Origin of the sequence: Caballeronia humi (assembly GCF_001544475.1) — a bacterium.
Taxonomy (GTDB): Bacteria; Pseudomonadota; Gammaproteobacteria; order Burkholderiales; family Burkholderiaceae; genus Caballeronia; species Caballeronia humi.
On the sequence record NZ_FCNW02000051.1, the window covers coordinates 1 to 42,540 of the forward strand.

The window sequence follows — 42,540 nt, forward strand, 5'->3', positions numbered from 1 at the left end:
CCGACGGTACTGCTCGAAGCCGGCGCCTTGATCTGCTGCCATCGCTAGGGTCTTTTGTCTCATTCAATATAAACGGCATGCCACCCTGATGCGTTGACCTTTTTCAGCATTGCCCTAAGAACGACAATGAGTGAGAATGCTATCGCATCTCGCTCCGCTTATTTGCTGCACCGAACCGCCTTCAGGATGTGCAGATCCTCGCAGATGTCGGTACGCGCGGAGACGCGCTCCGACTTGCGCCTATGCCGCCTAGAGGCGATCGCAAGCGAAAGGCTTGATCTGAATCAAGGGCGCCAAGGCTCATGTTCGTAGACTCGGATCAAGTCGAACGCCTCACCCCTCCTCGAGCCCATACCGACGACGGCATCGCGCATTACATCATGAAATGCGCGGCGAGTTCGACGCCGAACTGGTCGACCTGGTCGACATGGGCGCGCACTGTCGTCGCGGATCGCGGCAGTTCACGCTCGGCAGCGCCCCGAAAGCTTCCTGCGCCTCATGCATCGCTTCGACGCGACGGCTACCATGTGCCATTGGTCCATTTGTTCATTCCCACGACACATGCGCTTCAGAAACTAACCTGTTTTCATGTCTGGCTGTCGCCCACCTGCCCCGGACGGCGTTCGGGTAATCGAATCAAAACCATTCATTCACGATCGACAGGAGAAGCAATTAAACCTCGACAGTCAATCGCCTGCACCAATGCAAAGCCCCCAAACGCCGCCGCTTTCGCCCGACGAACTGAGCAAGATCGACGCCTATTGGCGAGCCTGCAACTATCTATCGGTGGGCATGATCTATCTGCGCGCGAATCCGCTGCTGAAAGAGCCGCTCTTGCCGGAGCACATCAAGAGGCGCCTGCTCGACCACTGGGGATCTGACCCCGGCCAGTCGTCCGCTTGGGTGCATCTGAACCGCCTCATCCTGAGAGACGATCTGAACGTGCTCTTCGTGTCCGGACCCGGGCACGGCGCGCCTGCGACGCTCGCCAACTCCTGGCTGGAGAGTGTTTACTCCGAGGTCTATCCGGACCGCGGCGCCGATGAACGCGGCATGCTCAGGCTCTTTCGCGCATTCTCGTCGCCGGGGGGGATCGGCTCGCACTGCACGCCCGAGACGCCCGGCTCGATACATGAAGGCGGCGAGCTCGGCTACACCCTTTCGCATGCTTATGGCGCCGCATTCGACAATCCCGGGCTGATCGTCGCAACCATGGTGGGCGACGGCGAAGCCGAGACCGGACCGCTCGCCACGTCCTGGCATTCGAACAAGTTCCTTAACCCGGTCACGGACGGCGCGGTCCTTCCGATCCTCAATCTGAACGGCTACAAGATCGCCAATCCAACGATCCTCGCACGCATCCCGTACGAAGAGCTGGAGGCGCTCTTCATCGGCTATGGCTACAAGCCCCATTTCGTCGAAGGCTGCGAGCCCGAGGAAATGCATCGGCGAATGGCGACGACGCTTGACGCATGCATCGGAGAGATCCGCGCCATTCAGCAACATGCCCGCACGCGCAGAGACTCGACGCGTCCCCGCTGGCCGATGATCGTGCTGCGCACGCCGGAGGGCTGGACAGGTCCGAAGGAAGTGGACGGTCACAAGGTGCAAGACTTCTGGCGCTCGCACCAGGTGCCAGTATCCGATCCGGTGACCAACCGCGGGAACCTGCGCCTCCTCGAAGCGTGGATGCGCAGCTACCGGCCCGAAAAGCTGTTCGACGAAGAGGGTCGGCTAATCGAGGTGCTACGCGAACTCGCGCCGAAGGGCGAGCGGCGCATCAGCGCGAACCCGCACGCGAATGGCGGCAAGCTGCGCAAGTCGCTCGATTTGCCCGACATCCACGACTTCGCATTCGAATTCAAGGCGCCAGGCACCGTGTACCAGTCGCCGACCGTCGTGCTCGCCAGGTTCCTCACCGAGGTGATCCGTCGCAACATGAACAACTTCCGGCTCTTCGGCCCGGACGAAACGGCGAGCAACAAGCTCGACGGGGTCTATGAGGCGTCAGGCAAGCGCTGGATAGCGCAGACGAACCCGGAGGACAGTGATGGGGGCGCACTTTCGCCCGACGGTCGCGTGATGGAAATGCTGAGCGAGCACACGCTCGAAGGCTGGTTCGAAGGCTACGTGCTCACCGGGCGTCATGGCCTCTTTGCCACCTACGAGGCGTTTGTCCACGTGATCGACTCAATGTTCAATCAGCACGCCAAATGGCTGGAGAAATCAAAGAAGGACCTCGACTGGCGCGCACCGGTGCCGTCGATCAACCTGCTCATCACGTCGCTCGTCTGGCGGCAGAACAACGGCTTCACCCATCAGGACCCGGGCTTTCTCGATGTCGTCACGAACAAGAGCCCGGACGTCGTGCGCATCTATCTGCCGCCCGATGCGAACTGCCTCCTGAGCGTGGCGGACCATTGCCTGCGCAGTCGTGACTACGTGAACGTGATTGTCGCGGACAAGCAGCCGCATCTGCAATATCTCAGCATGCGAGAAGCAATCATCCACTGCACCAAAGGAATCGGCATCTGGGACTGGGCATCGACCGACGCGTGCGCGGAGCCCGACGTCGTGATGGCCTGCGCGGGGGACATCGCGACGATGGAGTCGCTCGCCGCCGTGCGGATCCTGAAACAACACTTCAAGGACCTCAAAATCCGCTTCGTCAACGTGGTCGACCTGTTTCGTCTCTTGCCGGATACGGATCATCCTCACGGCCTTTCGCATCGCGACTTCGACTCGATCTTCACGCGCGACAGGCCGGTCATTTTCAACTTCCATTCGTATGGGTCGCTGGTGCACAAGCTCACCTACAATCGCACGAATCACGAGAATATCCACGTGCACGGCTATCGCGAGAAAGGCAACATCAATACGCCATTTGAGCTTGCCATCATCAACGAGGTGGACCGCTACACACTCTCCATCGACGTGATCGACCGCGTACCGCGCTTGGCGGACTCGGGCGCTCATACCAAGAACTGGCTCAAGGAGCAGATCATCGAGAGCATCCGGCATGCGCACGAGGAAGGCATCGATTGCGATGAGATCCGCGAGTGGACCTGGGATGATTGAGGGCCTTGCACCTGGCAGGCAAACGCAGGAGAGCTATCCAGAGGCGCAATCCGCAGCGGGTTGCGGCCGATCCGGTCTTCGCGCGTGGCATAGCACGCCGTCGGTTTTGAAGGGTAAGGTGACGGAGGGTCGCTGCTCATCCAAAATGAAGGGATAACCGAAGGAGAACATTGCAGTGCTTTGAGTTCCCGCCCTTAAAAGGCTCTTCGAGTTCCGGCCGGGGCCGCCGCTCTAATGCAAGGTGCTCTGCACAACACCGGCCAGCGCACTGAGCACGACGATGGCGAGGGGCGGGACCCTCCACCGCGTCAGCAGGAAGAAACCGCAAGCCGCGATAGCGAAGTCAGACTTCGATAGAACTGCGCTGGTCCAGACCGGTGAGTACAGTGCGGTTGCCAGGAGTCCGACGACTGCGGCATTCACTCCTGCAAGCAATGCAGTCATCGACGGACGTGCACGCAGTGCTCCCCAGTAGGGTAACGCCGCAAGCACAAGCAGGAGGCCCGGCAGGAAAATGCTCACAGTGGCAAGCAGTGCACCAGACCAGTGGTTCGGCGCTTGCATCATCATCCAACCCAGAAATGCAGCAAACGAAAACAAGGGACCCGGGACCGCCTGCGCAGCACCGTAGCCGGCGAGAAAGTCGTTCGAAGCAACCAGTCCGGCCGCGACAGTCTGCTGCTGCAGAAGCGGCAGCACGACGTGACCACCGCCAAACACCATCGCACCCGAGCGATAAAACGCTTCCATGACCTTGACGGCGGGACTTGCATGGAGGCTGGTTAGCAGTGGAAGTCCGAACAACAAGGCACTAAAGAGGATCAACGCGATGGCGCCTGCCGTGCGGGAAATACCGGATCCGTGGGTGCCCTGCGACACGCGAACGCTGTTTGATGTTGTCGCTGTTCGACACAACGCGAGTCCGAGCACGGCCCCGATGCTGATCACGATCAGTTGCGCATAGACAGTGGTCAGAATGCTCAGCACCGCGATGGCGGTGAGGGCGATAGCTGCGCGGCGGTGATCGGCACAAAGGCGCCGTGCCATATCCCACACTGCCTGAGCGACGACTGCGACGGCGACCAGTTTCAGACCGTGAACAAAGCCGCCGCCAAGCAGCCCGCCTAGACTCGGGGTGATGGCGGCAAAGCCGATTAACAGCATGACTGAAGGCAGTGTGAACCCGCACCAGGCCGCGAGTCCGCCAAGCCACCCCGCTCGCAAAAGACCGATCGAGAATCCCACCTGGCTGCTGGCCGGCCCTGGAAGGAACTGACAGAGCCCGACCAACTCGGTGAACGTTTCGTCGTCAAGCCAGCCGCGCCGTGCAACGAACTCGCGGCGGAAGTAGCCCAGATGTGCAATGGGGCCGCCGAAGCACGTCAGCCCGAGCTTGAGAAATACTGCGAGAACTTCCGCAACGTTACCCATTCGAATCGAGCATGGTAAAAGGGAGATCTGTGCCGTACGTCGTGTGTCACCGCGATCATCACTTTATTGTATACGGGCACCCTACTTGCTGCCGCTGCTCGGCTCCTCATGCATCAGCAGCACGGGGCAGCACGCGATCCGGGTGAGGCCTTCTGCCACGCTGCCAAACGCCATTCTGCGCCACCCCCGTCGTCCGGTCGTCCCCATCACCACGAGATCTGTTTGATGACTCTGCGCGTAGCGATTCAGGCAATCGGCGATGGTCTCGTGAATGTTATCCGTCTCGACCAATTGCACCTCGCACGGGACGACGGCCTGTTGGAGTTTCAGCCGCACGTCCTCGAGCATGCGCAGCCCTTCTTCGCGCAGTTCAGTTCGATGCGTCACTGGATAAGAATACGCCGTCGAAGCATCGAGAACGTGCACGACCCGGATTTGTGCCCGCCCGCCACCGGCGATCCGGATCGCTTCGTTCAAAGCGCGTTCAGACGCTTTGCTGCCATCCATGGGAACCAGAATCCTGCTGTACATGATGTAATCCCTCGTCGAGGTGTGCCGTGTCGCGTCCCGCCAGTCGGCGAATGAAGTCCGCTGCGTGCGTCGGCATCAGCGCGGCCTCAACGCAGAGAATGCAGAAGTAGCCCCAACCCGCCGTCTGCGGTTGGGGTAGGTTCCTGTCTCGTTCAGACGAAGAGATTCAACGCACGGCTTTCCTCGCCTTGCGGTGCGTTTCTTTGACTAATCGCACAGCGCGCGACGGGCTGCTTGGCCGCCAGTTCGCACAGTTCCTTGAGCGCGGATTCGCTACCGCGACCGGCGAGCGTGCAGAAAAATGCGACGCGCGGCAGCCGGCGCCGGTGCGTCGCGAGCCACGCGCGCACCGGCGCGCACCGGCGCGCTCACTCTGCCCGCCCAGACCGACGTGCCGATGACGACCATGTGGTGTGCCGACAAATCATGTCGCATCGGCTCGATCGATGCGGACCGCCCCATCACCGAGTCGAGGACGCACCGCAGGGTCCCCAGCGTCCCCGACCGGTCGCTCCGATCGATGATTTCCTCGACATCCGCGTGCAGGGTCGTCGCCAGTGCGGCGGCAACCCTGCGCGTCGCTCCGGTGCGTGAAAAATAGACGATCAATACTCTCGACACGACTGCTCCCGCTGATCCTCTCAATGTCCCGAAACGGCGCGCCTGCCGGCTACACGCCAATGGTTTTCGTCAGCTTCAACCCGACCCAGACCATGCCCTCGCGCAAACCCGCGAGGATCGCGTCGCGCTCGCTATCGAAGGAAGCGCCCGGAGTGCCTGAAGCGATGTTCGAAGCGAAACCCCTTCGGATCCCGATGCTCCACGCGCAACTCGCACACGTAGCCGCCCGGCACGTCCAGCGTGTCGGCATGCACGCTCCAGTCCGCGCCGTCGATTTTTCCCGTGAGTGCCATGGTCCGTCACCTTCCTGATTCGACTTCGAGGTTGTCGGCTACCGCATGCACGCTACGCGTGGACCAGGCAGCACCGCGAGCCGTCTCGTGCTCGGCATGCGCGCCGATCGTACCCGTGAGCGTGACCGTGCCGTCGCGCGCGTCGACGACGGTGTGGTGCGCTTCCCGCCCGGCATGCCGGCTGAGCGCCTGCCCGATCCTCTCCCCGGTGGCTCCCGCAGCGAAGTCCGGCCGCGCCGTGATCTGATTGTCCACCGCCGTCACATCCCGCAAAGCTTTCATCGCACTCTCCTCCTGCTTTTCCAACTCTATCCGCACGTCGAAAATGGACCGAGGTGAATCGGCTTGCCCGTTTCCAGATCACCCATCGAACCACCCTCCGGCTCCCAACCGGGAACATCTCCGTTGAGGATGTCCAGATCGACGCTGCAGACCTTCGTGCACGGCATCGGACGACCGCGTGTGGGAGGGCCGCGAGTGCCGGCACGGGCCGTTCGTCGAGCAATTTTCGACGGTGACCGTGAAAGGCGCGTGCCTTCATGTCGATCTCCTCGAGGATGAAGAGCGCTTAGGCACAGGACCAATCTAGCCCCGCCTGGCCGTCGACGATTGATCTGCGTCAAGCCGCGCCCTCATGTAGATGTGGTTCGCCGCGCTTGATCTGAATCAACGGCGAAAGGCGGCCCGCTCGTAGAGTCGATGCGAACCGGGCGCGAAAGCGCCCATTATTCCCGTATTCAACAGGAGAGAAGCGATGAGCTACAAAAGTATCGTTGTCCATCTCGATGCCAGCGACCGCGCACATCCGCGCCTCGAACTCGCCCTGCGCCTCGCGAAGCGTTTCGAAGCGCATCTGACCGGTCTCTACGCAGTGTTCACACCCGAGGCGCATTCTTTCTACGTGATGGCGGGCACAGCCGAATACTTTGAAGCGCACAACGCGTTGCGCCTCGAGCGGCGTGGCGCACTCGAGCGGCTCTTCCATGCGGAACTGGCACGCGCGGGCGTGGCCGGAGAATGGATCGAGCCACAATGCCATGCGAATCTGGCGGTGCCACGCAGCGCCCGTTGCGCGGATCTCGTCATCGCGGGCCAGGACGACCCGAACGACCCGGAGTCGTACATCGGTGAGCACTTTCCCGAAACGCTCGTGATGTCCGCAGGCCGACCTGTACTGCTTGTGCCGTACACAGGCTTCTTCCCGTCGGTCGGGGAGCGGGTGATGATCGCCTGGGACGGCGGCCGCGAGTCGGCCCGCGCCGTGCATGATGCGCTGCCGATTTTGGAGGCCGCAAAGCAGGTGACCTTGGTCACGATCGATGCCGGCAGGGACGAACCGCTCGGCACGCGACTTCCGGGCGCGGATATCGCCACGAGCATCGCGCGCCACGGCGTAAAGGTCGAGGTATCGGCGACCGAGTGCGTTGTGGGCGCGTCCGCAGGCGAACTGCTGCTATCCCGCGCCGCAGACCTGGGCGCAGATCTCATCGTCATGGGCGGCTACGGCCACGCGCGCTGGCAGGAACTCGTGATGGGCGGTGCGACCCGCACGATCCTTGGCTCAATGACACTGCCCGTCCTGATGTCGCACTGAGCATGTTCAGCCTTTCCCCATGTCGAGCCTTTCCATGTACACACGAATTCTTGCTCCCATCGATGGCAGCCCGATCGCGAGCCACGCGCTCGACGAGGCGCTGAAAATCGCCCGCTAAAGCGGCGCAGAGCTTCAGCCCCTTTTCGTGATCGACTTGCCGCCCGTCAGCGGCGGCGATGCGAGCGCTGCGTTTTATGTCAACACCCGCGATGGATTCGCGCAGGAAAGCGCCGCACTCGACGCCGACGCCTCGGTGCGCATGCACCAGGCCGGCGTTCGGGGTGGGCCGCGGGTAGTCGAGGTCGAGTTGACTCGTGACGACATCGCGCACCGCATCCTCAAGAGTGCGCAGGAATTTGGCGCGGACCTCGTGGTGATGGGAACGCACGGGCGGCGGCTCGCGCTTGGCAGCGTCGCCGAGCACTTCCTGCGCATCTCATGCTGCCCGGTTCTGCTAGTCCCGGCCCCAAAAGGAGAACTGCCGGCCGAAGCAGCGAGCGAAAAGCTCGACCCACAAACGCCTCACTGAGTGACGACGTCGCGAACGACGCCATTCCACCATTCGCCGAGCTTTCGACAGTGTCCCTTTACGGTCGTCAATAGCGGGAAGATGACGGCGCCTGTCGGGTCGGCTAGACTGGGACCCATGCGCCGGGCGAGCGCCGAGGATATGATTCGCCGCGCGCCAGGCGATCCCCATCCCAGTCAGTGAGACAGACCGCATGCAAAGTCGCGATAAGTGTTCGCGTCAACGGCCGGCCGACGACCAGCGCGAAGCTGTGCCGGCTCGCTCCTCTATTGGCCGCCTGCTGAGCGACGAGCATTTCCGTTTGCTGGTCGAAACAGTGGAAGACTATGCGATCTTTCTTCTCGACCCCGCCGGAAACGTTGCCACCTGGAACAACGGCGCGAAACGGATCAAAGGCTACGAAGCGGACGAAATCATGGGCCGGCACTTCTCGGTTTTTTATCCGCCGGAGGATGTCGCAGCGGGCAAGCCGGAAAGCGAACTCGCGCTGGCGATCGAAAAGGGACATATCGAGGATGAAGGGTGGCGAGTTCGCAGAGACGAATCCCGCTTCTGGGCCAATGTCGTGATCACAGCCGTACGTGACGCAAACGGCACGTTACGTGGCTTCGCCAAGGTAACGCGCGACATGACCGATCAGTTGCGCCTCGCGGAACTCCAGCATGCCCGTGAACTGTCGACTCACGTTCAGACCGCCCGGGAAAACGAGCGGACGGATATCGCGCGGGAATTGCATGACGATCTCGGGCAACAACTCGCCGCACTCAAGATGCAACTGGCCGCGCTAGATATGGATGTCGACGCAACCGGCTTGGCTCGCCATCGCGTCTCCCAGACGCAGGCCATGCAGGGGCAGATTGATACGATCATCGCTTCGGTGCGTCGTATCGCGGCGGGCCTGCGGCCGCCCATTCTCGATGACCTCGGGCTCTTCGCCGCGATCGACTGGCTCGTCAGCGACTTTCGGCGCCGCTACGGCATCGACGCAACGTTGAATAACGACACTGAGGCACTCGACTTCAACGCGTCCGCTTCGACAGCGATTTTTCGACTGATTCAGGAAGCGCTGACCAACATCGTGCGTCATGCGGAGGCCAGCGAGGTACGAATTGACATTAGGCGCGTGGACGCGGATTGCGTCCTGTCGATCGAAGACAATGGGCGTGGTGCGGCGCTCGAGGCCGACCCTGGAACAAAGTCGTTCGGTTTGCTGGGGATGCGCGAGCGTGTGCGTCAACTGCGCGGAACCATCGCAATCGACAGCACGCCGGGCAGAGGCTTTCGGATATTGACCAAGTTGCCGGTCGAGACAATCATTACGGGGAGCGCCGTTTAGCAAAGACGATCCGACAGTGCAGTTTGCGTCGGCGCATACGTCGGACGATAGGCCTAGCTCAGCAAGTCGCCCAGTGTGATGTTGATCGGCGCTCCCGTACTACCTACTTCGCCATATTTGCGCGCGGCCACCTGAAGAAAATGTTCGGGGTCCGCCGTGAACAGGTTCCTGATGGCAGGAGTTCCGATACGCTTGATACGCAGCATCTCTTGGAATACTCGGGCATCGACGCGAAAGGCTTGCCGCGCACCGTCAATCTCGACGATGAACTCGACATGATCGGATTCAAAGTGGGGGGTTGTCCCAGCGGCGAATTCGGCCATCATCGTCTCTCCGTGGTGGTGTCTCGTGATCGGTACGGCCGCCGGCCCTGAAGATTCCAGGCGCCAGCGGCGATGTGCGAGTTGCTTTCGGTCTCGCGACCGGTCGACCGCACAATGCATCTGGTCAAATGCCCGGCATGATTGGGTAGGGAATCGTGTGGTCCTCGACACTTTTCACGCCGGGAATACCCTGCGCGGCCAAGCACATCGCATTCAACGAGTCGGTCGACCATACCGGTCCCCACAAATGAACGACACCATCGCGCACGACGATATCGCGGCCCGGGAATGCCCAGTTGCGTCCCGTGAGCTCCGCCATGAGCATCGCCCGGATGTCGCGATCGCTTGGTGATTCACATTGCGCGGGGTCTTGCGCGCCCGCGGCGAGCGCCTGCACGAGATTCGCACGGCTGACGATCCCGACGAGCCGCCCGTCCCGCATCACGGGCACGCGCTTGATGTGATGGCTTTCAAGAATGCTTGCAACTTCATGGAGCGGCGTAACGTCGGCCACGCAGACGGCTTGACGGGTCATGACATCTGCGACGGTCTGTCCATGAGACTTGACGTAGTCGGCCGCTTCCCGGTCCGAGCCGAGCAGGTCCAGCCACCACGAGCGATGCGACTTTTCAGTTTCGATCTCGGCACGGTGCAGCAGGTCACCCTCGCTCACCATGCCGACAAGATCGCCGTCACCGTCGAGCACGGGCATGGCACTGATCCGATGCTGAACCAGCAGTTTCGCTGCATCGCGCACGGTGGTTTCAGGCCTGACTGATATGACAGCCGAGGTCATGACATCGAAAGCTTGCATCATCTTCTCCGCATCCAGGATGTTGTTGCCGACCGTCGGGCGACATCGGTTTGGCTTCACTTTATCTGGCGATGTCGTCCGCCCATTGACTTGCATCAACTATCCGCGGACGTGTGATGTGCGAGCATCTCAAGCAGCCGGCCCGTGCCCGAAGACTCAGGCGCCGCGTGGCACGAGTCGCTATATATATAGATTGCGGCTGGCGCGTCCGAGCCGTTCCCTTGAAGACGAACCCCGGCTCGAGACGGAACAGCTTTCGGACCCGGCCCGATAGGATAGGTAGGATGCGCTATCGACTGCGCCTGGCGCGGACTGCGCACTCTGTGGCGGGTCACGCCGCGATCGGCGAAAATGGGCTGTAATCTGCTTGCTGTCGCATTCCACCGGGTTCCGGGTCAGGCAATGCCACACTTACCGAAGGCGCACATGATCGGCGACGCTAAGTCTCGCGCACGCAACGCACCCAGCAGGGCGGCAGTGCGCCTCACGCTCGTGGTTTTCGGAATCGCCGCCGCTTTGTGTGTCGCATGCTGGCAGAATCTTCGTGAGCGCCAGTTGCACGTTGCCCAGATGAGCGTCGAGAGGCCTACGGCGCGATTGGCACGGGACGCAGGGCACGAACTGATGGGCGTCTGCCTTAACCGTGATCGCCGCCAGAAGACGCTCCAGGGTGCGGCAAGCACAGGAAATTCGTTGCTCCGATCCCCGGCCAGCGCGGCCAACTTCGTGATTGCCGCGCTCGGCGCCGAGCGCTTCCTTGAATGGGTTATCCGGCCCGAAGTCCCAGTCAATCTGCACGCTTCCACTCCAACGGGTTCGCGCGGCATGCGATTCTTTTCCTCAGAACCATCCAGCAGCGATCTGCCCTATCCCCAGCCGCGCGTCCGAAAGATCTGGACTGCCGCGACGGGTGAACAGCCGCTCTCGCTCACGGGCTCGGCGAAGTCGGGGATCCCCAACGACGACGACGGCGGCATTCGCGTCCTGCTATATTGGAGCGTCGCTGCCAACGCCCTACTTCTGGCGTGGCTGGTCTTCATGATCATCCGCGGGCGAGCCGAGACCTTCCGGATCATGCGCACGTCCGACGCGCAATCGACACTCGATGCCGCGCGGCTGAGCGGGATCATTCGCTCGTCGATGGAGGCGATCGTCACGATCGATGAAACGCAACGGATTGTGATCTTCAATCCAATGGCTGAGCGGCTCTTCCGGTGCCCGGCGGCGGACGCCATCGGTGAACCTCTGTCGCGCTTCATTCCCGAGCGGTTTCGCGCAGATCACGACCGCCATGTCCGGCAGTTCGGCGTGACCGGGGGCTCCGACCGGCAAATGGGCAAACAGCGTGTGCTCTTCGGCCTTCGCGCAGACGGCGAGGAGTTTCCCATCGAAGCGGCGATTCCCAGATCGACGATAGCGGCGGCAAGCTCTACACAGTCATGCTGCACGATGTGACCGAGCGAGTGAACGCCGATGCGGCGCTCAGGCAGTCGCGCGAGGAATTGCGCGAACTGTCTGCGAACCTGCAGAACGTGCGCGAAGAGGAAAAGACGCGCGTCGCCCGCGAGCTCCACGACGATATTGGCCAGCAACTGACAGCGCTGAAGATGGATCTGTCGGCCATTGAAGCCTCACTCGATGCGCAGGCCGCCATCGGACCACAGACCATCGATCAGTTGCGCGGCATGCGCCGGCTCGTCGACACGACGGTTCCGTCGCTGCGGCGCATTGCCGCCGATCAGCGCCCGGTGATGCTCGACGATCTCGGATTGCTCCCCGCGATCGACTGGCTTGCCAACGACTTCACGAATCGCTATGGCGTCGAAGTGGAACGTCACATCGAGACGTCCAACATTGAATTCAGTGGCCGGGCCGCCACCGCCGTATTTCGGATCGTGCAGGAAGCCTTGACTAACGTCGCACTTCATGCGGAGGCGACACGGGTCATGCTGACGCTTCGCACCGACGTTGAGCATTGCATGCTGCGCATCGCCGACGACGGGCGTGGCACCACTTCCCCACTGATGCCGCTCGGGAAGTCGTTTGGCTTGCTCGGCATCCGTGAGCGCGCATACGTGCTCGGCGGCTCGGTTTCGTTCGACACACCGGGCAGAGGTGGCTTTGCCGTGTCGGTCTCGTTTCCCCTGGAAGCCGTGCAACAAGAGGAGTCGCACTCATGACGACGAAAGTGCTGATTGCGGACGACCATGCGCTCGTGCGGGACGGCTTGCGCCATATATTGACCAACGCGGTCGGATTCGAAGTCGCGGGCGAAGCGAGCGACGGAGTAAGCACGATCGCACTCGCGCGTTCGACCGAGGCTCAGGTGCTCGTCCTGGATCTTTCGATGCCAGGGCGCAGCGGCGTCGAACTGATCAAGCAGATCAAGGAGGAAAAGCCCGCCTTGCGCATTCTCGTGCTCACCATGCACGCGGAGCAGCAATATGCAGCGCGAGTCTTCAAGGCCGGCGCGTCGGGCTAACCGACGAAGGAAAGTGCAAGCGCGGAACTGGTCGCCGGCGTGTCCAAGGTGGCGGCAGGCGGCGTCTACGTGAGCCTCGCGATGGCCGAACGCTTCGCGCAAAGCCTCAATGAGCCCATCGAAGCACTGCCTCATCAGCGACTGTCGGACCGCGAATTCGAGGTGCTGCGCCGCATTTGCGCCGGTGAGACCGTCACTGAAATCGGCGAGGCCCTGTGCGTAAGCTCAAAAACCATCAGTACCTACAAGGCACGCATTCTCGAAAAGATGCAGATGCCGCACGAGGCAGCGCTCGTGCGCTACGCCGTACGCCGTACGCCGTACGCCGTACGCCGTACGCCACAAATTATTCGACGATAACGACGAAGCCTGATCTCCTCCCGCTGTCAGGAGTTCCCTACACGGCCTTCCGAAAGACCTACCTGAAGTTCAACCCTCGCCGATTTTATTTTGAGACAGCGCGTCCAATAATGGGTTGCATGAACCCGATCTGTTGCGCACACAAGCTCAAAATATTCCTGGTGGATGATTCCGGAATCGTGCGTCAGCGTCTCGCATCGATGCTCGTGCAGGTCGGGAGCGTCGAGGTGGTTGGCATGGCGGACGACCCTGAAACGGCGCTCGAAAGCCTCGTAGCGACGCACGCCAATGTGCTCATTCTCGACCCGCATTTGACGGCCGGCAGCGGTCTGAACATGATCGGCGCTGTGAAATGCAAGCACCTTCCGGTCGTCATGATCGTGCTCACCAACCACTCGAACGCGGCGTTCAGAACCGCCTGTCTGTCGGCGGGCGCCGACTACTTCTTTGACAAGACAACGGAATATGAACAGACGCGCGCCGTCATCGAAAGCCTCGCGCGGCACGCCTCACTATCCCGAACGCAATTCGACTGACAGGAGATGAGCATGTATGCCGTGAGCGAAAGCAGGACTGTCGCGACGCCCGCCCCACCCGCACCCGCGCCGCGCCGCACGTTTCAGATCGCCGAACCGGGTTCGAGACGCAATTGCGCAAGGTGCTCGACGTGTTCGATGCAGCGAATCTGCATGCCAGCGGGACTTTCGGCTACCGAGTACGAGCGTCTCGACTCGATCATTTGCTCGACTCGTATCATCCGGCGCGGCGAAGCGCTTTACCGCGCTGGCGATGCGTTCCAGAACGTCTATGCGGTACGCACCGGCTGCTTCAAGACCGTGGTCATGCACCGAGATGGTCTTGAACAGGTGACCGGTTTTCACCTTGCGGGCGACGCGCTCGGCCTCGACGGCGTATCGTCGGACCATCACGGTTGCGATGCCATTGCGCTCGAAGACAGCATCGTCTGCATCATTCCGTTCGACCTGCTCGAGTTGCTGTGCCGCGAGGTCAAGGCGATTCAGCATCACTTCACCGTCTGATGAGCAGGAGATCGTGCGGGAATCCGCCCTGATGATGTTGCTCGGGACGATGACCGCCGAGCAACGCGTCGCCGCGTTCCTGCTCAACCTCTCCACACGACTGAAAGCACGCGGCTACTCCTCTGCCGAATTCGTGCTGCGCATGACGCGTGAGGAAATTGGCAGCTATCTCGGGTTGAAGCTCGAAACGGTCAGCCGGATGTTCTCGAAGCTGCAAAAAGCGGGCGTTGTCGATGCGCGGAGCAAGGATATCCGCATTCTCGATCAGGCCGGGCTGGAGAGAGTGTAGTCCCGTTCGAGAACACATGGGAAGGGCGGTGCGTGCGCAACGGCCGCCCCTTCGCCCCGACCGCCCCAACTTGATCTCTGTCAATCGGCGAAGGAAGTCCTCGGCCACGATGAGACGTCAAGTCGCTCATGCAGAGGTAGAAGCAAAATGCATCCGACCATCAGCAGTACCGCCTGGGAAATCAACCCAAGCCGACTACCGCCGCTCGCTGGCGTTGAGGCGAAATTGCGGTTTGCCCTACAGTATGCGGTGCCCGCACCGTCGCGTCACAATTCGCAGCCGTGGCACTTCATCGTCGACGGCGACAGCGTCATGCTTTGCGCCGACCGCACGCGCGCACTCCCCATCGTCGATCCATTCGATCGTGAGCTGATCATCAGTTGCGGGGCGGTGCTTTTCAATCTGCAAGTAGCGCTTCAGCAGTTCGGCCTCGGCTACTCAATCAGGCTATTTCCCGTGGAGGCCGACCCGGATGCACTCGCGCACGTGCGCGTACTGCCCGACGGTCCGCGCGACGCGAGCATCGTCGCGCTGTTCGAAGCGATTACGCGGCGTGTGACAACGCGCGAATCGTTCCTTGACGAAGCAGTGCCTCTCGACGTGCAGGCACAACTCGTTCAGGCCGCAGCGGCCGAAGGCGTTGATGCGGTGTGCATTGAATCGACTCTTGCGCGGGAGCGGCTCGCCGAACTGATTGCCGAGGCCGATCACATCCAGTTTCGCGATCCGCGCTTCAGGCGCGAACTCGCAAGCTGGATTCATCCCAGTCGACATGACGACGGCATGCCCGCCTACGCGGGCGGCGCAAGCGCGCTGCTTGACTTCGCAACGCCGCTAGCCGCACTGGCACTGCGTACGTTCGATCTCGGCGGCGGGCTCGCCGCGGCGCATCGTCAACTCGTCGACAAGTCCCCGATGTTCCTTTGCATTGGCACTGGCGCCGATGATCGTGATGCGTGGCTCGCCACAGGGCAGGCGCTCGAGCGGGGTGCTGCTGACCGGGGTCACGCACGGCCTGACCGCGTCCTATTTGAATCAGCCGCTCGAAGTGGACTCGCTTCGCGATTCGGTGGGCCGCGAAGCCGGCATGAACGCGCATCCGCAACTGTTGCTGCGCAAGGGAAAGGGGCCGCATGTCGCGCATTCATCGCGGCGTGCGATGTCCGCGGTGGTGTCTTGACATGTGAACGCTCTGACTTTCGGGCCGATGGCGACGCGAAAGAAAGTTGGGATATTGGCAGCAACCGCGACGCCGACGCCTCGCGGGCGAAATCAGGTATTCGTTGCGCTCGCCGTCGACGCCTTGTCCGATTGTGGCGCGCCTGCGAGGCGCAATTCGAATCTGCTGAAACGATATCTCGGACTGTCGGGCCAACGACGTTGACACAGATCAAGGACGCAAAGCCGTGTGGGCGCATCATGGAATGCAGACACTACCGTTTGGTGTCCGCCAACGTGAGCCGTCGTTCGCCCTGCGACCCACCCATGCGCATACCGCGCGCCTACAGGGGGCGGCGCCATCGCACGCGGCTGGTTCAATCGCAATGCGCTTACCGAACCTATGCAACTCAAGCGAAACCGCGCTTCGATGTTCCTCCCGACCGCCGGGGCACTTCCATACCGCGAGACCACAGTGATTCAATCGAGGAACCATCGCACGGACGGTCTCATTTTAATTGACCGTAGCGCATCGCGATCCTTCACGCGTCTTTGGGCACTCGCAGCCGCCGCGCTTCTCATCTCCGCGACACACGCGGCGGAGCCGGAGCCCACGCCTCTCGTCGATCAACAGCATTGCATGTTCTGCCACACCGATAATGCGGCATTTCTTGCACCATCGGGGGAATGCTGGAGCCGTCAGCGGACGGTACGCTGCTGCGCGGACGGAATGCTGCCGATCGTTTTGCTCAACCGTCTGCACCTCGGTCGCTGCGCCGATAAGAACGGCTCACCGATCACCGACGGTCCATCCGAAGGCGCCCGCGGAAGCGCCACGTATCATGGCTGCATGGGCCCGGTTCCTCGCACGGCCCACTGGCATGTCCAATGCCTTGATCTGGAAACGACCGTCGCAGAACGTGAGATTTTCTCCGACGAGCACGAGTCTGCCCAAAGAGTAGCGGACGGCCCTCACGACACGGGTGCTCTCGGCATTTGAGTGCCGCTGCGAAAGAGATGGCTACGGCGCCGCGACTTCCAATGCCAGTCAAGGGAGTCGACTGCCGGCTTCCAAAAAGAAACGTTGACCGTGCCGTCTCTTCCTTCAAATGATTGCTTCGCATGACCGGCATCGCCTTGCGCCGGATATCTACTCTATCGGGCGGCGGCCGAATCACGCTCGAGCAATCGGATCGCACTGTCGAACGCGCGGTGTACCGCTGCATTCGGATCCGCGTCCGTACAGTGCTCGACGGGTATCAATCCATAGTCGCGCGTGATGAGGTCCAGACGCGCGTCGTAGAGCGCGCGTCCGCCCTGGTCATGCAACGCCTCGATTGCGAGATGGCAGCCGGCGATGCGCTTCGCGAACCGCTCCAGCCGTACCAACTCCGCTCCGGCCTCCCCCTCTAGCGCCGCCGAGCCGGCAAACCCGAAGCAGGCAATCTGCATTCCTACACCCATCTTGGCCTCCGCATCATCGCCCACCAATGTGTTGGTCGCTTTTTCGAACTCCGGCACTCATCGGGCCCAAAACACCCTTTTCGAGTCCGAATTGCGAACGAGCGGCATGAAGCGATTCACCGCATAAGCCATCTTCCGGCTTCGCGTCACGAGGCGATTGACCTGGGTCAAGCATCGCGCTTGCGCTGCTGCTTACTCGCTGGACGGACTTCCGATGCTCCTTCAAGAAATTACTAAAGGTCACCTCGTTTAGTTCAATCCGCTCAGCATAGGTCAATACAGTCAGCCGGAACCACCATCGGCATAGCGCCCGCTCCTGTCCACGCTTGCTCCGGCTCATGGCCGCCCCGCTACGTCGCGGGGGGAGATGGCTCCGCTTGACCTAAGTCAAGGCTGTCGGACCGCCGTCGCCGATACTGGGGAGGTCGTGACGCTACCCACGGCCACCGTTCGGCAATCGGAGAAATCAATGGCAACGTCGATGAAAGCTGCTGTCGTGCATGCATTTGGCGAACCTCTTCGTATCGAGGAGGTGCTTGTGCCAACGCCTGCCCGCAACCAGATCCTCGTGAAGATCGCCGCGTCAGGCGTGTGTCACACCGACCTGCACGCGGCGGACGGCGACTGGCCGGTCAAGCCCGCGTTGCCGTTCATTCCCGGGCACGAGGGCGTTGGCTACGTCTCTGCGGTCGGAGCCGACGTCAAGAGCGTCAAGGAGGGAGATCGCGTTGGCGTGCCGTGGCTGTATTCGGCATGCGGACACTGCGAGCACTGTCTGAGCGGTTGGGAGACGCTCTGTCACGATCAGCAGAACACGGGCTATTCGGTGAACGGCGGATACGCCGAGTACGTGCTCGCGGATCCGAACTACGTCGGCCATCTGCCTTCGCAGGTCGGCTTCGAGGAGATTGCGCCGATCCTGTGCGCTGGCGTCACCGTATACAAGGGCATTCGCATGACCGACACACGGCCCGGACAATGGCTCGCGATCTCTGGTATCGGCGGCCTTGGTCACGTCGCGGTTCAATACGCCATTGCGATGGGCCTGCATGTCGTCGCCATCGACGTTGAGCCCGCCAAGCTTGCGCTCGCCCGCGAACTGGGTGCGAAGCTCGCCATCGACGCTTCGACCGGCGATCCCGCAGCCGTGATCCAGAAGGAGATCGGCGGCGCACATGGCGTGCTGGTCACCGCCGTCTCGCGCAGCGCATTCGCGCAGGCGCTCGGCATGGTGCGCCGTGGCGGAACCATATCGCTGAACGGACTGCCTCCCGGAGATTTCCCACTGCCGATCTTCTCGACGGTACTCAACGGCATTACCGTACGAGGTTCGATCGTCGGGACCCGGCGCGACTTGCAAGAGTCGCTGGAATTCGCTGCGGAGGGCAAAGTCCGCGCCCGGATTCATCGCGACCGGCTCGAAAACATCAATTCGGTATTCGCCGATCTGAAGAACGGCAAGGTGGACGGCCGCGTGGTGCTGACGATCGATTGAAAGGCCGCTCGCGCTGGGTGGCAAGGCCGCGATGTTTTGGCGCTGCTGGCGTCGGCAAGTCCTTTCTCGTCCGGCGTGCTCTTGCGCACGGTCCTCGTGTACGGCCGGATGAACGAGCCACCTGGCGCGCGCGCTGGCGCATGCCGCTAACGGCGCTCACGGTGGCAGAATACTTTCGCGACGAGCGCCGCCAGAATGTGCTGCTTCTGATGGACAACGTATTCCGCTTCGTGCAGGCGGGCGCCGAAGTGTCGGGCCTGCTGGGACTCCTGCCGTCGCGTGTCGGTTATCAGCCGACTCTCACAAGCGAAGTCGCGGCGCTCCAGTGCTCCACAGTCCGGCGCACTTGCGTTGCTCGCGTGTTCCTCGCCGACGACGGCCGCGTCCAGCAGCACCCACGACGAAGCAATGAGGTCGACAGCCGGATACATGTCCTCGGTGGCCGCGAACTGCAGGATGTCATCTCGCTCTTGGACGTCGAGGAACCGGGCGTGGATGATCGGCGCGTCGTGGCTCGATCGCGAACGAGCGTGGCCTCACCATCAGCTCTCGCCGATCGCTTGACCACCGCCTTGTACGATCGGCTTGACGCGCATCGCGCGGCAGGCGTGACCCTCGTACATGCAGTGCCGACCTCGTCTGCCAGACTCGATATGGTTACGCACTCCCTCCTGCCGTTCGACTTTGGTCGATTTTCCGCGTCATCGAACCCCAAACCCTCAGCTCGTCACAATCGCCCCCGCGCGCCTGATCGCGAGACTCGCGCAAATAATACGTCTTCGCGCAATTGTGCGAAGCCATCAGCTGTCACGAACATGAGCCGGTGATGTTCGAGATTCGATCCCAATAACCCGAAGCACAGCAGCAGTACCGCTTCGAGAAGCAGAGGCGTCGCAAATTCGCTTTGCGCCTGACGCCTTCGTCCCCAGTTGATCAACATCGCCGATGTGACCGCTCCCACGATGAACGCGGCAAGCGAACTCAAGCCGGCGACGACGAGAAGAAAGTCCCCTAACGCGAGGTTGTCGGCAAGCGCAGAAACGATGCCCGACATATGCGAGGTGTACTGCCCTACCGCAAGAAAACCGCCGGCATTCGCCGCGCCCGCGACGAACGCGAGTGCGAGGCCAAGCCGCCGGTTGGCTTCGTCGGTGCGTTTGCGGGCGGTCAGGGTTCGGAGATAGTGAATAGGCATGGTTACCAAGGACTGGACGATCGTACCCTCGGAGCACGCCCCACGCGCTGTCGGCGGTCTTGCGCATGCGTCGTGGTGCGGGCCAGCGGTCCAGGAATCGGTAGCGGACCGACTGGACCGGCGGCTATCAGCGTGCTTCTCAGGACATGGCAACCCGCGGTTGCACCGCCTGCACATCGCCGATGGGCAGGACGATCTTTCCGTACGTCTCGTTGAGAATGGTCGCCGCGGACAAGTAGAACGCCAGGAAGGCCGTCAACATTCCACCGTACCCGCCCGCCACTCGCAACGCGACCGAACTCGTCCATTCTCCAGTGGCAAGCAGGAAGAACGTGATCCATAACGCGAGAAAGACGAGTTGAAGCGCACGTGGCGAACGAAACGTGGCAAGCCACATATAGAACGTGAAGAAGCCCCACAGGAACAGATACCAGCCGATGAAGGCGGCTGGAACCTTCGCATGCAGGAACAGGACGAACAGTGCCAGTGACCACCAGAACGCGCCGTAGCTAAGGAATGCGGTGGCGCCGAACGTGTTCCCACGCGGCAATTCCATCACGCCCGCGATCGCCTGCGCGGTCCCGCCGTAGGCGAGAGCGCACGCCAGTACCATGTTCATGGAATCGCCCGTGAACCATCCCGCGTTGATCATGCTCAGTAGCCACGTCGTCAGGGCGAAGCCTGCCAAGCCAAGGGGTGCGGGATTCACGGACTTCATTTGGGTTGATGCGATGCTCATCGTATGTCTCCATCAGGTAAGAAAATGCGATCCGGAGCGTCTTGGCGCGCCTGCGGAAACGTCGTGGATATTTCGTTAAAGGGGCATGCCAAGCTGGCTGAGAACCGCGGGGTTTTCCAGCGTCGATATGTCCTGCGTGATCTCCTCGCCCTTCGCAAGCGAGCGCAACAGGCGCCGCATGATCTTGCCCGAACGCGTCTTCGGCAGGTTCTCGCCGAAGCGGATGTCCTTCGGCTTCGCGATCGGGCCGATCTCCTTCCCGACCCACGCGCGCAGTTCGTTTGCGATCCTCGTGCTCTCCTCGCCCTCCGGACGCGATTGCTTGAGCACGACGAACGCGACCACGGCTTGGCCCGTCGTATCGTCGGGACGGCCCACCACCGCCGCTTCCGCGACCAGCGGATTCGACACGAGCGCGGACTCGATCTCCATCGTGCCGAGCCGGTGGCCCGAGACGTTCAGCACGTCGTCGATGCGGCCCGTGATCGTGAAGTAGCCGGTGTCCTTGTCGCGCACGGCGCCGTCGCCCGCGAGATACAGCCTGCCACCGAGTTCCTTGGGGAAATAGCTCGTCTGATAGCGCTTCGGATCGCCCCAGACATTGCGCAGCATCGACGGCCACGGACGCTTCACGACGAGGATGCCGCCCTGCCCGTTCGGCACGTCCTGCCCGGTTTCATCGACGATCGCGGCCATGATGCCCGGCAGCGGCAGCGTGCACGAGCCGGGCACCAGCGGCGTCGCGCCCGGCAGCGGCGTGATCATGTGGCCGCCGGTCTCGGTCTGCCACCACGTATCGACGATCGGACACTTCCCGCCGCCACGTTCTCGTGATACCACATCCACGCTTCGGGATTGATCGGCTCGCCGACCGTGCCGAGGATGCGCAAGGTCGAGAGGTCGAAGCTCTTCGGATGCACCTTCGCATCCGCCTCCGATACCTTGATGAGCGAGCGGATCGCGGTCGGCGCCGTGTAGAAGACCGTGACCTTGTGCTTCGCGATCATCTCCCAGAAGCGGCCCGCGTTCGGATACGTCGGCACGCCTTCGAACATGACCTGCGTCGCGCCAATCGCGGGCGGGCCGTAGGTGATGTAGCTATGTCCGGTGATCCAGCCGATGTCGGCGGTACACCAGAAGACGTCGTCCGGCTTCATGCCGAACGTCCACTTCATGGTCTGCGCGGACCACAGCAGGATGCCGCCGGTGCTGTGCTGCACGCCCTTGGGCTTGCCCGTGGAACCGGACGTATAGAGGATGAAGAGCGGATGCTCGGCGCTGACCCACTCCGGCTCGCATTGGTCCGACTCGTTCTCGACGAGTTCGTGCATCCACTTGTCCCGGCCCTCGGTCCACGCGACCTTGCCGCCCGTCCTGCGATACACGATCACGTCCTTCACCGCCTCGCAGCCGCCAGCCGCGAGCGCTTCGTCGGCGATACTCTTGAGGGGTAGCGCCTTGCCGCCCCGCATCTGTTCGTCGGCGGTGATGAGCGCGACCGCGCCCACGTCGACCAGCCGTTCGTTGAGCGACTTCGATGAGAACCCGCCGAACACGACCGAATGCGTGGCGCCAATGCGCGCGCAAGCCTGCATCGCGACGACGCCTTCCACCGACATCGGCAGGTAGATCACCACGCGGTCGCCCTTCTTGACGCGCTGTAGCAGGTCCTGATAGATGACGTTGGTGACGGTGCCGTCGTCGGCTTCGTAGATGATCGCGTTTTTCGCGCCGTTGCCCGCTTCGACGTGGCGATCGATGCAGTTGTACGACGCGTTGAGCTCGCCGTCCTCGAACCAGGTGTAGAACGGCGCATTCGATTCGTCGAGCACCTTCGTGAAAGGCTTGTGCCAAGCGAGCGTTTCGCGCGCGAGACGCGCCCAGAAGCCTTCGTAATCGCGTTCGGCTTCCGCGGCCAGGGCTTTGTAGGCGTCCATGCCGGAGATCGTGGCATGGGCCGATGCTTGCCCGGATGGCGGGAAAGCGCGGCGTTCAATAAAGACAGATTCAATGGGTTTCATGTCGGATTTCCCGGACGGTAAGAGCTTCGAAAATGTGCGCGATCAGCAGACACACCCGCGCATCACGTGCAAGCCAAGCGACCCTATGTCAACGAGGGGACCAGAATGCCGAATGCTCGTCACGTTCGCCACTTCTGTTCGATGCTCGCCATCTCGATATAACAATCTGCTCATACGCGTCACGGCGTCTGATCTGGATCATCAAAATGAATCTATCGTCGAGTGTTCGACGCCTGACAGGATGACTGGCCGCGAGTGAGCTCTTCACGCAATGCCCGCAAGTCGTCGTGCATGCTGCAGATTTCTCCTTCCAGCCGCTTGATGTCCCGATGCATTTCGCGCCGGAGCAACTTCTCTTCCTCACCAACGAACATCGCCGCGATGTTGGCGAATACCAGCGACAACATTCCGTAGCCAAGCAGCACGACAAAAACAGCGAACACGCGCGAAGCGGGCGTTGTCGGCGCAACATCGCCGTATCCGACCGTGGCACTGCTCTCGAACGCAAGCCACAAGCCGTCCGCATAACTTTGCACACGCGGCTCGAGCCAGTAGAACCCTGCGCCCGCCACGCCGAGCACCGCAGCGCCGATGAGAAGGAGCACGAGCAACCGGTTCGGGACGAACAACATGCGCAAGGCGAGCACGATGCGCACCGCAACGACGCACATGAAACCCATTCGCGGCGGCCACTCCCACGCCGACCATGGCGTCGCCCCGCCCGCGATGCTCGCCGCCGCCCCCAGCAGGATCAACATGTCCAGCCAGTTGCGACCAAGGAGCCTTCGCGGATGCCGGCTCAGCCGCACAATCCAGGCATAGAGAATGGCAAAGCCAACAGCCACGACCAGATAAAGAAGCTGGCCTGCTCGATGGAACGCCGCCGGGCCGCCTACGAGTTCGAGATAGAAAGCCGGAATCGTGAGCAAACTGATGGCGAACAGCAACCAATGCATCCAGACCCAGGCTTTCGCTGCCCCTTGATCATCGTGTGCATCGACGCCACAGAAGCCGAAGTTGTGCAGCCATTTTTCCATTGCAGTCTGCGTGTAGTCCAGGGCGGCCGCGAGCGCGGCAGACGCAGCGCTTCTTGCGATTGTCTTCTGCGCGTCATGCGCCGTGTCGGGTAACGAGCACTTCTGCCGCCCTCACAAATCGATCGTAATGGTCCGCCCCGTGGTTTCGTTGACCTGGATCAGGAGAGTCCGTTTCCCGACGGACGCCACCGATGTTTGGATCGATACGTCGCGCAACGTGCTTGATGGACCCTGGGCGCACTGCTCGCCTTCCTTACGCCACCATCGAAACCCAGCAGGACGAGCGACTCGACAGCCACCAACCGGTTGCAAACGCAAATGATCGCGGCGCCTTGGCGACAATGCCGGGTTACCCGGACAAGACTACCGTCCCGCGGCCGACCGAATAATCCATTACGCCATGTAGGGATCGCCCTACAAGACTGGAGAACGGACTACTCCATTCTCAGGCCGCCCTGATTTAACTGTACGGACCCGTGACCCATACTGGAATCGTGGACCTCATCAACGACATCCCGCCGATGTCCAAGCCTGTAGGAGCAAGCGATGAACGGCAACTACATCTCCTTGCGAGCGCTCGTGGACAAGTGGCTCGCGCCCAGTCAGTCGAGGCCAGCCCGGGTAACGTGCATGGGACGCCTGATTGCGACGCACGGGCGCTATGTACGTCTCGAAGGTTGTACTTCAACCGGGACGCTCACCATCGTGTTCTTCCGGCACGACGATGGATCATGGTGTGTTTTCCCGCCCGCCCGGACGTCGCCCGCAATGTGCTCTCGGCTCTTCGCGCAATAAGTGCAATAAGTGCAAGCTTCCGGCTGTCGATCTCCGGCCACAGGGGCTCGTGAATGGCGGCTCGACCGGGCACCGGCGACCACTGAATGTAAGGGCAGTCTGGTAAGCCCGGTTGATGACAGACCGCCCCACGCCTGTGCATTCATTGATTTGAGTCAACTTGCACCTCCCGGAGGCGGTGTCTGATAGAGTTCTTCGCCTCAACGTATATCACCAGAACACCTAACTGCTACCGCAATGCTACGCGCGAAAGTATTGACATAGACTTGGAGCAATCACATGCGTTTGATACTGTTGGGCGCCCCCGGGTCCGGTAAGGGCACACAGGCGAACTTCATCAAGGAGAAGTTCGGGATTCCGCAAATTTCCACCGGCGACATGCTGCGCGGAGCCGTTAAGGCTGGCTCGGCGCTCGGCGTCGAAGCGAAGGGTTTCATGGATGCCGGCGAACTGGTACCGGACGACCTGATCATCAACCTCGTGAAGGAACGCCTGCGTGAGTCGGACTGCGTAAACGGCTATCTCTTCGACGGTTTCCCGCGTACATTGCCGCAGTCCGAAGCGATGAAACAAGTGGGTGTCGCGATCGAATACGTGCTGGAGATCGACGTCCCGTTCAACGAGATCATCGTGCGCATGAGCGGCCGGCGCGTTCACGCTGCACCGGGACGTACGTACCACGTCAGATTCAACCCACCGAAGGTCGAGAACGAGGACGACGTAACCGGTGAACCACTGATCCAACGTGATGACGACCAGGAAGCAACTGTCGAGAAGCGCCTCGACGTATACGTCGCGCAAACCCGGCCGCTGATCGAATACTACAATCAATGGGCGCGTAGCGACGATCCCTTGGCCAGAAGGAGGGCGCCACGGTATGCGGCCATTTCTGATCAGGGTAGCGTCGACGAATTTCGTGCGCGCGTGTTTGATGCGCTGAAATGAACGGTACTCGAGCTGAAGCAGGCCTCCGCCATCCGCCGCATTGCAATAGCTTTCACCGAGCAACGGACTCGCATGTTATCCGCCTACATATCTCATCCCGACTGCGTTAAACATGAAATGGGGCACATGCACCCCGAGTCACCCGAGCGCATCGGGGCCATTCACGACATGTTATTGATCAAGGGATTGATCGATTGCATGCAAACCTGTGAAGCGCCGCTCGCAACGGAACAACAACTCGCGCAAGCGCATTCGATTCCTTATATTCATAGCATCGCAAGCATGGCCCCGACTGAGGGTTACGTGCGAGTCGACCCCGACACCATGATGAATCCCTACACCTACCAGGCGGCGTTGCATGCCGCGGGCGCAGCGGTGCTGGCGACCGACCTGGTGATCGCGGGCAAAGCCAGCACCGCCTTTTGCAACGTGCGCCCGCCTGGGCACCATGCGGAATATGATGCGGCAGGCGGGTTCTGCTTTTTCAACAATGTCGCGGTGGGTATCCGCCACGCCCTGAACGTGTACGGCCTCGCACGCATCGCATTGATCGATTTCGATGTCCATCACGGCAACGGCAGCGAAGACATTTTCCATGCGGATGAACGGGTGCTGATCTGCTCGACTTTCGAGGACAAAATATATCCGTTTTCGGGCAACCAGCCTCGCGGCAAGAACATGGTGAACGTCGCGCTGCCGTCGCGCTCCGGCAGCGAAGCGTTCCGGGCTGCAGTGACCGAAAAATGGCTACCGGCACTGGAGACATTCAAGCCAGAAATGATTTTCATCTCGGCCGGTTTCGACGGCCACCGTGAAGACGACATGGGCAACCTCGGTTTGGTCGAAAATGACTATGCGTGGGTGACGCAACGCATCGTCGAGGTTGCGCGGCACCACGCCAACGGACGCATCGTGTCCTGCCTGGAAGGTGGCTACGAACTCTCACCGCTGGCACGCGCCGCTGCCGCGCACGTGAAGGTGCTGATCGGGGTCGACTGCTAACCATTGCTGAGCTCGGGCATGCGAACGCGCACCCTTTCTGACGCCGTTCGATCCTTACATTGATCAACCGTTTAGAAGAACGACACGGATCGCCAAAGCCCAACATAGATGCTCTTTGATTGACCAAAGTCAAATAAATCGCACCACACAGGCATAAAGTTTTTTCGAGATGCCGTTTCACGCCACACCGCTTCGGCACGACGGAAGCGCGTCGTCCGCACTCCGTTTCAAGCAACATCGCGCAGCATCCTCGGTCGCGCCAGTCATTCAGATACTGAAGGCTCCTGGCGTTGGCACGTCCACGCCGCCGCAAAGCACGTACGAACGACTTGAAGGAAGCCCATGGATACCCGTTCGAGGATCGTCCCGACTGAAAACGCCGCGCCGTCACAAGCGCCGTTCGCCTTACATTCCGTCGACGCCTTTCGCGCGCTCGACCATACGAAAGAAGCCGCCATTGGCCGCCTGACCGGCGGCTTGTCTCCGGCGGCGCTGTCGCTGGCAGTCGCCGACTGGCTGATCCATCTGTCGGCCGCGCCCGGAAAGCGGCTCCAGCTTGCCGCTCTCGCCGTCGCGAACGCCCGGCGAATCGGCGACTACATGCTTCGCAGCGCGTTGGGCGGCGCCGCGCCTGCGCTCACCGCACCCGCGCCCCAAGACCACCGGTTCCGTGCCGATGCCTGGCAGACGGAGCCCTATCGCCTGTGGCTCCAGACATTCCTGCTTACCGAACAATGGTGGCAGGCGGCCACGCACGATGTGCCGGGCACGACGAAACATGATGAAGACGTCGTCTGGTTCGGCGCGCGCCAGATGCTCGACGTCGCAGCACCGAGCAATTCGCCGTTCACCAACCCCGAGGTCGTGCAGCGCACGAACGCGACGCTCGGCGCGAACCTTCTGCAAGGCGCCCTTCATGCATTCGATGACGCTCGACGCCAGGCAGGCGGACAGCCTGCCGCCGGCATCGACGCGTTCAAGGTCGGCGTCGCCCTCGCCGCGACACCGGGCAAGGTCGTGTTTCGCAATCATCTGATCGAGCTCATCCAGTACAGCCCGACGACCGCCAAGGTCGTCGCGGAACCGGTGCTGATCGTGCCCGCGTGGATCATGAAGTACTACATCCTCGACCTTTCGCCGCACAACTCGCTGGTCCGTTTCATGGTCGCACAGGGCTATACGGTGTTCTGCATCTCATGGCGCAATGTTGGCGCCGAGGATCGCGAGTTGAGTCTCGAGGACTATCGGACACAGGGCGTCATGGCCGCGCTCGACGCCGTGACGGAGATCGTGCCCGGACACCGGGTCCATGCGACCGGGTATTGCCTCGGCGGCACGCTCTTGTCCATCGCCGCAGCGGCGATGGCGGGCGTCGGCGACGAACGGCTCGCCTCGGTATCGCTCTTCGCGGCGCAAACCGACTTCACGGAGCCGGGCGCGCTGCAACTGTTCATCGACGACAGCGAGGTCTATTTCGTCGAGAGCATGATGTGGTCGAAGGGTTATCTCGACGCCAGCCAGATGTCGGGGGCCTTCCAGATGCTGCAGTCGAACGATCTGATCTGGTCTCACGTCGTTCACGATTACATGCTCGGCGACGCGACGCCGATGTTCGACATGATGGCCTGGGATGCGGACTCCACGCGCATGCCGTACCGGATGCATTCCGAGTATCTGCGCCAGCTCTTCCTCGACAACGACCTGGCTGCGAGCCGTTATCGCGTCGACGGGCGGCCGGTTTCGCTGCGCAACATCCACGCGCCGATGTTCGTGGTCGGCACCGAGAGCGACCATATCGCACCGTGGCGCTCGGTCTACAAGATCCATTACGTCTCGCAAACCGACGTCACCTTCGTGCTGACGAGCGGCGGTCATAACGCGGGGATCGTCAGCGAACCGGGACATGCGAACCGGCATTTCAGGATCGAGCACGCGGCGGTGGACGACCTTCGTGTCGGCCCCGACGAATGGCTCGCCTCCGCCGCGCCGCAGGACGGTTCGTGGTGGACCGAATGGGCCCGCTGGTTCGACGCACGCTCGACGCCGGAACGCGTGGCACCGCCGCCCATGGGCCTGCCGCACCGCGAGCCTGCGGCACTGCCGGACGCGCCCGGCACCTACGTGCTTCAGCCCTGAGAGCGAGCCATGAACGACGACCTGCTGCTTCACAACCGCACGTTCGATGAACTCACGCTCGGCGAGTCGGCATCGCTCGTGCGCACTGCCGGGCTCGACGATATCCAGTTGTTCGCCGCGATGTCGGGCGACGTCAATCCCGCCCATGTCGACGCGGCGTTCGCCGCACACGATATGTTCGGCCATGTCGTTGTGCAAGGCATGTGGACGGCCGGGCTGATCTCGGCGCTGCTCGGCACGAGACTGCCGGGGCCCGGCACGATCTATCTCGACCAGGACCTGCAGTTCCGCCACCCGGTCGTGCCCGGCGATGTCGTCACGGCCACCGTGACCGTCAAGGAGAAGCGCGCGGACAAGCGGATCGTCCTGATGGATACGCGCTGCACCAATCAGCGCGGCGACATCGTGCTGACGGGCATGGCCACGGTGATTGCGCCGGCTGAACCGATCGTCTGGCCGAGGATGGCGCGGCCCGACGTATTGGTGCGCAGGCACGATCGCTACGACGCCTTCATGCGCGAAGCACGTGCGCTTCCCGCCCTGCGCACGGCGATCGTTCATCCATGCTCACCGGAGGCGATCAAGGCCGCCATCGAGGCACGCGACGAAGGCTTGCTCGATCCCGTGCTGATCGGCCCCGAAGCGAAGATTCGAGCGGCGGCAGAAGAAGCGCAGGTGAGCCTCGACGGCGTGAGCATCGAGGCGGTGGCGCACAGCCATGCGGCGGCCGCGCGTGCCGTGGCCATGGGCGCGGCGGGCAAGGTCGAGGCGCTGATGAAAGGCAGCCTGGAAACGCATGAACTGCTCGCGGCGGTCGTGGACCGTGGCTCGAACCTGCGGACCGAACGGCGCATCAGCCACGTCTACGCGATGGACGTGCCCGGCTATCCGAAACCGCTCTTCGTCACCGACGCCGCCGTGAACATTACGCCGTCGCTGGAGGAAAAGCGCGACATCTGCCAGAACACGATCGACCTGCTGCATGTGCTCGGCATCGAGCAACCGCGGCTTGCCGTGCTTGCCGCCGTGGAAACCGTCAATCCGCGCATGCCGACCACGCTCGACGCCGCGGCGCTCACGGTCATGGCTGCGCGCGGCCAGATTCGCGGCGCGCTCGTCGATGGCCCGCTCGCCTTCGACAATGCCATCAGCATGGCGGCGGCCAGGACCAAGGGCATCGTCTCGCCGGTGGCGGGCCAGGCGGACATCCTGCTCGTGCCCGACCTGGAGGCCGGGAATATGCTCACGAAGCAACTGATGTACTTCGGGGGCGCCGATGGTGCCGGCCTCGTGCTCGGCGCGCGCCTGCCGATCATCATGACGAGCCGCGCCGACAGCCTCCGCTCGCGGCTCGCTTCCGTCGCGCTGGCGAAGATCGTCGCCGCACGGACGCTGCGCGGCGCCGCATTGCCGTGAGCGCCCCGCTGCTGCTCACCTTCAATCCTGGATCGTCGACGGTCAAGATCGGCCTTTTCAATGTCACGGCCGATGGCGCCAGGCGCATCGGTCAGGGCACGATCGACTTCCAGCATGCCCCGCTGTTGCTGCATCTCGTCGGTGGCGACAAGACCCGCGAGATCCCCTTGCAGGCAAGCGTCACGGAAGACCTGCACGACGTGCTGGACGAAACGCTGAACTGGTTCGCGACGCACTTTTCGCTGACCGACCTCGTCGCCGTCGGGCATCGCGTGGTGCATGGCGGTGACGCGTTCGCCGGTCCGGTTGCGATCACAGACGCAACGCTTGCCGCCATCGTCGAACTCGTGCCGCTCGCACCGCTGCATCAGCCGCAAAGCGTACGGCTCATTCGCGCGATCCGGCACCTGCGGCCGCACCTGCTGCAATCGGCGTCGTTCGATACGGCCTTTCATCGCACGCAAACGGATCTCGTGCGGCGCTTCGCCCTGCCTCGCCGGTTCTTCGACAACGGCGTCAAGCGCTACGGCTTCCACGGACTCTCGTACCAGTTCATTGCTCGCGCGCTGGCGCGCCAGTCGCAGCGCTTGGCCGCGGGCAAAGTGATCGCCGCGCACCTGGGAAGCGGCGCGAGCCTGTGCGCGATGAGCGCGGGCTCAAGCCGCGACACCAGCATGGGCTTTTCGACCCTCGACGGCATTCCGATGGCCAACGGTTCCCAACCATTTTGCGAGGGCAACCAACTATGGCCGTTCCACGCTTTGTGATACATCTGGTTGTCGGTGCCCAGTGCGATTAGGTTGAGACGATTCCGCTCCCCAGAAACCGCTGCTGGAGAGCTTCTAAAACTGCCGCCGAGTGGCTCCCATTCACGCTGCGAAGGAAGCCAACAGGTGCCATTCCACGCTTTGTGATACATCTGGTTGTCGGTGCCTACGCCGAATATGTCAAGGCGGTTCGGTCCCCACGAAACGCAGGCGACCGAACTCTTTTTTCGACCGACCTGCGCGAGCACAGGGGTATGACCGCCTATCGCTGCTAAACCCGCAAAGCCAAGCAGCGATACACTGCCAATTTTTGTAAGCACCCGACGACGCAACGCTTTGTTAATAACCTGCATACGGCCTCCTTAATCATAGAGCTTCGTTTGATATCTAGTCCGCCATAAGCAAGCGCTGCTTAGTGCTGCTCCATAATCAGAGATATAGAGTCGGGACGGATTGACTTGAATCAAAAGGGTGAAGCCCAACGCCAGGAACGCGCTTCGTCGCGCGGTGCCTTGTCGGGTCAGCTACTAGGTCTGCGCGGTATGCCGCACCACTGCCTCTACCGAAACAGAGGGTCGGTGAAGAAAGCAACAGTCGCACCACGGGTTCCGGCCCGCGGACGCCGCGGCACTGGTCTCGCAACAAGAAGCGGGCCATAGCCCGCTTCGCACATTCAAGCCGCCGAAACTCCTGTGACAGCGCCCGCCGGTTCGTCTGCAACAGCCGGAGATGCCGGATCGAGGTTCTGCTCGGCGATCAGCAAGAACAGGCTCTTCGGATTTGGCAGGAACTCACCCTTGTTCGCCCCAGCGACGATCATCTTGGTCTTCTGCATGATCGTCACCGTGTTGCGGCCCATCGCGCGCGCAGCGCTCGGGGAATACGGCTTCGCAATCAGATTCTTGTGGAGGTTCCCGTTGTCGCCCGTCGTGATCTTCCCGTCGGCGGCGAGCACGTCGAGCGCACGCTCGAGGATCTCGTTCGGCTTCGCGGTCTTGCCCGAGAGGAAGTCGAGCAAGATGCTCGCACTATTCTTCACCTTCACGCTCATGGCGTCGATCACCGCGAGCGTCTCAACCTGCTTCGCTTTCAAGGCGTCACCTTCGAGGTCGGCGTCTGCGATCTCGAGGACGAGGACGAGGTAGTTCCCGAGATTCGTCCCCAGGCGCGCTTTGATGCGATCCGTCTTGTTCGCGTAGTGGACGCGCTGGCTGCGCGCTTTCGCGGCTGCTTCCGTAAGCGTCGCGCGAGGGGTCACGCGACGTGTACACACTTCTGCAGGCTTAAGCCAGACGTAGGCAGGAGTCGAACGTTCAGCCACGGAAACCGCACGCGGGTTCGGGATGCGGCCCGACCGGACGTGATCGGCGCGTCGACCGACGGTTGCCATCACGGATGGACCTGCGCAACCATTTGGAAATGTGCCATAACGGCATGGAGAAACCACGCGCAAATACCAAGGTGATTCGAGTGATGGCCAAATCGGGCTCTGACAGGTAGAAACGATCTCCGCTCAACGTTGGGATCGCGGACGTCACGGTGAAGAGACGCGCTACCTCCTCCCGTTCTTCCACGACGATGAGAAGGCAGTCGATGTGACGTCGAAGCAGTGAACGTCCGGGCGCGCGTTACCGCAACGGCTGGTCGCGACGCCGTCTAATATCGAAGCCTGGGAAAGCCCCACAGTTCTGGTGGTTCCCAGACGCCGCGTGCGCTGAAGTCCCATGTCGGCCCGTAGCTCGCCGACTTGGCAAGACCTGCGGCAGTCAAGCCACTCGTTGCGGGAAGCGTGTTACCCCGACCCACCGCTGTCACTGCGTCTCCAACATCCTTACGCCAGAAGACATCTGGTGCAATCGTGCCGACGTTGACGCCAGCGACGCCACCGAGCGGAGCGCCACTAAGAGTCGTGCTGGTATGGGCGTCGGTGACCGACTGCGAAAGGGAGCCAGAGTTCGAGCCGATCAAACCGCCGACAGTCCCGCCTGCGCTGATAGCCGGTAACATTACCTGGCCGACGGAGGCCGATTGCTCGATATGGCCGCGATTCTCGCCTGCGACGCCGCCGGCCGGCCCGTGCTCGCTCGTAACGTCGCCTCCAGCTGCAGCACGAATAACGATTCCCTCGTTGACGCCCACCGCACCGCCGGTCGCCGCACCGCCCGACACCGCGGTGTATTCACTCCTCGTTTTCGCGAGCACGCCGCGATTGATACCCACGATGCCCCCCGTAGCGGTGGTGCCTCCGCGCACGGTCCCGTAGGTGAAAACGTCGATTATCAGCCCGTCGTTGCGCCCCGCTATCATGCCTAGCGCGCCTTCGCTCGCCGTGGCCGAGCCGTCGGTCAAAGCAAAGTCACGGACCACCGCCCCCTCGCCGACCACGCCAAAGAGACCGGTAGTCGAACTGGAATTGGTATTGCGCGCGTCTATGCTTACAGAGAAGAGCCCGCCGCCGCCGTCGAACTGTCCGGCGAACGGATGCTCCGCACTACCGATGGGCGCTGGCAGCGCGCCACCGTTGAAAAAGCTCTTTACGCGATAGTTGCCAGCGAGGTTGTCGTAGATAGCGCTGAAGTCGGTGGGATCGTTGATCTGCATGTAGCCGGTGATTTGAGTCTTCAGCCCGCTCAGGTGTGCCGGTCGCCACGCCAGGTTGCTGTGCTGCACGCCGGGACCATATAAGCCGTTGCGGTCGTAATACATCTCAACGAGACCAGTGCTGCGACACCAGTCGAGCACGCCGTAGTTCGACACACTCCCGCCGTTGTTGGCTCCCAGAGCGTCAGCGGCAACGGTGAACTTTCCGCTACCTGCGTTGGCGACGGTCACGCCCGGTGAGAAAGTCACTGAATGCCGCGTGCGGAAGTAGAACGGCGCTGCGCCTGTCCAGCGCACATCGCCGCCCACGACGATGTCGCCCGTGCGCCGAGGCGGATACGCGTCCGCGGTATCGACCGTCACCGCCGTCCCGGAAGACAGACTGTGCGAAAGCGTTCGCCCCAACGCCGAATCGATGGTCAGCTCAGGTATGGTGATGTTCAACGAATCTGCGTGCAACGTGGCATCACCCATGCTCATGCGGTCGGCGGTGATGGCCACTTCGCTCGGCGGTCCCGTACCCTTGTCCGCGGTAATTGTCGCGCCGTTAGCCTGGACCCGCCCGGTCTGCGCGACGAGCCACACGTGCCCGCCACGCTCGGCAGTGCCAGTTGCATGGAGTTCCCTGTTGCGCCCTGCGAGCGCGAAAACATTGCCGTCGGCGGCTTCGATCGCGATCTGTGCCGCGCGGATGACGCCCGCGTTCAGCGCAGTGCCGCCACTGCCGAGCTCAATGTACGCTATGTAACCGAGTCGCTCGTAAAGCGGAATGAGCACCTTCTCTCCGACTGCCAGTTGCGCAAGACCCTTGTCCGCGCGCAGTTCGCCCGCGTTCACAACCTTGTTACTTGCGATCAGGAAGACGTCGCTGCCGGTCGACTCGATCTTCCCGAGATTGACGATCTTTCCGTCTGACTTTCCCGTTAGCGACACCTGGGGAAAATAGCGCATGAAGTCATCGTTCGTGACATTGAGCGTCGATGCCACGAAGCGCCCACCCGTCGTCACAACGCCGGTGCGTCCAACTACCACCCCGTGCGGATCGAGCAGATACACGTCGCCGACGCCGGTGAGTTTGCCGTCGATGGTGGCGACGCCCGGCCCAGTCACGCGGTTCAGCGTCGCGCCATTCGGGTTGTCGATGGATACCGCGTGCGCCTTGCCGATCACGAAGCTGTTCCAGTCGATGATGGCCGTCGGCGTGGTCTGTGTAATGGCGAGAGTCGTGCCATTGGTCGCCATCGAGCCTGCGCCCCCGACGAACCTTCCGCCGCTTGGAAGCGGGCCTGCGCCGAAGGCAGGCATGGTCATGCTGGCAAGCACGATCGCGGCCAGCGGCCTTGATTTTGGTCGATATTGCCGCACAAGCGAGCTGCTGACTGGCTGCGGCGCATGCTTCGAAAGGAGGTGCATCGAAAGAACGCGCATGACCGCCTCCCTGGCGCGCAGAGCGAGTCCGGTTGACGATGCGCCGCGCCACGTGCGATAGCAGATTGGGGCTTAAAACCGATTGCATCGCCGGTAAGGCAATGCTAGGTGCTCGCACGTCCCTTTTCAAGGACCGTGTCGTCTGAGTAGCAGTTGTTGTCTGCGCAGATGTTGCGCGCTCCCTTGCACGCAAAAAAAGTAGACGCACGTTTCTCTCAGCCGTGCCGGTTTGCGTTCTACGGATGATCGCATCCCGCCAGCAGTCGAAAGTCCAGCGTTTCGAACACCGTTTGGCTCTTTCCCCGTCTCAGTGCCTGCGACAGGGATTTGACGGGCATCGCCGCTAGGCAAGCAGTCTTCAGGGGTCGATCGAAACAGCGGAATGCCGCTCTTGTCGAACAAGCTAGCGCGGCGGCATAGGCCATGGCAGAACAAGCGAATAGCCTTCGCCATCCGCCCGGCTTGATTTCTCATGTGCGGGACCCGCGCAGGCGTCACGCGCATTCACGGGCGCGGCGTAACGATTGTGAACAACAGATTGAAGCTGTCAGTCAGTGATAGCAGTTCCGTAAGCTTGCCGCGATCGCCCGTCAATTTAGCGCGGCCAGCTTGCAATTCCTTGTCCAGATTTGACTCGTGCAACATGTTTATATACGCGGACCCCACGCTGAGCACCGGATTATGAAGCGCCGCAAAGCGGCGCACTGAAGCCGCACGGCGGCTCGACGGCGGAGCATCCACAAAGGCCGATAAGCAGTCTGCAAGTGCTCGGATGTTTCGGTATTTGCAAAGTCACCCGGACGTACCAACGCTTCGATCAATATTACTGGGAGCGCTTCTTTTCTCGTCCACCATCAACCCGTCAAACGCTTCCCGAGCGTCCCTCAATTCCTGCATCGCGGCGGCAAACCGCGCCAATTCAAGCGTGGCCGGAGTATGTGTGGCGCCGTCTGAAAAATGTGCATCAAGTGCAATCGAGGCAGCCTGCGCTTCACGCGCGGCATTCGCGACACGCTTAAGCGCCCTCGCCTCGCTTGATTTATTTTCGCTCTTCGTCATCGTGCGTCCGGGTCCTACCGCTCGAAGTCCTGTGAGGTAAGTTTAATCGCCTCGGTTGCCAAGCGACGGGCCTTGCGTTCAGCCATTGCGACGATCCTCTTTCTACCATCTGAAAACGCGTGAAGGAGGTGGGCCTCGTCAGCATGCCGTCCGAGCCAGAAGTGATCCTCGAGCGCCTTACGACTAATAGAACACTTGAGTCTTTTTCAATTATCTCGATCTCAAACCGGACGGCTTCTCCGCCGCGCGATACCGTCTCCAAGGTCTTTACGTTCGTATCCACTTCAAACCTGTGCGCTTTCTATAAAGATTGGCTGTTGGGTAAGCGCTAGCCCTGTAGGGCTTCGCTCCGCTGAATTGTTTTTTTCCAGACGCCCGTTCCGACTTTGCGCAACTATGCTGCCAACTCTTCATTTATTCTGCTGCTGGTTAGCCACCATCGATCCTCGACGAGATACGGCAGTCCGAAAGCACGAACCGACTCGTCGTTGAGGCGTACGTGTCGCCATTGAGGCGAGTTGCCCCCACGACTACCCCTCCAAGTTCACCTTGATGGGAGCGAGCGCAGTCACAATCTGTTGCAGTTCGTTGCTGAGCGGCTTGCAATATAGCGTCGGTCATCATCGTTAATGACCGTATCTTCCGCGTTGGTAGAGTGCAGATCGATTCCGCAATATTTCATCTTAGCTTCCTACACACGTGAACTGGCCGGTGCCGTCCAACTGTAGACGGAGATCCGCACGTTCGAGCCGTCGCACGAACGTGCGGATCTCGGAGGCCTTCCAATGATTATCAATTCACTGTTAGCGTTTTCCATGTAAAGTACTGTACATCCATACAGTCATTCACGCTATGTCCGCCCTGCCGAAACACGTCGAGTCGATCCACCCCGCGCTGTGGCGCGGGTCGCAGCTCGCGCGTGCCTATGGCAAGACGGTCGACACAGGCTACGCGGCCCTGTCGGCGGAGCTTCCAGGTGGCGGCTGGCCGCTCGGGTCGCTCGTCGAATTGCTGGTGCAGCAGCCCGGCGTGGGTGAGCTTCGCCTGTTGCGCCCGGCGCTCGCCGAACTCAGCCGCCGGCCGGTTGCGCTACTGCAAGCTGCCCAATTCGCTCGCGTTCTCCTATCTGGGATTGCCGCTAGACAAGCTGATCCAGTTGCGTGCGCCGAAGACCGCCGACGCGCTCTGGTGCGCCGAACAGGTGCTGCGGGCACGAAGTTGCGGCGCGTTGGTCTTCTGGCAGCAGCACATTCGCGCCGAGGCCCTGCGGCGGCTGCATCTCGCGGCGCAGGCGACGGAGACGCTTTTTCTCCTTGTCCGGCCGCTCGCCAGCGCAGCGGATGCGTCGCCGGCCACGTTGCGGCTCGCCGTGCGTTCGGCCGATGGCGGCATCGTCGTCGACGTCGTCAAGCGACGAGGACCGATACGAAACGAGACGCTCAGCGTCGCCCTCCAACCCTCACCGATTCTGCTCAGCCCTCATGGCCGTACTCGTCGCCATTCACCTGCCCCGGCTTTCGCTGGAGGTATTCCGTCCAAGGTGGTCGCCTAGGACGGCGAACGGCTGCGTCGTGCTGGACAAGGACAAGGTCGCCATCGCCGACGCGGTGGCTCGGGAGGCGGGCGTTTTGCTCGGTATGAAGCGCGGGGGCGTCGTGACGCTCGCGCCCGATGCGCTCGTCTACGACCGCGCGCCCGTGCGCGAGCAGGACATGCTGCGCGAGGTCGCGCTCGCCCTGATGCGTTTTTCGCCGATGGTGGCCGTCTGTGAAGAAGATACGGTCGTAGTCGATGTGTCGGCGAGCCTGCGTCTTTTCGGCGGCATCCTGCGGATCTGCCATCAGATCAGGCAGATCGTCGACGCCGTGGGCGTGAGCGTGCGCATGAGCGTCGCCCCGACCGGTCAGGGCGCCTGGATGCTCGCCAAGCGCGGGCATCGCCGCGTGCTCAAGATGCGTTCCCTTGAGCGTGAGCGGCTCGTCGTGCAGCTATGCGGCTGGCTGAGCGCGCAGCAACTCGCGCTCACACACGCGAGCGTGACGCTCGAACACGAACGCGGACGCGAGGCGATCGAGCCGACCACGATCGACCTGGCGCTCGCCGAGCCGACCTGGCACGAAGAACATCTCGTGCGGCTGTTGAAAGAGCGCTTGGGGCGCGTTGAACTTCCGGCGGCCGTCATCGCCGTGCGGCTCACCGCGACCAAGGTCCAGGCCGCCGAACCACCGACTGATACCCTCTTCCCGGACCCCGGCGGCTCGGCGGAGGACCACAATCGTCTGCTGGAACTGCTCGTCGCGCGTCTGGGACCGGAGAACGTCCTGCGCCCCGCGCCGACCTCGGACCATCGGCCGGAACACGCGAACCGCTGGGTATCGGTATCGGTATCGGTCCAGGATGCCGCCAGGCCCGAAGCGCCGCCTTGTGATCTGCCCCGCCCGACGTGGCTGCTCGAAACGCCGCTGCGTCTGATGGTCAAGAACCACCGGCCGTTCTACGGATCGACGCTGAAGCTCGTCTCGACGGGCGAGCGCATCGAGGCCGGCTGGTTCGACGGCGATCTGGCCGCGCGCGACTACTTCGTCGCTGAAGCCGCCGACAAAAGCTGCTACTGGATCTACCGGGAGCGCCCGAGCGCCACCTCGGACGAAGTGCGCTGGTTCCTGCACGGCCTCTTTGGATGACATGAGCCAAACGCCGTGGATTCGCCTTTCTCCGCCCTGCCCGCGTATGCGGAGCTCTTCGCCTTTTCCAACTTCAGCTTCCTGCATGGGGCGTCGCGCGGGGAAGAACTCGTCATGCGCGCGTCGCAGCTCGGCTACTCGGGTCTCGCCATCACTGACGAGTGTTCGCTCGCGGGCGTCGTCCGTGCTCATGTGCAGGCGAAGGAAGAGAAGCTGCCGCTCGTCATCGGGTCGTATTTCAAGCTGGTGCACGCCGACAAACGCCCCGCCTTCGGGCTGATTCTGCTGGCTCAGAACCGCGATGGCTACGGCAACCTGTCCGAGCTGATTACACTCGGCCGCATGCGGGCGGCGAAGGGCAGCTATCTGCTGACGCCGCAGGACATCGCGCGTCCGGAGAAGGCGTACGCGCACCTGCGCGGCATGCCGAACTGCCTCGCGATCCTCATTCCCGATTTCCCTGCGAACGAAGACGCGCTCGCCGCGCAACTCGACTGGATGAATGCGACCTTTCCGGCTCGGGCCTGGGTGGGACTGACCCTGCATCAGCGCGCGATGGACGATATCCATCGCGGCACGGTCGAACACCTTGCCTCCCGGCATCTGGTGCCAGTCGTCGCGACCGGCAACGTCGTCATGCATGTACGGTCGAGAAAGCCGCTGCAAGACACGATGACGGCCATTCGCCTCGGCAAACCTGTCGCGCAATGCGGCTACGATCTCGCGCCCAATGCCGAACAGCACCTGCGCTCGCGCTTGCGGCTCGCCAACCTGTATCCCGAGCACGCGCTGACCGAAACATTGAGCGTGCTGGAGCGCTGCACTTTTTCGCTCGACGAACTCAGGTACGAATATCCCGACGAACTCGTTCCGCCAGGCTTCACGCACGAGGCGTATCTGCGGCAGGAAACGTATGTCGGTGCGCATCGGCGCTTTCCGCACGGCATCCCGCACGCGGTGCAGGAGCAGGTCGAGCACGAACTGCAGTTGATCCGCGATCTCGGATACGAAGCGTATTTCCTGACGGTCTACGACATCGTGCGCTTCGCCCGCAGCCAGCACATCCTGTGTCAGGGACGTGGGTCCGCGGCGAATTCCGCCGTGTGCTATTGCCTCGGCGTGACCGAAGTCGATCCTTCGCGCGGCAGCATGCTGTTCGAGCGATTCATCAGCAAGGAACGCGGCGAGCCGCCCGATATCGACGTCGATTTCGAGCATCAGCGGCGCGAGGAGGTCATCCAATACATCTATCGAAAGTATGGACGCGACCGCGCGGCGATCGCGGCGGCGGTCTCCACGTATCGGCCTCGTGGCGCGCTGAGGGAAACGGGCAAGGCGCTGGGCGTCGACCCGCAGATCGTCGACCGAGTCGCGAAGAGCCATCAGTGGTTCGACAATTCGCAGGACCTGTTGCAACGCTTCGGCGAGTCGGGGCTGGACCCGGAGAACCCGTTGATTGTCGCCTGGGCGTCGCTTGCGGGGCAGATACTGAATTTCCCACGCCACCTGTCGCAGCATTCGGGCGGTTTCGTGATTAGTCGCGGCAAGCTCACGCGGCTCGTGCCCGTCGAGAACGCCGCGATGGCCGATCGCAGCGCCATCCAGTGGGACAAGGACGATCTCGAGGCGCTCGGGCTGCTCAAGATCGACGTGCTTGCGCTCGGCATGCTCTCGGCGATCCGTCGCACGCTCGACATCGTGTCCGAGCAGCGCGGCGAGCGCTTCGAGATGCAGGACATCCCCGCCGAGGACCCCGTCACCTACGAGATGATCTCGCAGGCGGATACGATCGGCGTGTTCCAGATCGAATCCCGTGCGCAGATGTCAATGCTGCCGCGGCTCCAGCCGAGGACCTTTTACGATCTCGTGATCGAAGTCGCGATCGTTCGACCGGGGCCGATTCAGGGTGGCGCAGTTCACCCCTATCTACGCCGCCGACAAGGATTCGAGCCTGTCACCTATCCCAGCGATGCGCTTGAGGCTGCGCTCGGGCGCACGTTGGGCGTGCCGATTTTCCAGGAGCAGGTGATGCAGGTCGCGATCCTCGCGGCGGGTTTCACACCGGGTGAAGCGGATCAACTCAGGCGTGCGATGGCCGCCTGGAAGCGCAAAGGCGGCTTGCAGAAGTACTACGACCGTATCGTCAACGGCATGCGCGAGCGTGGGTATAAACAGGACTTTGCGGAAGCCATCTTCGAACAGATCAAGGGCTTCGGCGAGTACGGCTTTCCGGAGAGTCACGCGGCGAGCTTCGCCCTGCTGGTGTATGCGAGCAGTTGGCTGAAATGTCACGAGCCGGCTGCATTTCTCGCCGCGATGCTCAATTCGCAGCCGATGGGCTTTTATTCGCCCTCGCAACTCGTCCAGGATGCGAAGCGGCACGGCGTGCAGGTGGCGCCCGTCGATGTGACGATCAGCGGCTGGGATTCCGTTCTCGAACGTCGTGAAGGAGAGGCGGCGGCCGTGCGGCTCGGCTTGTCCTTGCTCAGAGGGATGCGCGACGGCGCGGCGGAGCGGATCGAAGCCGCACGCGCGGTCAGGCCGTTCCTGAATGTCAGCGATCTCGCGCGGCGCGCGCAACTCGACCGGCATGATCTTCAGGTGCTGGCGAGCGCCAACGCGCTGGTCTCTCTCGCGGGCAATCGTCGTGAGGCGTTATGGCAGTCGGTCGCGGCCGTCCCCGACAAGGACATGCTGGTCGACGCCCGCCTGGAAGACGAGACACCGGTACTCGGCGCTCCGACTGAAGCGGAAGACATCGTCAGCGACTATAAGTCGACCGGACTCACGCTGGGGCGTCACCCGCTGGAGTTGCTTCGCCCGATCCTGCTCAAGCAGCGCCTGATCCCGGCATCGACGCTGCGAACGTATCCGAACGGCCGGCTGGCTCGCGGCTGCGGTCTCGTGACCGTCAGGCAGCGCCCCGGCACCGCCAAGGGCGTGATGTTCGTGACGCTCGAAGACGAGACGGGCAATGTGAACGTGATCGTCTGGCCGTCATTGCTCGAAAAGCAGCGCAAGGAAGCGCTTGGCGCATCGCTGCTCGCGGTCTATGGCACCTGGCAATGCGAAGGCGAAGTGCGCCACCTCGTCGCGCAACGGCTTGTCGACATGTCGCATTTGCTGGGCGGATTGACGACGGTCAGCCGGAACTTCTGCTGACAATCCCCAAGCACGGGATGGCCAGCAGATCGCTGGACTGCTCACGACCCTCCTGTACCGGCCAGCGCGGGAAGCCCGAGCGCCGGAGCCAGCGTCTTATAGTCCAGCAGAAAACGCGGATCGCCCGCTGCCTCGCGCGACATCCATTTGGTCAACTCCTGTCGGCATGACTCGGCTTCCATCCGAACGAAGCAGGTCGAGCGCTTCGGCATCATGCTGGCAGCCCAATAGAACTTGAAGAGCGTCTGCCGCTCGGAGGCATCCATTTCCAGGGCCTCCGGATCGTGACCTGAAAGCCACTGCTCGACCTTCACGCGCAGCGAAGCTTCCGATTCATTCGGTCCATACGAGAACATGTACGCGCCGCCCGCCTGTGCCGTCTGAAAATCATCAAGCACGATTGCTAGGACAAATCGCGCAGCCTGCGGGTTGATCTTGAAATCCGCTGCTTGAGCGCTGCCCGCTAACTGCGACCAAGCGACGGCGAAGCCAATTAATCTGCTGTTGATCCACTTAGACACAACCGGGCCGTAGGTTTCGTTAAAGACACATCTTCCCGTAGCTTACGCCCGGCAGGCGGATCTGCCGACTTTTTGTACGACTCCGCCGAGACCCTGTCGACAGGGACGAGGATCTAAGGCTGTGCTGAAGAAGCGGGGGTTTTCACGGGATCGTCGTTGCTGATTCCACGATGCGAGAATGGCGACGCGCTCGC

Annotated in this window: 26 protein-coding genes and 13 pseudogenes; 20 read left to right on the forward strand and 19 right to left on the reverse strand. The window is 62.1% G+C overall.

What is annotated here, in order from left to right; translation table 11 throughout:
- Positions 1-702: 702 nt before the first annotated feature.
- Positions 703-3,078, forward strand: coding sequence for a phosphoketolase family protein (locus AWB65_RS28455; protein WP_087670335.1), 2,376 nt, complete (start codon positions 703-705; stop codon positions 3,076-3,078).
- A gap of 231 nt (positions 3,079-3,309) precedes the next feature.
- On the opposite strand, the gene chrA is transcribed toward AWB65_RS28455, so the two are convergent.
- The 5 genes from chrA to AWB65_RS28480 all read right to left on the reverse strand — a co-directional run bounded on the left by chrA (position 3,310) and on the right by AWB65_RS28480 (position 6,236).
- On the reverse strand, positions 3,310-4,509 hold the full coding sequence (gene chrA, locus AWB65_RS28460; RefSeq protein WP_087660532.1) for a chromate efflux transporter: 1,200 nt from the start codon (positions 4,507-4,509) through the stop codon (positions 3,310-3,312).
- 81 nt (positions 4,510-4,590) lie between these two features.
- Positions 4,591-5,040 carry a universal stress protein gene (locus tag AWB65_RS28465; RefSeq protein ID WP_087660533.1) on the reverse strand — a complete coding sequence of 150 codons (450 nt, stop codon included), beginning with the start codon at positions 5,038-5,040 and terminating at the stop codon, positions 4,591-4,593.
- 273 nt (positions 5,041-5,313) lie between these two features.
- Complete coding sequence (locus AWB65_RS35865; RefSeq protein ID WP_125474228.1) at positions 5,314-5,661, reverse strand: hypothetical protein; 348 nt, start codon at positions 5,659-5,661, stop codon at positions 5,314-5,316.
- Positions 5,662-5,792: 131 nt separating this feature from the next.
- Positions 5,793-5,954, reverse strand: a complete 162-nt coding sequence (locus AWB65_RS28475; RefSeq protein WP_235007808.1) for a hypothetical protein — start codon at positions 5,952-5,954, stop codon at positions 5,793-5,795.
- A 6-nt stretch (positions 5,955-5,960) separates the two neighbouring features.
- Positions 5,961-6,236 (reverse strand): BON domain-containing protein, encoded by a 276-nt coding sequence (locus tag AWB65_RS28480; protein WP_087660535.1) that lies wholly within the window; start codon positions 6,234-6,236, stop codon positions 5,961-5,963.
- Between the two features lie 472 nt (positions 6,237-6,708).
- Here AWB65_RS28480 and AWB65_RS28485 point away from each other — a divergent pair, with 472 nt between their 5' ends.
- The 3 genes and pseudogenes from AWB65_RS28485 to AWB65_RS28495 all read left to right on the forward strand — a co-directional run bounded on the left by AWB65_RS28485 (position 6,709) and on the right by AWB65_RS28495 (position 9,413).
- Complete coding sequence (locus tag AWB65_RS28485; protein WP_087670336.1) at positions 6,709-7,548, forward strand: universal stress protein; 840 nt, start codon at positions 6,709-6,711, stop codon at positions 7,546-7,548.
- 133 nt (positions 7,549-7,681) lie between these two features.
- Positions 7,682-8,077 (forward strand): annotated as a pseudogene (locus tag AWB65_RS28490) (universal stress protein); the annotation flags it as partial.
- A 193-nt stretch (positions 8,078-8,270) separates the two neighbouring features.
- A complete protein-coding gene (locus AWB65_RS28495) occupies positions 8,271-9,413 on the forward strand; it encodes a PAS domain-containing sensor histidine kinase (protein ID WP_087660700.1) in 1,143 nt (380 codons plus the stop codon).
- Positions 9,414-9,466: 53 nt separating this feature from the next.
- On the opposite strand, the gene AWB65_RS28500 is transcribed toward AWB65_RS28495, so the two are convergent.
- On the reverse strand, positions 9,467-9,739 hold the full coding sequence (locus tag AWB65_RS28500) for a hypothetical protein (RefSeq protein WP_087670337.1): 273 nt from the start codon (positions 9,737-9,739) through the stop codon (positions 9,467-9,469).
- Between the two features lie 121 nt (positions 9,740-9,860).
- The gene (locus AWB65_RS28505; protein WP_087670349.1) at positions 9,861-10,550 is read right to left on the reverse strand and encodes a CBS domain-containing protein; all 690 of its coding nucleotides are present in this window, start codon (positions 10,548-10,550) and stop codon (positions 9,861-9,863) included.
- Positions 10,551-11,459: 909 nt separating this feature from the next.
- Here AWB65_RS28505 and AWB65_RS38035 point away from each other — a divergent pair.
- From AWB65_RS38035 to AWB65_RS37130, 6 genes and pseudogenes are all read left to right on the forward strand, one after another.
- Positions 11,460-12,730: pseudogene (locus tag AWB65_RS38035) on the forward strand (PAS domain-containing sensor histidine kinase); the annotation flags it as partial.
- Positions 12,727-13,392 (forward strand): annotated as a pseudogene (locus tag AWB65_RS28515) (response regulator). The pseudogenes AWB65_RS38035 and AWB65_RS28515, both read left to right, overlap by 4 nt.
- A gap of 161 nt (positions 13,393-13,553) precedes the next feature.
- Positions 13,554-13,928 carry a response regulator gene (locus tag AWB65_RS28520; protein ID WP_235007810.1) on the forward strand — a complete coding sequence of 125 codons (375 nt, stop codon included), beginning with the start codon at positions 13,554-13,556 and terminating at the stop codon, positions 13,926-13,928.
- 12 nt (positions 13,929-13,940) lie between these two features.
- A pseudogene (gene fnr, locus AWB65_RS28525) lies at positions 13,941-14,721 on the forward strand (fumarate/nitrate reduction transcriptional regulator Fnr).
- 147 nt (positions 14,722-14,868) lie between these two features.
- Positions 14,869-15,901: pseudogene (locus AWB65_RS28530) on the forward strand (Acg family FMN-binding oxidoreductase).
- A gap of 558 nt (positions 15,902-16,459) precedes the next feature.
- Positions 16,460-16,561 (forward strand): annotated as a pseudogene (locus AWB65_RS37130) (cytochrome C); the annotation flags it as partial.
- Positions 16,562-17,034: 473 nt separating this feature from the next.
- Here AWB65_RS37130 and AWB65_RS28540 read toward each other — a convergent pair.
- A complete protein-coding gene (locus AWB65_RS28540; RefSeq protein ID WP_087660814.1) occupies positions 17,035-17,343 on the reverse strand; it encodes a hypothetical protein in 309 nt (102 codons plus the stop codon).
- Positions 17,344-17,812: 469 nt separating this feature from the next.
- On the opposite strand from AWB65_RS28540, the gene adhP reads away from it, so the two are divergent.
- Both adhP and AWB65_RS28550 read left to right on the forward strand, forming a co-directional pair.
- Entirely contained in the window at positions 17,813-18,838 is a 1,026-nt protein-coding gene (adhP, locus tag AWB65_RS28545; protein ID WP_087670338.1) for an alcohol dehydrogenase AdhP, read from the forward strand.
- A 69-nt stretch (positions 18,839-18,907) separates the two neighbouring features.
- A pseudogene (locus AWB65_RS28550) lies at positions 18,908-19,164 on the forward strand (F0F1 ATP synthase subunit beta); the annotation flags it as partial.
- 511 nt (positions 19,165-19,675) lie between these two features.
- Here the strand turns inward: AWB65_RS28550 and AWB65_RS28555 are convergent.
- The 4 genes and pseudogenes from AWB65_RS28555 to AWB65_RS28570 form a co-directional block, all read right to left on the reverse strand.
- Positions 19,676-20,033: pseudogene (locus tag AWB65_RS28555) on the reverse strand (YoaK family protein); the annotation flags it as partial.
- A gap of 139 nt (positions 20,034-20,172) precedes the next feature.
- A complete protein-coding gene (locus tag AWB65_RS28560; protein WP_235007811.1) occupies positions 20,173-20,772 on the reverse strand; it encodes an acetate uptake transporter in 600 nt (199 codons plus the stop codon).
- Positions 20,773-20,847: 75 nt separating this feature from the next.
- Positions 20,848-22,793: pseudogene (gene acs, locus AWB65_RS28565) on the reverse strand (acetate--CoA ligase).
- A gap of 212 nt (positions 22,794-23,005) precedes the next feature.
- Entirely contained in the window at positions 23,006-23,830 is an 825-nt protein-coding gene (locus AWB65_RS28570; protein ID WP_087660519.1) for a potassium channel family protein, read from the reverse strand.
- A 1,074-nt stretch (positions 23,831-24,904) separates the two neighbouring features.
- On the opposite strand from AWB65_RS28570, the gene adk reads away from it, so the two are divergent.
- From adk to AWB65_RS28600, 5 genes and pseudogenes are all read left to right on the forward strand, one after another.
- Positions 24,905-25,570 carry an adenylate kinase gene (gene adk, locus AWB65_RS28580; RefSeq protein ID WP_087660517.1) on the forward strand — a complete coding sequence of 222 codons (666 nt, stop codon included), beginning with the start codon at positions 24,905-24,907 and terminating at the stop codon, positions 25,568-25,570.
- A 72-nt stretch (positions 25,571-25,642) separates the two neighbouring features.
- Entirely contained in the window at positions 25,643-26,572 is a 930-nt protein-coding gene (locus AWB65_RS28585) for a histone deacetylase family protein (protein ID WP_087670339.1), read from the forward strand.
- 342 nt (positions 26,573-26,914) lie between these two features.
- Entirely contained in the window at positions 26,915-28,708 is a 1,794-nt protein-coding gene (locus tag AWB65_RS28590) for a PHA/PHB synthase family protein (RefSeq protein ID WP_087670340.1), read from the forward strand.
- Positions 28,709-28,717: 9 nt separating this feature from the next.
- Positions 28,718-30,124 carry a bifunctional enoyl-CoA hydratase/phosphate acetyltransferase gene (locus AWB65_RS28595; protein WP_087670341.1) on the forward strand — a complete coding sequence of 469 codons (1,407 nt, stop codon included), beginning with the start codon at positions 28,718-28,720 and terminating at the stop codon, positions 30,122-30,124.
- Positions 30,121-30,834 (forward strand): annotated as a pseudogene (locus AWB65_RS28600) (acetate/propionate family kinase); the annotation flags it as partial. The gene AWB65_RS28595 and the pseudogene AWB65_RS28600, both read left to right, overlap by 4 nt.
- A gap of 89 nt (positions 30,835-30,923) precedes the next feature.
- On the opposite strand, the pseudogene AWB65_RS37910 reads toward AWB65_RS28600, so the two are convergent.
- The 6 genes and pseudogenes from AWB65_RS37910 to AWB65_RS28630 form a co-directional block, all read right to left on the reverse strand.
- Positions 30,924-31,244, reverse strand: a pseudogene (locus AWB65_RS37910) (hypothetical protein); the annotation flags it as partial.
- 320 nt (positions 31,245-31,564) lie between these two features.
- A complete protein-coding gene (locus tag AWB65_RS28610) occupies positions 31,565-32,149 on the reverse strand; it encodes a hypothetical protein (protein ID WP_087670343.1) in 585 nt (194 codons plus the stop codon).
- A gap of 398 nt (positions 32,150-32,547) precedes the next feature.
- Positions 32,548-34,920: a two-partner secretion domain-containing protein gene (locus AWB65_RS28615; protein WP_087670344.1), complete on the reverse strand. Its 2,373-nt coding sequence runs from the start codon at positions 34,918-34,920 to the stop codon at positions 32,548-32,550.
- Positions 34,921-35,424: 504 nt separating this feature from the next.
- Positions 35,425-35,565 carry an alkyl sulfatase C-terminal domain-containing protein gene (locus AWB65_RS37915; RefSeq protein WP_125474230.1) on the reverse strand — a complete coding sequence of 47 codons (141 nt, stop codon included), beginning with the start codon at positions 35,563-35,565 and terminating at the stop codon, positions 35,425-35,427.
- Positions 35,566-35,712: 147 nt separating this feature from the next.
- Complete coding sequence (locus AWB65_RS28625; protein WP_087670346.1) at positions 35,713-35,979, reverse strand: hypothetical protein; 267 nt, start codon at positions 35,977-35,979, stop codon at positions 35,713-35,715.
- A gap of 14 nt (positions 35,980-35,993) precedes the next feature.
- A pseudogene (locus AWB65_RS28630) lies at positions 35,994-36,170 on the reverse strand (DUF1488 family protein); the annotation flags it as partial.
- A 661-nt stretch (positions 36,171-36,831) separates the two neighbouring features.
- Here AWB65_RS28630 and imuA point away from each other — a divergent pair.
- The 3 genes and pseudogenes from imuA (at position 36,832) to AWB65_RS28645 (ending at position 41,825) form a co-directional block, all read left to right on the forward strand.
- A pseudogene (imuA, locus tag AWB65_RS28635) lies at positions 36,832-37,531 on the forward strand (translesion DNA synthesis-associated protein ImuA).
- A complete protein-coding gene (locus AWB65_RS28640; RefSeq protein ID WP_087670347.1) occupies positions 37,461-38,663 on the forward strand; it encodes a Y-family DNA polymerase in 1,203 nt (400 codons plus the stop codon). Before imuA ends, AWB65_RS28640 begins: the two are co-directional and overlap by 71 nt.
- Before the next feature lie 15 nt (positions 38,664-38,678).
- Positions 38,679-41,825, forward strand: a complete 3,147-nt coding sequence (locus AWB65_RS28645) for an error-prone DNA polymerase (protein WP_087670348.1) — start codon at positions 38,679-38,681, stop codon at positions 41,823-41,825.
- A 41-nt stretch (positions 41,826-41,866) separates the two neighbouring features.
- Here AWB65_RS28645 and AWB65_RS28650 read toward each other — a convergent pair whose 3' ends face one another.
- The gene (locus AWB65_RS28650) at positions 41,867-42,346 is read right to left on the reverse strand and encodes a hypothetical protein (RefSeq protein ID WP_235007812.1); all 480 of its coding nucleotides are present in this window, start codon (positions 42,344-42,346) and stop codon (positions 41,867-41,869) included.
- Positions 42,347-42,540 lie beyond the last annotated feature (194 nt).

What these genes read in the sequence shown, in the direction of transcription:
- AWB65_RS28455 (WP_087670335.1), top strand. Translation starts at nt 703, where the DNA reads ATGCAAAGCCCCCAAACGCCGCCGCTTTCGCCCGACGAACTGAGCAAG.
- chrA (WP_087660532.1), bottom strand. Translation starts at nt 4,509, where the DNA reads ATGGGTAACGTTGCGGAAGTTCTCGCAGTATTTCTCAAGCTCGGGCTG.
- AWB65_RS28465 (WP_087660533.1), bottom strand. Translation starts at nt 5,040, where the DNA reads ATGTACAGCAGGATTCTGGTTCCCATGGATGGCAGCAAAGCGTCTGAA.
- AWB65_RS28475 (WP_235007808.1), bottom strand. Translation starts at nt 5,954, where the DNA reads ATGGCACTCACGGGAAAAATCGACGGCGCGGACTGGAGCGTGCATGCC.
- AWB65_RS28480 (WP_087660535.1), bottom strand. Translation starts at nt 6,236, where the DNA reads ATGAAAGCTTTGCGGGATGTGACGGCGGTGGACAATCAGATCACGGCG.
- AWB65_RS28485 (WP_087670336.1), top strand. Translation starts at nt 6,709, where the DNA reads ATGAGCTACAAAAGTATCGTTGTCCATCTCGATGCCAGCGACCGCGCA.
- AWB65_RS28495 (WP_087660700.1), top strand. Translation starts at nt 8,271, where the DNA reads ATGCAAAGTCGCGATAAGTGTTCGCGTCAACGGCCGGCCGACGACCAG.
- AWB65_RS28500 (WP_087670337.1), bottom strand. Translation starts at nt 9,739, where the DNA reads ATGATGGCCGAATTCGCCGCTGGGACAACCCCCCACTTTGAATCCGAT.
- AWB65_RS28505 (WP_087670349.1), bottom strand. Translation starts at nt 10,550, where the DNA reads ATGCAAGCTTTCGATGTCATGACCTCGGCTGTCATATCAGTCAGGCCT.
- AWB65_RS28540 (WP_087660814.1), bottom strand. Translation starts at nt 17,343, where the DNA reads ATGGGTGTAGGAATGCAGATTGCCTGCTTCGGGTTTGCCGGCTCGGCG.
- adhP (WP_087670338.1), top strand. Translation starts at nt 17,813, where the DNA reads ATGGCAACGTCGATGAAAGCTGCTGTCGTGCATGCATTTGGCGAACCT.
- AWB65_RS28560 (WP_235007811.1), bottom strand. Translation starts at nt 20,772, where the DNA reads ATGAGCATCGCATCAACCCAAATGAAGTCCGTGAATCCCGCACCCCTT.
- AWB65_RS28570 (WP_087660519.1), bottom strand. Translation starts at nt 23,830, where the DNA reads ATGGAAAAATGGCTGCACAACTTCGGCTTCTGTGGCGTCGATGCACAC.
- adk (WP_087660517.1), top strand. Translation starts at nt 24,905, where the DNA reads ATGCGTTTGATACTGTTGGGCGCCCCCGGGTCCGGTAAGGGCACACAG.
- AWB65_RS28585 (WP_087670339.1), top strand. Translation starts at nt 25,643, where the DNA reads ATGTTATCCGCCTACATATCTCATCCCGACTGCGTTAAACATGAAATG.
- AWB65_RS28590 (WP_087670340.1), top strand. Translation starts at nt 26,915, where the DNA reads ATGGATACCCGTTCGAGGATCGTCCCGACTGAAAACGCCGCGCCGTCA.
- AWB65_RS28595 (WP_087670341.1), top strand. Translation starts at nt 28,718, where the DNA reads ATGAACGACGACCTGCTGCTTCACAACCGCACGTTCGATGAACTCACG.
- AWB65_RS28615 (WP_087670344.1), bottom strand. Translation starts at nt 34,920, where the DNA reads ATGCGCGTTCTTTCGATGCACCTCCTTTCGAAGCATGCGCCGCAGCCA.
- AWB65_RS37915 (WP_125474230.1), bottom strand. Translation starts at nt 35,565, where the DNA reads ATGTTGCACGAGTCAAATCTGGACAAGGAATTGCAAGCTGGCCGCGCT.
- AWB65_RS28625 (WP_087670346.1), bottom strand. Translation starts at nt 35,979, where the DNA reads ATGACGAAGAGCGAAAATAAATCAAGCGAGGCGAGGGCGCTTAAGCGT.
- AWB65_RS28640 (WP_087670347.1), top strand. Translation starts at nt 37,461, where the DNA reads ATGGCCGTACTCGTCGCCATTCACCTGCCCCGGCTTTCGCTGGAGGTA.